Origin of the sequence: Aliibacillus thermotolerans (genome assembly GCF_027853235.1) — a bacterium.
Taxonomy (GTDB): domain Bacteria; phylum Bacillota; class Bacilli; order Bacillales; family Marinococcaceae; genus Aliibacillus; species Aliibacillus thermotolerans.
In genome coordinates this window covers 1-57671 of the sequence record NZ_WKJG01000004.1, presented here as the reverse complement: position 1 = coordinate 57671, position 57671 = coordinate 1, and the positions used below count along the sequence as shown (strand labels likewise).

Below are 57671 nucleotides of genomic sequence, written 5' to 3'. Positions count from 1 at the left end.
GGGGCTGTGATTCTCATCTCTTTCAGTTTCGCTAGCATCATCGCTCTTTTCATGAAGATAGACGTGACTGTAAATAATATGTATTTGTTATTTTTTTCTCTCTCTTTGCTTGCGATGTTTCTCTCCCTAGGCATCTGTATCGGAACGTTTGTCAAAAACCGTTGGCAAGCGTTGACGGTCTCTGTCATTGTGTGGGGATTCTTTATTTTGTTATGGCCGATGTTTCTCATGACTGTCCTTTCTTCTTTTCGCTATCAAACGATTGTCACTGCATTAGAGATAAGTACGTTTATCAATCCAGTGGAATGGCTCCGTATTTTTGTTATCTCAAACATGGGAGGCGGGGTTATTTTTGGAGCGGAATATACGGACTGGATCACGTGGACGGAAGGAGGAACGGGGGTGATCATCTTCATCCTCGCGCTTGCCGGTTGGATCATCCTTCCCCTTCTCTTCAGTTCGATGTATTTAAAAAGGAGACGAACATATGGAGAAAAATAAACGGGTCCAAATGAAACAGTTATCGAAAAAAAGAGGCGACCAAACGATTATTCGTAATTGGAGTGCTCATTTACATGCCGGGGAAATCGCGATCGTCGTGGGACCAAATGGTGCCGGAAAAAGTACGATAACAAAAATGTTAACAGGAGAGCTTAAACCAGATGCTGGGGATATTTGGGTAGGTAGCGCCCATGTGAGCAAAAACCCCCTTCTCTATCGCAAACAAATCGGATATATGCCTGATAAATTAAATATGGACATATCTCTTACGTGCTTTGAATTTCTTTCTTATTACGCGTCTCTTTACGGTAAAAAACAGTCAGTCGTCACCTCTTGGCTCCGGAGGGTAGAGCTCGAGCCGAAACAATCGATAAAAAAATTATCAAAAGGAATGACCCAACGACTGCTTCTTGCCAGAGCACTTTTTACGGACCCATCTTTTCTTATTTTAGATGAACCGACAAACGGACTAGATCAACATTGGTTACAAGAACTGAAAGAAATATTAACATCATTCCAACAAACAGGAGGAACGATTTGGATCACCACCCATGACGAATCCTTTGCTCAATCACTTGAAGGGAAGACGTGGCGACTACAAAACGGTGAAATGATCTCTGCACATGAATGGAGCTGTCTATGACTCATAAGACAGCTCCACTTATTTCTTCTATTTATTGGAGTAGAAAAAGCGGGAGATTCCAATACCGATTCCACCGAGGACGATAAATAGAACCGCTCGAATGGCGATGGACACTTCGGATATATCAACGAAAAACACTTTCGCTAACGTTACAAATAATAGTCCTACTCCCATTGTACGAAATCTCGCACGATTGGAACGAAAGCCGATGAAAATGCAAGCTGCCGCATACACAATCCATGCGAACGACAAAGAATACAAACTCACATCTTCAGATATATCCTTCGTCCAACCATGTATAAACAAACTCATATAAAGCCATACAGCGAAAATGTACACGACTTCGTACTGCTGAAACAGTCGGTGCATTTTCGGAGAGAGAGTCTTCATTCGACCGACTACATATAAAATAGTGAAAGAAACGAGAGCGATAAACCAATTCATATGTTCCGTTGAAACAATGTCAAATGGCATTTGAAAAAGAAGAAAGAAAACACCATGAAAAAGTGAAATAATACCGACCACCCGTTGCAAGTCAGAACGTAAAACGTTTCCGAGAATCATAGAGATAATTCCGGTCACGACCAGGGTGGAAGTAAACCATTCATCAAAGTATCGAGCAGATAATAAAAAGATGGAATACGCTACAAGAGCCAATATAAACCCGGCACGTCCGCGACTTTGAATACGCCAATAAAAATAACAAGAAGTCATTAAATGCAGTAGAAGCCAACCAATAAGGGACCATAGAAACTCACTTTTAGTAAAAAAGAAAAACATCCAACCCGTTAATAATACGTATTGCGTGAAAATCATTCCAATTGGATACTTCTGATATTCCTTCAGAAACAAAACAGCTAAAAGCATGAGATGTTGTAACGAAAATAGTCCGTACATGAAATATGTCTCTGCAGTGTTTGCTTGCCAAGCGACCGGCAGATAAACCGCATGAAGCGCTAAAACAGATACGTAGAACAAGCCAACAAAACGAAACTTAATCGCGACTAGAAAGAACAAGACGTAGACTACAAATTCATAGATTGCAAAAAAGGAAATATTCGGGTCCGTACTGTCTAATAAAATCGGGTTTAAAAAGCCGGTAATCGCGGCAAGAATCCCCAACGCTTGGGACTGATAACGCACGGTTAAAGCGACGCCTCCGATAGCCACAGCGATATTTAATATAAAAGCAATAAAAAGAGGAATCAGACCATATAACGCATGACCCGCAAAAGTTGTTAACGTCGCAATCCCCACCGCTCCGGCCAGAAGCACTTGTGCTAAAGAGTAATGGGAAAGATTGTATTGCCATCTCCCTAAAAAAAGCAACCCAATGGAAACAGCATAGCCGACGACAATAAGTACGGTTTCAGTAAGGAATCCACCTTCATATAAAGCAACAAACGCCCAAACGACTCCTAATAATAAAACAAATAAGAACACACGAGGAAGCCAGACAGAGCCAATACGTTTTTCCAGCGAATCCATGGAACCGTCCTTTGGCTCTTGTTGAGGAGGCTTGAGGCTCTCGTGTGGTTGAGGCTGTTTATTTTCGGAAGCTTTCGGTATTGGTACTTTTTTCTCCTGAGGAGAAGACTTCGCTTTGAGACGTTCTTCTAATATTTGCACCCGCCTTTCCAGTTCAGCAATCCGTCGTTCCTGATCCTCTGCCATCTTTCCAATCCCTCCAACATCCGTTCATAGGTTCTTTGAGCATAGCAAAATCATTTTTCTTTGTATATAGGGCTCGTGCCTGAATTGGATAAAAAAAGCAGTACCTTATTCTTCCCATAGCGGGAAGCGGAGGGTCACCGTCGTTCCTTTTCCTTGTTCCGATTGAATATTGAATTTCCCGTCTAAACGGTTCGTTAACTGTTGGACAATGGACAAACCGAGCCCAGTTCCCCCCATTTTTCTCGTTCGTGCTTTTTCGACGCGGTAAAACCGTTCCGTAATCATCGGTAAATCTTTCTCTGGGATGCCAATTCCACTATCTTCCACTCGGATACAAGCTTGTTTTTTCTCGCGATAAGCGGAAACAACGATATTGCCGTTCGCTGGCGTGTAACGGTACGCGTTGTCTAAAATATTAATAAAAATTTGTAAGAAACGATCCTCTTCTCCTATGATAATGAGAGAATCATCAATGTCAGCGGTAAAGTTCATCTCTTTTTCTTCGTGCATCATTTGTACTCGCGCGATTGCATCGTGAAGAATTTCCGACAACGGAAGCGGATAACGTTCCACCGAAGCTTCATCATCCAATCGAGCTAATTCATGAATATCTTTCATCAATCGCTCCATTCGCTCTGCTTCTTCATGGATCGTCTCTCCATATTCATTCAGTAGAGAGCGATCAACATTCTCTTCTGTCAACTCTTTTAAAAGTAATTCACTATACCCTTTCACGTAACTTAAAGGAGTTCTCAGTTCGTGAGAGACGTTTTGTAAAAATGCTTTCCGCTGATTATCTTCTTCTTCCAAGCGACTCGCCATATGATTAAATGACGTTGCCAATTCTTTCATTTCATCTGTTTTCAAATCGAGCTTCAATCGCTCGTTCCATTTTCCTTCCGCTAGCTTTTGCGCTTGGGCTTGAATTTGTTGAACTGGCTTTATAATATGCTTTACCATCGAGCGCCGGACGAACAATACGACAGCAATCCCGCCGGCAAGAAATAATAATAAGTAAGGGAGAACATTTAAAAAAGGCGTGTAAATAGAAGAAATCGGGACATAGACAAATACCGCTGCAATGAAATGCCCATTTTCTTTCATCGGATAAGCAAGACCCGCTATTTGTTGATCGACTCCTTCATGATGGCGAACAATTTCAATCGTTTCTCCCTGCAATAACCGATCTCGCTCTTCCATCGTAAATAACGAATCCCCCATGACGATATCAAGGGGAATAGCAGCGCCTAGTTCCATCGGATTATCTGAAAAAATAAGACGTCCTTCGGTATATTCCGTTAAAACGGACAGTTTATGTTCAAATACGTCTCTCTCTTCTTCTTTGTACCATATCGCTACTTTTTCGACGTATTGATGCAACTCTTCAAACTGCTCATCAATATATAAACGTTGGTATAAAAAGTACGTCAAAAAGATAGTGAGGAAGACGATAACCGTTAGCACGCTCCCCCAAAGAAACCAAGACCGTCTTTCTATCGTCATTTTTCTTCACCACTGAAACGATAACCAACACCCCACACAGTGTGAATAAATCGAGCTGCTTCTTTTAATTTCAGGCGAAGGGTTTTCACATGGGTGTCAATCGTACGACTGGCATGGTCCGGTGTTTCTTCTCCCCATACATCATGATAAATTTGATCTCGGGAAATGACTTTTCCTTCGTTTTTCATTAACAGTAGCAAAATATTAAATTCTTTTCTCGTCATTACGATTTCATTTCCACCCACTTTTACTCGGCGCGTTTTTTCATTCACTTCTAACTCCTCGAACCGAAGGACATCTGTTTCTTCCGGCTGGTTGTAATCTCCTGCTCTTCGCAACAACGCTTCCACCCGAGCCACTAATTCTTTTCCGCTAAACGGTTTCGTAATATAGTCATCCGCTCCTAAGCGAAGACCTTTCACACAATCCTCCTCATCCGTTTTCGCCGTAACCATCAAAATTGGCACGGTGGAGAACTGGCGAATTCTTTTGCACGCTTCATATCCATCTACTCCAGGCATCATAATATCGAGCAAAATTAAATCTACATCATTTCCTAACGTAGTAAGAATTGCTTCGTCCCCATTTCCAGCAAACAATAAACTATATTCATCTTCCGGGAAAAACGAAGCGAGTAATTTTCTCATTTTATGTTCATCGTCGACAATTAAGATTCGCTTCTGGGTCTCCATCCCCTTCTTCCCTCCATTTCAACATGGCATGCGGTCCAGCGTCAACATCCCATTCCTTCAACACTTCAAGATTTTCCGCATCTAAAAGAGCCACTTGATTGCTATCGAGCATACTAATATACAATCCTTCGTTTTCACAAAGAAGGAAATAAGGATTGTACGGTAAAGCAGTTTCAGCGACCACTTCGTTTGTTTCCAAATGAATGCGTTGAATCAAATGATCTCCGTGACTAACGACAAAAATAGAATGATCTATTTTACTCGGTTCAATAATGACCGGCATTAAACCTGCTTCAATTGCACTTAACAATTCTCCTTCGTAATTAAATAAAAAAACTTGTTTATTTAAAGAAGAATAGTCACCGTGTCCACCAATATACACAGTAGATTCTGATACGTATATTCCGTTCGGTCGAGAAAGAACCGAAAAGTGAGTCACTTCTTCTTTTTGATTTAAATCTATTTTCGAGATCGTGTTATCTTTTGTATTCGCAACAAACAAAAAATTGCCACTCGGATCCATATCTAATGAATACGGATGCTTTCCGACCGCGATTGTATTTATGATCGTCTCTTTGCCAATGTCATATATTAACACTTCCCCCCGCAACGTATGAGAAATATAAACGACATTTCTTTCCGAGTCCACGACCATTTCAGAAGCCCCTTCACCAACCTTTGCGACTGTTTTTAACGTTTTACTTCGTTCATCAATTTTCCATATATATTCATCCCGTTGGCTGACTACTAGTACATCCCCCGTTGGCAAGCGCACCATATCTTTCATAATAAATGGCAATTCCACTTTTTGTTTCACGTTTCCCGAATCTACATCAATGATTGTTAACAATGGTTCTTTTAAATGAGCGACCCACAAAGTATCCTCTTTATTTTCAGGAAAAGTAAGCTTTTGACAAGACATAAGGAGGATAAGGGTAATGATGACAACTCCGAGATAAAGCAATCGTTTCACTGCTTATTCTCCCCTTTCCGGTTCAGGCACCTCTTCTGTTTATATTATAAGAAATGTTTGAGAAATCTTTGTGAAATCATCGCGCGATAAAAATCGAGTCGAATGACTGCTACTTTCATTGGTTTTTGTCATCTAAAAACAAAATAATTGTTTTAGTATAAAATAAAAAGCTATGATATAATAGCATTCTCTCTAAGAGAAAAGTGAATGTAATAGAGGGGAGTAGCGCAAATGGATTTGTCACATCACGATTCATGGAAGATCACACCTCTACAAAAAGCACTGATGATCGCTGCCATGCTTGCCGGTGCTTTTATGGGGATTATGAATGAAACATTGTTAGTCACCGCATTACCAACCATTATGGACGTATTTTCCCTTACAGAGAGTAAGGTCCAATGGTTGACAACGGTATTTTTGTTAACAAACGGTATTATGATTCCAATTTCTGCGTTTTTTATTGAAAAGTTTACGACGAGAGGGTTATTTTTAACTTCAATTGGACTGTTTGGAGTAGGGACTTTCATTGCTTCTCTTGCTCCTTCTTTTGGTTTTCTCGTTCTCGCACGAATCGTGCAAGCAACAGGTTCAGGCATTATGCTTCCTTTGTTAATGACTGTGTTGCTTGCTGTTATTCCGGTAAAAAGACGAGGACTTGCGATGGGACTGATGGGAATTGTCATTTCTTTCGCACCGGCCATCGGTCCTACTTTGTCTGGTTGGTTGCTTCATCATTTTGAATGGCGATCACTCTTTTTCACGATGCTTCCGATTGTAGTCATTGCGATGACGCTTGCTTTCTTTTCAGTAAAAAATGTAACGGAACAGTCGAATCCGAAAATTGATATTCCTTCTATCTTGCTTTCTTCTTTTGGTTTTGGCGGCATATTGTATGGTTTTAGTGCATTAGCGGAAAAAGGTTGGAGTCATCCCATCGTTCTCCTAACGATTAGCGGAGGTGCGGTGATTCTCTTTTTCTTTATCCGAAGACAATTACAGATGGACCAACCGATGTTAGAATTTCGAGTGTTCCAGTTTCCAGTCTTCACTCTGTCTGTCATCATTACGATGGCAGCACTTATTTCGATGATTGGAGCGGAGACGCTTCTTCCCCTTTACATGCAAACCGTGCGGGATTTCACACCGCTAGAGTCAGGGCTGATGTTACTTCCTGGTGCCATTGTGATTGGCGTGATGTCGCCTATTACTGGGCATCTATTTGATACGTTCGGAGCAAAATGGCTTGCCATTACCGGGCTCGCCATCGTCACCGTGACAACCTTTTTATTTACACGATTGACATTAGATACTCCTTACGTCTACATGACAACGATTTATGCGATTCGAATGTTTGGTCTTTCTTTTGCAATGATGCCGGTCGTTACTTCCGCATTGAACCAATTACCACCGAAATGGTACGCCCACGGCTCTGCCATGATGAATACGATGCAACAAATTTCCGCTTCGATCGGAACAGCCATTCTCGTGACAAGCATGAGTATTGGCGCAGCATGGTATGAACCCCCTGCGTCGTTAATCGCAGCAGGAGATGAGGCAACCATTTTACAACTCGCCCAACTAAACGGCTATCATTGGGCGTTTATTGGAAGTACCATTTTAGCACTGATTGCTTTTCTTCTTTCTCTCTTCATTAACGAGAAAAAAGAACCTCGAGTCGAATCCATCGAACAACAAGTAGTGCATGAATAACAAACAAAGTGAGACTGAGACATAACTAGCCAAAAAAGAATGGTTCCAAGCACTAGAATTTGCTTGGAACCATTTTTGTAAGGTTTTTTCCTTTTTTCTAATGGTTGGGTTACTATTTCTATCAGTTTCCCGCCAGAAGCGCATACACAAGAAGTATAAATGAGCCTCCAATGATTCTATGTCTATTTCACCAGTATGATGTACGCGGATAGTAAGCAGGACGGCCGAATGCACCGCAAGCACCCAATCGAAGCTTCCTTGGAACGAGATTCCCCATTTGTAACACGTCATGAGACCATTCGGTAGGAATTTTGTGTGATATTTCGTCGTATGAACCTTTTATATGACAATTCATTGCATCGTTCTCGTAATAAAAGGTCGTATGAAACATGATGCGATCTGTTTTTATCCTAATATCTTCCATTTTAAGCTTTCATACGACCATTCGACCGGTGTTTGACAAAATGAAGCGTCGCATGAAACGTTTATGGGACGATTCATCTTCTTTTTTAACGCGTCATTCGTCGCATGAAGCAAAAACTGCTCCGAATCACTTATTCATTTCCAGTTTTCACCCTCTTACAACCACTCCTGTTCAGATTGCACGAAAAAAGTGTCGCATCACCAGTTCATACGACACTTTTTTCATCATTTTCATTTTTAATTGTTCTTAGCACACAAAAAGAGGGACTCACCAAGTTTTTGGGCGATGACTGAAGTTGCATCCTCAACTTTTTTTGTTGAATTAATCTTTTTTTACAATTAAAGAAATTCCTTGTCCGACGCCGATACACATTGTGGCAAGGCCGGTTTTGCTTCCTCGTTTTTTCATTTCATGAACAAGGGTTGTTAAAATTCGTGCCCCACTTGCTCCGAGCGGATGTCCAAAAGCAATCGCTCCACCGTTGACATTTAATTTTTCTTGATCAATGTTTAATTCACGAATGCATGCGAGAGACTGGGAAGCGAAGGCTTCGTTTAGTTCAATTAAATCGATGTCATCGATTGTCATATTCGCACGTTCCAATGCTTTTCGCGTAGAGTAGATAGGACCAATTCCCATAATTCTCGGTTCTACCCCAGCCACTGCGGAAGTGACATACGTTGCCATCGGCTCAAGCCCTAATTCTTCTGCTTTTTTGCGACTCATTAATAGCAGTGCGGACGCCCCGTCGTTTACTCCAGACGCATTTCCGGCTGTAATGCTGCCATCTTGAAAGAGAGATGGTAAGGCGTTTAATTTTTCAAGCGTAGTGGTTGGACGTGGATGCTCGTCTTCTGTTACTTGATACGTCCCTTTCTTTCGGTCCTCAATGGTTACCGGTACGATTTCATCTTTTAAGCGACCGCTTTCCATCGCCGCTTTTGCCTTCATTTGACTATTATAAGCAAACTCGTCTTGGTCTTCTCGGGAAATATCAAAATCTTCGGCGACGTTTTGTGCTGTTTCTGGCATCGAATCAACACCATACTTTTCTTCCATTAATGGATGAATAAAACGCCAGCCAATCGTTGTGTCATACAACTCTTTCTTTCCCCGAGCAAACGCATTTTCAGGTTTTCCCATGACATACGGTGCTCGTGTCATGCTTTCTGTTCCACCAGCGATCATAATATCTCCTTGTCCTGTTGCAATCGCTCTTGCTGCGTATGTCACCGCATCTAATCCAGAACCACACAGGCGGTTAATCGTTGTACCTGCTACTCCAATTGGTAGACCTGCGAGTAGCGTAGACATACGAGCAACGTTTCGGTTATCTTCCCCTGCACCGTTCGCGTTTCCCATAACGACTTCTTCAATTTCTTCTGGGTCGACGTTTGGATTCCGTTCCAATAACGCTTTTAACACGATGGCACCAAGATCATCTGGGCGAACAGATTTAAGCGCACCGTTGTAACGGCCAATCGGGGTTCTAACTGCATCAATGATTACCACTTCTTCCATGTTCCCCGCTCCTCTCTCTATTAGTCTTCATATTTGTACACGCCATGATTGGTTTTTCTACCAAGTCTTCCCGCCTTTACTAATTGTTCTAAAATTGGCGCAGGGCGGTATTTTTCCCCGAGTTTTTCATGTAAATATTTTAAGTTATTAAGACGTGCATCTAATCCAACGAGATCCGCTAATTCAAGTGGTCCCATAGGATAATTTAACCCTAACTTAATCGCTTTGTCTATATCTTCTGCACTGGCCACTCCTTCTTGAAGCATATGGAACGCTTCGTTTCCAACAAGGGCGCTAATGCGACTTGTTACAAAACCTGGGAATTCATTCACTTCCACGGTTTCTTTTCCCATTTTTTCAGAAACTTCTTTGACGATTGCTACTGTTTCATCTGTCGTTTGTAGTCCTCTTACAATTTCTACGAGCTTCATGCGATGCACTGGGTTGAAAAAGTGCATAACAGCAAATCGCTCACCATTGTTCGTAAATGAACCGAGTTCTGTTGGACTAATGGTAGAAGTGTTAGACGTAATAATAACATCTTCTCTCGCATGTGTTGCGACCGTTTCTAACACATTTTTCTTCAAGTCGCGCTTTTCAGGGACTGCTTCAATGACAAAGTCCGTTGATTTCGCTGCTTCTACTAAATCTGTGGACGTATGCAAATGATGTAATAAGCTTTCCCTTTCTTCTTCCGTTAATTTTCCTCTGTCAACGCCTTTTTGACTTGTTTTTTCGGCATATTCATAAGCTGACTTTAATTGGTCTTCAGAAACATCTACCAAAGTTGTTTGGAAACCAGCAAGGGCCGAGACATAAGCTATGCCTCGCCCCATCACACCGGCACCCACAACGGTTACGTTTTGGGTTGTCATACTTACAGGTTCTCCTTTCTTAAACACCTAGTGGATTTAATGGTTTCGGTCCGTAGTAAGAAAGCACACTCTTATCTTCCATGTATAAATCAAGTGTTTCTACAGTGAGTTCTCTTCCAAATCCGGACTGCTTGTAACCACCAAATGGAGTTCCAGGGAATGCAGAGAATGGACAGTTTACCATCACAATTCCTGCTTCAATTTGGTGTGCAACTCGAGTTGCTTTCGCTTGATCTTTCGTCCATACCGCAGATCCGAGTCCGTATTCTGTATCGTTTGCACGCTTAATTACATCTTGTTCGTCATTAAATTTCTCTACAACGACAACCGGGCCAAAGATTTCTTCTCTCACTGCTTTCATGTCCGGAGTTACATTAGTGAGGACAGTTGGCTCATACCAATGACCGTTTTCAAATCCTTCCACCTTACGCTCTTTACCACCAGCTGCAATTGTCGCTCCTTCTTCGACAGCTGATTGCACGTAGCCATCAATGACTTCTAATTGATCGCGGCTGATGATGGAACCAATTTGTGTTTCAGGATCGAGAGGATCGCCAAGTTTCAGTTGATTTGTTTTTTCAATAAACTTCTCAAGGAACTCGTCATAAATGTCTTCATGAAGGAACATTCGTGAACGAGCTTCACAAGATTGGCCGGTGTTATAGAAAATACCGAACAAAGATCCTTTCACTGCTGCATCGATATCCGCGTCGTCAAAGACGATGTTTGGTGATTTACCACCAAGTTCGAGTGTTAAACGTTTTAGCGTGCTAGATGCTTTTTCCATAATGTCTTTACCAGTTGGAGTAGAACCAGTAAAAGCTACTTTATTTACATCTTTGTGAGTGACGAGGTAATCACCAATGACACCACCGGAACCTGGGATGGTGTTCACAACACCTGCCGGTACCCCAGCTTCATGACAAATTTCGTTCAAAATAATTGCCGTGATTGGTGTAAGGCTGGCAGGTTTTACGACAACGGAACATCCTGCTGCAATTGCCGGAGCAACTTTCCACGCTGCCATCATCATTGGATAGTTCCAAGGGATGATTTGCGCACATACTCCTACCGGCTCTTTATGGGTATAGTTGAAAAACCCGTTTGGCATGTTGTTTACGTGACCTCGGTGGCCAACAATAGCCCCTGCGTAAAATTCAAAGTCTTCAATTGCTTGGTTGATTTGTCCTTGCGCAGCACTTAATGATTTCCCACTGTTTAAGACTTCAATTTCTACTAGTTCATTGAAACGTTTTCTCATAATGCTTGCGATTTTATTCAGTACCCGAGCTCTTTTTCCAACTGGGTATCTGCGCCATTTTCCATGGTCAAAAGATTCTCTTGCTGCTTGTACCGCTCTTTCCGCGTCTTCTACTGTTGCCTTTGCAACTGTAGCTAGAACTTCCCCTTTTGCTGGGTTGTATGTTTCAAACGTGTCTCCAGCGCTGCTTTCCACGCGTTCTCCATTAATAATCATGGAGTAGTGATCGCGTTTCAATTCTCCAACTTCTTTAATTTCTTGGCCTACAGCTTCTGCCATCATGAATCACTCCTTTAAATTATTTACCGCTGAATTTAGGCTTTCTTTTTTCCGCAAATGCTTTCAAACCTTCTTGATGATCTTCGGACAAGCCTGCAATTCGTTGTGCTTGCGCTTCTTTCTCTAAATAAGTTTCCAGTGATTCGTGCATGCTATTTAACATGTACCGTTTTGCTTGTGTAAAAGCAACTGTTGGTAACGACGCAATCTGTTCAGAAAAAGAAACAACTTTTTCTTCCCACTCTTCTTCTTCATACACTTCGGTAACAAGACCGAACTCTTTTGCTTCTTCAGCTGGAATCGGCTTACCTAGCGTCGTAATCTCCAGCGCTTTCGCATACCCTACTAAGCGTGGTAAAACATACATAAAGCCAGCGTCAGGAATTAATCCGATGTTCATAAATGCGCTTACAAACTTCGTACCTTTTTTCATGACGCGAAAATCAGCATTTAGCGCTAAACTCATTCCTGCCCCGGCTACCACTCCATTGATGGCAGCAATAATTGGTTTAGAGGTATTTCTCATAGCACGTACCATCGGATGGTAGTTATCTCTGAGTAAGTCGGCATGGTTTGTGTTGTCATCCACACCGCCTAGATCTTGTCCGGAACAAAATGCTTTGCCGGCACCTGTAATGACGATGCTTCCGACTGCTTCGTCCCGATCTGCTTGTCGCAGTGCGGAAATTATTTCTTTATTCATCGTGCTCGTAAAAGCATTATAAGATTTTGGACGATTTAGTAAGATAGTTGCCACGCCATTTTTTGTTGTGTACTCGATCGTTTCAAAAGTTTTTTCCATTGATTATTCCCCCTTAAAATGAGGCGCTCGTTTTTCAACAAACGCATTCATTCCTTCTTTTTGATCCTTGGAATCAAACGCAAGGTAGAAGTTTTTTCTTTCTAGTTGAAGACCTTCTCTAAGAGGGGAATCTACTGCTTTGTTGACTGCTTCTTTAATGAGGCGAAGGGAAATTGGTGGTTGTTTGCTTAGACGCTCAGCAAATCGCATCGTTTCTTCTTCCACTAATTTTGGATGAACGATGCGATTGACAATTCCATAATGAGCTGCTTCTTGGGCAGTCATCGGTTCACCTAACCAAAGCCACTCAATTGCTTTTGTTCTTCCCATTAACTTTGTTAAATACTGTGTTCCCCCAGCCCCCGGTAAGACACCAAGTTTCACTTCAGGGAAACCAAACTTCGCATCCTCTGCGGCGATAATTAAATCACAGTGAAGTGCTAATTCAAAGCCACCACCTAAAGCATATCCATTGACGGAAGCAATCAATGGTTTTTTGATGAGCATCATTTTATCCCACACTGCAAATGGATCTCTGAGCTCAAAAGAAATCGGGGTGTCATTCATCATTTCTTCGATATCTGCACCTGCCGCAAATGCTCTATCGTTTCCTCGCAGGACGATGACTCTAATATCAGGATCGCGATCAAATGCTTCCATTTGCTCGACAATTTCATCTACCATTAACCGATTAATGGCGTTTAACACTTTTGGTCGATTCAATTGAATAATCCCAATATTTCCCTTCTTTTCTACGAGGATTGTTTGATGACTCATTCTTCTTCCTCACCGATCATGAAAGTAACAAGATCACCTGCAAATTCCATCACATCTTTTCCGGATGCCTTTCCTTCTTCGGACTTCATTCCGTTTTTCAATGCGTCCATGTCGTCATAATACATCTCGCACATTAAATAGTAGTCACTTTTTCCTGCCGGAGAACCTACGATTTTGGTCACTTTCATTTTTCGAAGACCTGGAATTTTTTCCGTAATTGGCACGTGTACATTGTAATAATGGTCATCAAACTTTTCTTTATCTTCTGGCTGTTTGTATAAAGCAATGAGTTTTACCACTATCTGATACCCCTTTCTCCAATTACTGATTTAGTTTTGTACCTTTAGTGTATGATAACATTAACTAGCAGTATATGAAACTACCGGTTTCATCGCTTCAAATGGATTACGACAAGAACGGCAATAGAGGATGCTTCGGCAGGCTGTTGGTCCAAAAACGTTTTCCATGGAAGTGTACGGAGAACCGCAATATGGACAATCTACGCTCCACTCCTCCCCAGGTTGATAATTCTCTGGAGGAGGGGAGACGCCATGTTTCTTAAGCTGTTGTTTTCCTTCTTCAGTAATATCGTCGGTGGACCATTTCTCATCAAAGGAAAACGTCACATCACAACTTTTGACCCATTCTATTTCTTCTATCGCATTTTTTACATCTCTTTCGATAATATCAAGGGCGGGACATCCTGCAAACGTCGGTATTAACGTCACAGCAACGTGGGCATTATCATCAATCGTTACTTCATGCACCATCCCTAAATCATAAATACTTACAGACGGGAGTTCCGGGTCATCTACTTTTTTTAAACGGTTAAAAATTTCCGTTTCTCTTTGTTGTTCAATCATATTATCGTCTCCCCATTTTAAAAAACTTACCAAACGGCTTCGCGGTCGCTATTATACACCTCGGATAGCGTTGCTAATGCTTGATCTAATTGATCGGTATGCTCTTTCGCACGACCATTGCCAAGCTCGCTTGCCAAATCACCATTTGGAACATACGTGAGCGTCTCTTTTACACTGTCAAGCCAACGTTGTTTGAGCGTTTCAGAACTAGATAAAATTTCTTTCGCTAGAATATCGTCCGCTTTTGGTCCAAGTTCAAACGCATCGCCAATTTGTTTCCATGCTTCATCCAAACGAGATTGAATACGCTCTTTCGCTTCTTGTGAAGAATCTTGTAATTGGGTAATCCAAGTTTTCCAGTGACCAAGGTGATAAGGTTGTTCCATTAATACTTTATCCGCAGTGTTGCGAAGAGGTGCATAAGAACTTTTGAGCGCTTCTTCCAACTTCACTTTTTTAAACGCTTCATATAGATAGTTGCGAACAACCGCTAACGCCCAATCATATTGTGGCTCTTCTAAATACGTTCCGCTTCCATTTTTAATTTCGAAATACGTTCCGTTACGGCGTTCATTTGAAATGCGTTCGTGAGCGAGGGCATCTGCATCTCCTTCTCCAAGCTCTTCTAACAATTGATAGAAGAGCATCGCGTGACCCATTGTATTTTGAGTAATGGAAGAAAATGCAACGTCTTCCTCAATGTGAGGAGCAAGCCCTAGCCATTCTGACCCCCGATAAGAAATGATAAAGTCATCGTCGGCTAGTTGATAAAGTACTTCTACTAATGCTTCTTTATACGCCGCATCTTGTTTTGCTTGTTCTGCAGTTTCTACTAAACTCATTTTCTAGCCACCTCTTTCCAAGACAAAATTTCTTTCTCATCCAACATCTCTTGTTCTTTTTCGCGCCATTTTTTACGGAGATATCCGTATCCTTTTGTATTTCGATAGTCTTTATTGTCTAAACGCTTCGTCCATTGCTTGCGTTCCTCACTTGTCATTTTGCGAATGTTGTCTCGGGCCACCACCCATACGTCGATCACATCTTCACGACGCATAAAGTTTTCTTGTGCCATCGCAAGTGCAATCTCTTCATTTGGTGCTAATAAGCTAAATTGATGTTGAGCATGCGACTTGTCATTTTTTCTACTAAACACTTCGTACGTTTTATAAAAAGTGGCTTTCTTTTCGTTCTCTGCCATTCCTTTTCTCCTCCTATCTCCTATTTGTTTATGCCGTTACAACTGGTGTTGCTAGTGCTTCACGTACCCATGCGCTGTTCTCATGAGCAATTTTTCTTAGTCTTAATCTTGCTTGTGAACGCGGTCCATTGTTACTAATGATTTGCTTAAATTCATTCCAGTCTGGTTGTTGATAAATCCATTTTTTCTTTTCTTCGTCATAGTGAATGGTTTCATCCGGTACAGTAAGCCCTAACGAGAAGATTCGTGGTAAATACTTGTCAAGATAAGCTTGACGGAGCCCTTCGTTTGTACTCTTACGGATACGATATTTAATCGTAGCTTCTTGTTTGGAACTTCCTGTAGTTTCTGCAGTTGGAGGTCCAAAGAACATTAAGAGCGCTGGCCACCATCTGTTGAGTGCATCTTGAAGCATTGCTTTCTGTTCTTCTGTTCCTTCTGCAAGCGCCATGATGATTGCTTCCCCGTGTTGTGCGTGGAATACTTCTTCTGCACAAATCCGTTGAAGGGCACGTTGATATGGTCCATAAGAAGCATCAAGCATATTTGTTTGTGTGATGATTGCTGCTCCGTCTACTAACCATCCAATCAGTCCTGCATCTGCCCAAGATTTTGTTGCCATATGGAACACGTTATGGAATTTTAAGTCTCCACGAAGCAAGTCTTGCATGATGTCTTCGCGATCTTTTCCATAAGGCGCCATAAGGTCTTCAGCTACACGAAGTAACAATTGACCGTGACCCATTTCGTCCTGAACTTTTGCCATAATACCTAATTTACGTTTCAAGCTTGGAGCTTTTGGTACCCATTCCTTCTCTGGTAACGCTCCCATGATTTCACTAATTCCGTGCATGGAAATGAGTTTAATTAAAGTTTGACGATATTCATCCGGCATCCAGTCATCCGCTTCAATTTTTTCACCAGCCTCAATACGCTCCATAAACTCCGCGTATTTTTCTGGATCTTCCTGATGAGTGCTAACAGCAGTTGCTCCCTTGCCATGTTCAATGTAGTTATACATGACTTCACTCCCTTTTTTATTTCGTTTATTTAACGTCATTATATAATAATGTCATACTATTAGCAACATAAATTTATATTTTTTCAATAAACCTAGTCTTGTAACCCTTGTCCTATTAAGGGTTTTCGCTTATTTTTCCCAAAAAAGAAACGCTATTCAAAAAGAAACTGTTCTAAATAGTTCTTTAAGAATAGCGTGACATAACTGTGAGATGTTAAAAGTTGATATGCATATTTTTATATATTTCCTGTGCTTCTTTTTCCATTCGGCGAAATAGTTCTTCCACTGTCGGCAAGTCATTGATAATGCTTGTCACTTGTCCAGCATTTAAGTGACCTTCTTTTAATTTTCCTTCTACTGCTCCTTTAATGTGGCGATCTTCGTTTGTCTTTTCATCGAATTCTTCTGGTTTCATGCGTTCTTGATTCGCTAACAATTCTTCTGCGTAGTCTGTTTTTAATAAACGACGTACTTTATGAAACGGGCGCCCTGTAATGACTGTTTCTGTCTGTTCTAAAAGCGCTTGTTTGTAGTTGTCATGGAGCTTGGCATCTTTGGTTGCTACGAGTCTTGTTCCTAGTTGAACACCTTGCGCTCCTAAAGCGAACGCAGCTAACAAACCTCTGCCATCTCCTACTCCTCCAGCTGCAATTACAGGAATATTCACCGCGGACGCTACCGCCGGAATTAAAGTGAACGTCGTCCGTTCTTCCACAGAGTTAATCCCAGCTGCTTCATACCCTTCCGCCACAACAATGTCTGCGCCATGCGCTTCTGCTTTTTTAGCTTGCTTCGGATTTGCAACGACGCAGATCACTTTTATGCCTTCCTCTTTTAAAGGTTGGATGTAAGGGGCAGGATTTCCAGCAGACAAAGAAACGACTGGCACTTTCTCTTTTAAAATGAGAGAGAAAAGTTGTTTCACTTCCGGATGTACGGTTAATGGAACGTTGATCGCAAATGGCTTGTCAGTGAGAACTCGGATTTCTCGAATGATTTCTTCTATTTTATTCACAGACATCGTCCCTGCCCCAATCGTCCCAAGTCCTCCAGCCTCACTCACGGATGCAGTTAACGCAGCATGACTAATGTTTCCCATTCCGCCTTGAATAATCGGAGTCTTTATTCCGAGTGTTTGTACGACTTCATTCATCTCTGTCACCACCATCAAAAACTGTGCTTATAAGGAAGCAACGATTATTGCTTTACTTCTGGATTCACTTTTGTACTAATTAATGGGTGATTTAAAAAGTTATAGTCGCGATCTTTTTGAAAGTCTATATCCCCTTGCTCAAACACCGACTCAAAAAAACGATTTGCCGGTTCTGCAAGGGTGCGGTAATAGTCAGCAAATAAAGACGCGGCAGAATCACCTAACCAATTATCCGGGAGTAAAGACTCCGGTAGGCCTGGATCTACAAACAAAAATTTGCGATATTGATGCACAAGAAGCGTCCGTTCTACAAAGCACGCGCCATCGCTCATGTCACCTTTTTCAATCTGGTTTTTATCAATAATATATTTTTGACTGTACTTTTGGATAAATTCAGAATACATTTCATTAATCTCGTCCAGGTCCCAACATTTTTCCACTAATTCTTGCGAAGAATTTGCACCTAAGTGATTCGCAACAAAATAATTCACATACTCTTCAATATCGTACTTCTCAATTAAGTTTTCCAGCTGTTCTTCCAACGGATTTGGAGTAATCCAGCAACTATTTGACAATAAACCGAATCCGCTCCATACCAATTCTCTTCTTAACTCATCCCGAATATGGCGCTTTTCTTCCGGAATGGTATAAACAAGAATTCTCCATTTCCCATCCCAAGTGGGAGATTTTAATTTATAAATCCGCTTCGCAGCTTCATCCATCCGTTTCTGTCCTTGGGTCGTCAACGAATAATAACTTTTATTCCCTCTTTTTTCTGATACGACCCATCCTTGTTTGCTCATCCGAGAAATAGCTGCCCGTACCGATTGTTCGTTATGTCCGAATTCCTTTAATAAACGAATTAAACTTCCGATCCAAATAACGTTACCATAATAACGAATATAATCCCCGAACAGAGTGAATATCATCGAACGGGTGTTAAGACTCGTTTGTTTTTCCATATTTATCTCCAGCCTTTGTCATTTCTGTATTCTTATTATATTATATCGAATATAATACGTCAGTAAACATTCGAGTACAAGTAAAGCCTCAAAAAAAATTTAAAAAAATTTCACTTTTGTATTGACAGTTTTGTCATATTCCCTTATGATTTTTATAACACAATTATTATTAATCGTTTATAAAACGTTATATCAATATTCATCAGGGGGTTATCGATTATGGCTATCTATACAATGGTAAATCAAGATACTTGTATTTCTTGCGGCGCATGTGGAGCATCTGCACCAGATCTCTTTGATTATAATGAGGAAGGTTTATCTTACTTCATCGGTGACAACAACTTGGGAAACACTCCTATTGACGAAGATTTAATTGACGACTTAGAAGATGCCATTGATGGTTGCCCAACGGACTCTATTAAAATGTCAAAAGAAGCATTTAATGGTGATCCTTCTAAAGCCGACTCTGTAACTGTCTAATGAAAGCAACCAAAGAGATGGAGTGAAATTCATGAGTAACCAAGAAATGTATGATGTCACCATTATCGGTGCAGGTCCGGTTGGTTTATTTACCGCTTTTTATGCAGGCATGAGGAGCATGTCCGTCAAATTAATTGATAGTTTACCGGAAGTTGGCGGACAATTGTCTGCTCTATATCCAGAAAAATATATTTACGACGTTGCTGGATTTCCAAAAGTAAAAGCACAAGAGTTAGTGGATGTGCTGACAGAGCAAGCAAATCAATTTTCACCAACGATTTGCTTAAATGAATCGGTTGAAAACGTTGTAAAATTAGAAGACGGAACGTTCCAATTAACGACAAACGAAAAATCTCACTACTCTCGGACTGTCATTATTACAGCAGGAGCGGGCGCTTTCCAACCGAGAGAGTTAAAAGTAGACAACGCAGAAAAGTATAGAAATAAGTGCCTCCATTACTTTATCAAGGATTTGAATCAATTTAAAGACCGGCGTGTTCTCGTTTGCGGTGGAGGAGACTCTGCGGTGGACTGGGCGTTATCTTTAGAACCGATCGCAAAAGAAGTCACGTTAATTCACCGCCGAAATAAATTCCGTGCTCACGAGCATAGTGTGGAATTGTTGAAAAAATCAAGCGTGAACGTGAGAACCCCATATGAAGTGGGCGAAATTATTGGAAACGATGACGCCATTGAACAGATTCTTGTAAAAGAAGTCAGAGGAGAGGACACTTTTCTCCTTGATGTCGATGACTTAGTTGTTAACTTTGGTTTCGTCACTTCCCTTGGCCCATTGAAAAACTGGGGACTTGAGATTGATAAAAACTCAATCGTTGTCAATTCCAAAATGGAAACGAACATTCCCGGCATTTATGCAGCAGGAGATGTTTGTACGTATGAAGGCAAAGTAAAATTGATTGCTACGGGATTTGGTGAAGCACCAATTGCGGTAAGTCAAGCAAAAACTGTCGTCGACCCAGATGCGAAATTATTTGCAGGACATAGTACAAGTCTTTTTGCTTCACCAACTAAGTAACATTTTATTGTATAATTGAATCTAAGCATGAGATAGAACGGACTGTTCCAACACATCGGGACAGTCCGCCTCTATTTTTTGCTATATACTACATATTTTTAGGAGGTCCTTTTATATGAGTAACGTACTGTTGGAAAAAAAAGATCATTTAGCAACCATTACCATCAATCGACCAGACCAACTTAATTGTTTTGACTATGCCACGCTCGATCAACTGGAAGAAGTAGTAGAAGAAATCCAAGTGGACCGGGACATTCGCTGTGTGATTATTACAGGTGCCGGTGAAAAAGCCTTTAGTGCCGGTGCAGATTTAAAAGAACGTCGTAAATTGAATGAAAATCAAGTAAGAAGAAACGTCAACAAAATACGGAAAGTGTTCACACTCATCGAAGAACTTCCTCAACCGACCATTGCCGCTGTCAATGGATATGCCCTTGGAGGAGGATTTGAGCTAGCATTAGCGTGTGACTTCCGCTACGTCGCAGATCATGCTGTCCTCGGACTCCCGGAAGTAAGCTGGGCCATTATCCCAGGAGCAGGCGGAACACAACGGCTTACAAAATTAATCGGACCGTCTTTTGCAAAAGAACTTATTTTAACAGCAAGAAAAATTGATGCGCAACAAGCAAAAGAATATGGAATTGTGAACAAAGTTGTTGCGAAAGAAGTATTAATGGAAGAATGTGTCAATCTCGCAGAAGAAATCATGCAAAACGGTCCCCTCGCCGTCATCCAAGCAAAACATGCCATCAACAACGGAAGCAACGTCGATAGCTACACAGGAATGCACATCGAATCCAAAGCCTACGAAGTCATCATCCCAACCGAAGACCGCATCGAAGCCCTAGAAGCTTTCAAAGAAAAACGCAAACCAAACTTCAAAGGAAAATAGAAAGAAAATTTGTCTCAATATCTTTGTATTCCAAAGTAATTCCGTATGGTTCTTTCTCGGTTTCAAGTGAAATTTGATCCAACTCTTGATGATGGGTCAGTTCATTCACGATATTCAAAACTGCACTGTTGTCACCCACATACGAGTTTTTATATTGAAACAAGTCTGTTTTTGAATCAGCACTTAGATGACAGCCACTTAATACGATAAAGAGAGATACCAATGAAATAAAATAAATAGTAATCCGCTTCACTATTTTCTCTCCTTTAAATAAACGCATGAGATTTTTATTTGTATCTCATGCGTTGACTATTTTTACATTTATTTGATTTGCTTACGAAATTCTTTCCCCTTTTGAATGTACGTGTCAATCGTTATTTGGATCATTTCTAAATCTTTATCCGTTAATTCCCGCACCACTTTACCTGGGTTTCCCATAAACATCGTACGTGGCGGTACTTTCTTCCCCGGTGGAACAAGGGTGTTTGCAGCCACAAAAGCAGATTCACCAATTTCAGCACCATCTAACACGACTGCTCCCATTCCGATCAATGCTCGGGATCGAACGGTACACCCGTGCAAAATGACGTTATGACCAATAGACACTTCATCTTCTAAAGTAAGCGGATACTCATCATACAAATGTAAAGTAGAATTATCTTGGACATTACAGCGTTTTCCAATGCGGATCGGTGCCTCATCTCCTCTAATGACTGTGTTAAACCATACACTCGACTCATCTCCTATTTTCACATCTCCAATGACATGCGCTCCCGGAGCTATAAACACCTCATTTCCTATCTCAGGATAAATATCATTGTAACGATACAACATGGCCAAAGCTCCTTCCACATAAACTTTCCCATAGTATAACATTTCTGACACTATAAATAAATTTATATTATAGGTAGAATCTCTACATTTCTCAAAGGTAATTCTTCATAAGGCCTTTAGAAAGACAGTTGACACTCTTATAACAAAGTGTTATATTTCGTATATATTACGAACGTACTATAAAACGTCTATTATTCAGAATCTTCAAGACAAAAGGGGAATCATCATGAAAAAAGAAAAGCTTTTAAAACATTTTGAAAAAGATACTTATGCAAAATTGCTTGGTATCAAAGTAGAAGATGTGGAAGATGGATATGCGAAAGTATCGATGACAATTACCGATGACATGTTAAATTTCCATGGGAGCGCCAATGGAGGAGCTACTTTTTCTCTCGCTGACACGGCATTTGCTGTCGCCAGTAACTCTTACGGAACAACCGCGGTGGGGGTGACAATGACGATGCATTATATGAAAGCGGTTAACTCTGGGACAAAGCTCGTGGCAATTGCGCGGGAAGACTCTAAAAATCCTAAATTAGGTCTTTATCGCATTGAACTTTTTGACACGGAAAATGACGATCTCATCGGTATTGCTGAAGGAATGGTTTATAGGAAGAAAGAGAATTTCATCGAGGAATAAAGGAATCACATGGATGTTTTCATTCAAAGGGGAGATGAAGAATGAACGATCCCGTCCATTCAAGTGTTGCGCGCGCTGGATTTAAAAAAGCAGAAAAAATTGCCAATCAAATCAAATCAGAATTGGATGGACTTCCCGTTGTACCAGGGGAAAAAGTGTCTTACATACGAGATATACTTGATAAAGAATTATCACAAGAAGATGAGTACATTGGATTAATTAACCAAGATGGCGTCGGGGTAGTACATACAAACCGATTAAGAGAAGGCGTCGTCTATACGGATCCAACGAGCCAAAAATCGCTAAAGGCAACGGAACCATTAATACAATCTTATTCAAGAGATACGGGAGAAACAGTCATTGATATTACCATCCCTGTTGTACAAGGAGAAGATAATCAAAAATTAAATTTACGACTAGGCCGAAAGATACATCGGCCTTATTTAGGCATCGTGTTTAGTTCTATCGTCCTTTTACCGATCGTTGTCATGTTGATCACTGGGCTATTTTTATCAATTCCTATGTCGCATCTTCTCCTTCTCTCTCTCGTTGGAGGAGTCGTTGGGGGATTACTAGGAGTGTATCACTATGCTTCTGTGAGAAAAACGCTTCGTTTTTGGCGTTCGACAACACGTTCTGTCTATAGTGGTGACTTAACGACCAACATCAATGTGACGAAACAAAATGAATTCCATCAATTTGGTACCGAAATTAATAAGATTACGATTGGAGTAAAAAGTATTATTCATGAGCTGAAAAAGACATCGGAACTTATTCATTCTCTTAGTTTACAACAATCTAATCAAACGGATGATATTTTACAAACTTCCCAAAAACTATCATCTACGTTACAGACGTTTCGTGAAGGAAGCGAGCAACAATTATCTTCCCTCCAAAACGCAAATGGAATGGTACAAGAGTTGTTTTCCGGCATGACGACAATTCGGGAGGAATTACGACAATCCGCCCACGATTCAGAACAGACAGCTGAAATTGCAAAAAATGAACGGGAATCGATGAATGAGCTAGAGAAACAGATGAACAACATTGAACGTGCCATCGATGCCACTGCAGAAGAAATAAGTGAAATTTCCGCCAGTATCGACTCCATTACAGAAAAAATCAGTGCCATTACTGCCATTGCAAAGCAAACGAACTTGCTTGCGTTAAATGCTTCCATTGAAGCGTCAAGAGCCGGAGAACACGGGAACGGTTTTGCAGTTGTTGCTGAAGAAATACGACAACTAGCAGGGCACACGAACACATTTGCAAATGACATCGTCACTACCTTAGAAGAAACGAGAGAATATGTTCATGCTTCCGTAGAGCGCATTCAACAAAACACTTCCTTCATTCATCAAGGAGTAGATCTTGTCACTAAAAGTAGAAAATCCATTGAAACGCTTGAACAAGTATCGTTACAAGCTGCTGATAAAGTGAAAACAAATGAAGCATATGGAAAACAGCTCGTAAAAGATGGGGAAGACCTTACTCATTTAATCAATGAAGTGAACGAGATTTCAGAACAGTTCATGGAGCACGTCATGAATGTGAATGATGAATCCCTCGCGCAAGTAGAAAGCATTCATACCTTATCTCAAAGTGCCAATAAATTATCACAAATGGCGGTGGATTTAAAAACGATTGTGCAACGATTTAAAGTCGAATAGATGTGAAGAAATATTCCCTCACTTCACCTTCAGTTCTATTTGAGGAGTGAGGGAGATTCTTTCTTTCGGGATAGTAGGAAAATAGCGTATTTCTGTCGAACAATGGTATAAGAACAAGAGTGAATTCGACACAACAGAAGTGAAATTTACTCAAGTGTAGGTGTTACTATGGAAAAGAAAAAATTGCATTACGGTTGGATTATCCTCGCGATTACTGTATTAAATCTATTAACAGCTTTAGGTTTTGGGCGTTTTTCCCTTGCGGCTATCCTTCCTTTTATGAAAGATGGTTTAACTCTCTCTTATAGTGAAACCGGTTTCGTTGCTTCTGGTGTCTTTTTTGGTTATTTAATTAGTGCTGCTACGGTCGGTTATTTTATTCAAAAATTTTCAGGAAAACCGGTCATTATTGTCTCTCTCTTCATTTTGACAGGAGGAATGCTTATTAGCGCTTTTTCCTTTAACTTTTGGTCTGCTTACATTGCTAGCTTTGTTACCGGATTAGGTTCTGGCGGAGCAAACGTTACTTCCGTCGGGTTAGTAGGCAGATGGTTTACAACTAAATATCGCGGAATGGCGCTTGGAATAACGAATTCCGGTTCAGGTTTAGGGATGGTATTCAGCGGGTTTGTCGTCCCTATGTTAATGGTTTTTTATCCTATTTCTGGTTGGCGCATTAGTTGGGCGTTGTTAGCTGTCATTGCTATGATTATTTTGCTTCTTAATGTTTTCTTCCTCAAAGAAAACCCGGAAGACAAAAATCTCGTCCCCTATGGAGCGGATAAATACGGAGATACCGAAGTAAAAGGAACCTCTCCCTCTTCTGTAAATCAAAACCAAAACCATGTTTCCGTATATAAAAATAAAGTCGTTTGGCTCATCGGAATGGTTTATTTTTTATGGGGATTCAGCTATTTAATTTTCTCTACTTTTTATGTTGATTTCTTAATTACGGATATTTCGTTTGATAGTACAACTGCCGGTCACTTTTTTGCAATTGGAGGAATATTTAGTATTATTAGCGGCTTTATTTGGGGGACTCTATCGGACCGAATCGGTAGACTTCTTACGTTATCCCTCGTCTTTCTTATTCAAGGATGTATATTAATTTTGTTTATTTTCTCTACCAATTCCATTGTTCTATTATTTGAAACAATCGTGTACGGCATTACTTTGTGGGCCTTTCCTTCTATTATTATCGCTGCGGTGAATGATTTAATGGTAAAAGAAAAAGCTGGAACTGCCATTGGTTTTGTTACTTTGCTTTTTGGCTTTGGTCAGTTATTATCCCCTCCTATCACAGGATACTTGATCGAATTGACTACTGCCTATTCCGCTGCTTTTCTCTTATCTTCGTTTGCATGCGGAGTTGGTATGATCGGTTGCTTATTCATTCATTTTCGCTATTTGAAAATAAAATCAGTCACGGAAGAAGAAAACCCTAGCCATTCCATGATTCGCTAGGGTTTCTTTTCTTATTCTACCGTACGTCGGTACGTCGGTTTCATTTCAGTGTAGAGCGTTTGATACCGTTCTTCATCCTTTAACTTCGACCCGATATCAAATAAACGCATGTTTGGCCTAGAAAAAACGGAGTGCTCGGATAAAATCGAGTCACTCCGTTTTTGGTTGATGAGATTATTCCTCATCTTCTTCTGCTGTTTCCTCTTCCGTGTTTTCTTCATTATCTCCTGCTTCTTCTGTCTCTTCTCCTTTTGCAGCGTCATCTTCGAAAAGTACCCATTCTCCATTTTCCACTCGTGCCATCACTAAGCTATCTGGTGTTAAACCGTTATGGTCTTCAGGAGACATGTTAAACACTCCGGTAGTACCTACCCAATCTGAAATTTCATTTTCTAAGTAGTCGCGGATAGATTCGCGATCGGTTGCACCATTTTTTAATGCCTCTACTACGAGCATGAGGTTATCATAACCGTAAGAGCCAAAGTTTGTCGGTTCACTATCAAAACGCTCGACGTAGTTATTGTAGTATTCATTTAACACATCATATTGTACGTCATCTTCAGGAATTTGATCTGGGAATAACGCTTTTCCTGTTGGAATGACAACTCCTTCTGCTGCATCTTCTGCTAAGTCAATAAAGCTTTGGTTCGCGATACCGTGACTACCGATATACTCCATGTCAAACCCTAACGAAGTAAGGTTGTTGGCAATAATAGCAGGCGCTGGGTTTGTCCCCCATACGATGACTGCTTCTGCTCCAGAGCTATTAATGTTCGTTAGCTGTGTGCTCATATCTGGATCTTGTGTGTTATAGCTTTCTTTTGCTGTAATTTCGATATTATATTCATCTGCAGCTGCTTCTAATTCTTCTAAGCCAGTAGTTCCAAACGCATTGGAGTCTGTCAGTAAACCTACTTTACTAATGCCGGCATTATTTAAATAAATATAAATACGCTCGACGGCGAGTCTATCAGATTGTGGTGTTTTAAATACCCATTCAGATTCTTCTACCGGTTCAACTACTTGAGCAGCAGCTGCGGCAGAAACTAACGGCACTTGGTTCTGATTTGCGATTCCTTTCATGGCAAGGCTTTCAGTCGTTCCGGAAGATCCTAACACTGCCAGTACATTTTCGTCATTGATGAGACGGTTCATTTCTTGTACTGCTTTTTCTTGACTGGACTCATCATCAGCGAGAACTACCCGGAGCGGTACCCCGTTAATTCCGCCATTTTCATTGATTTGGTCAACAAGCATTTCTGTTGTGTTCCATTCTGGTTCTCCGAGCGGACTGTTTGGTCCCGTCTTAGAATAAATCGCTCCAATGACATATTCATCTACATCTTCATTTCCATTATCGTTTTCATTGCTAGCATCTTCTGTGGTGTCATTACCTCCCCCACCACAAGCTGCTAAAAACATGCCTGCTACTAAAAACAATGCAAGTAGCAACTTTTTCTTCATGTGAATTCCCCCTATTTCAATTCTTTTTTATTTATCTTTAGACACTTTGTCCAAGATACGCTTCTTTAATTTCCTTATCGTTTAACAGCTCTCTCGCACTTCCTTTTTTCACAATTTCACCATGCGAGATGACGTAGCCGCGATCTGCGATATTTAAGGAAGAAACGACGTTTTGCTCGATTAATAACACCGTCGTATCGAATTTATTACGCAAATCCGCTACTAAACCTAACACTTCTTGCGCAACAATTGGCGCAAGGCCCAGTGTCGGTTCATCTAACAGCAGTAGTTTCGGGTTCGCCATCACTCCTCTAGCAATCGCTAACATTTGTTGTTGACCGCCCGATAAAGTACCTGCTAATTGTTCTTTTCTTTCTTCTAAAATAGGAAACAATTCAAATACTTTTTTTATTTCCTCTTCAATCGCTTGTTTCCCTGATTTCTTGTAATGGTGGTATGAACCTAATTCCAAGTTTTCCATCACCGTTAAAGTCGAGAAGACTTGGCGATGTTCAGGCACATGAATCAGTTGTTTCGAGACAATTTTTTCGGCACTTAATCCTACTATTTCTTCTCCAAGATAATTGATGGAACCGGAATCAGGTTTTAGTAATCCAGAAATTGTTTGAAGCAAGGTCGTCTTGCCGGCACCATTTGCACCAAGGAGGACAACAATTTCTCCTTTTTTGACATCCAGTGAGACATTCCTTAGTGCTTGTATAGGTCCGTAACTGACAGAGAGGTCTTCAATTTCTATGATCATGTTCTCTTTGCTCATGAATTCACTCTCCCTCCTTCCTTACTGTGCATTTTTTTCTACTTCTGCGCCTAAATAGGCGGTGATCACCCGTTGGTTACTTTGAATCTCTCTTGGCGTTCCTTCAGCTATTTTTTCGCCTTGGTCCAATACGATAATTTTGTCACAAATGGACATAACAAGATCCATATCATGTTCTACGACAAAAACTGTCGTCCCATTATTTCTAATCTTCTCAATAAGATTGCTCATTTCTTTTGTTTCTTTATGGTTCAGTCCTGCGGCAATCTCATCTAATAACAACAATTTCGGTTCTGTCGCCAATGCACGCGCCAGTTCTAACAGGCGCAACTTTCCTAACGCCAAGTTTCCTGCCAAATGATCATAAAGATCTTGTAAGCCGACAAACTGAATATATTCCATGGCTTTATCGTAGGCACTCACTTCTTCTTTCTTCGTACCTGGCAGTTTCAACGCTGCTCTGAGCGTCCCGGTCTTCGTACGAATATGACGTCCTACCATTACATTTTCAACCACTGTCATATTTTTAAAAACTTGCAAGTTTTGAAAAGTACGAGAAATCCCGAGGGGTGCCATCGCATTGGTAGGCATTTTGTCAATTCGTTGCTTGCGAAAGATAATCTCTCCCTCAGAAGGTGGGAAAATCGCAGAAATCATGTTAAACATAGTGCTCTTTCCAGCTCCATTCGGGCCAATCAAACCAACGATTTGCCCTTCTTCAAAGGAAAAAGAAACATCTTTATTCGCCACAACGCCGCCAAACGTTTTTGTTACGTTTTTTACCTCTAACATGTATTGGCCTCCTCCCCTATGTCAACTAGCTTTCTTTTCTTGAGTCTCTGACGAACGTTGGCTCATTTTATTATTCAACCAAGAAGAAATCGTCGGGAATAACCCGCGAGGCATAAAGATAATGACTAATACTAAAATTAATCCATAAACAACATGTTCAAATTCACTTGTAATAAATGTGAATTGTTCTCCCAACGTGTGGACCGTAACTTGTATCATTGTAATTAAAACCGTTCCAAGCACCGCTCCCCACACACTACTACTTCCTCCTAGTACAACCATCGCTAAAAATATAATCGAAGCATCTAACGTAAAAGAACTTGGCGAGATACTATAGCTCATGTGCGCAAACAACCAACCGGCCACGCCGGCAAAAATCGCACTTAAGACAAAAATTTGTGTTTTATATTTTCCTGTCTCCACTCCCATCGCACTGGAAGCGATCTCACTATCGTGAATGGAGCGAAGTGCTCTTCCTACACGAGAATGCACGATGTTTAAACAGATGATAATACCAATAATGGCAAAGGCCCATACGAAGTAATAGTAAGGAATCCCTTGGGTGATGGTATATCCAAAAATATTTATGGATGGAATTCCGTAAAATCCGGAAGCTCCTAATGTAACACTACGCCACTCAACAAGGACAGAATGAACTATAATTCCAAATGCTAACGTCGCCATAGCTAAATAGTATCCGCTTAACCGAGCCATCGTATATCCCATGATGTAAGCCAAAAGAGCAGCGATAGCTATGGAAAAAATCAATCCGATCCATGGACTTAAACCGTAAGTTGTTGTCATGATAGCGGTTGCATAAGCACCGACACCATAGAAGGCTGCTTGCCCTAAAGAAATTTGCCCGGCATAACCCATTAGTAATCCGAGTCCTAGTGAAACAATGACGTAGATTCCTGTAAAAGTTGCATGATTTAATAAAAAAGATTGTGTTACTACAAAAGGAAATATGAGGACGATTAAAACAAAAATTCCTACTCCAATCCAATTCGTCTGTTGCACACCTTTTAGCTTCATTACAATCCTCCCTTTCCAACATTTCTTTCACCGAGAATCCCACTAGGTCGGATCAGAAGGATCACTAAAATAGCAGTAAACGCTACTGCGTCTTTGAGTCCAGAACTAATATAGCCTGCACCAAAAGATTCTAGGAGACCAATGATTAAACCACCTAAAACAGCTCCCGGGGCACTTCCTAGTCCTCCTAAAATAGCTGCAGAAAACCCTTTAATACCAAGCATGAGTCCTGTATCGTAAGCAGGGAACATAATCGGAGCAATCGCAAGACCTGCAATCGCACCTAATACAGCGCTTAATGTAAACGAAAAAGAGGACATTCTTGCAGGACTAATTCCCATTAAACGAGCTGCCATTGGGTTAACCGAACACGCTTGAAACGCCTTTCCTATCATTGTTCGATCGATTAAGATATATAGTAAGAGAACGATGAACAACATAATGAGAACAACCCATATGCTTTGTGGAGTAATCGTTGCAGGTCCAATTGAGATTGGTTCATTGGAAGTAAATGCCGGAACCCGCACTTGTCCCTTTCCCCAAATCATACTGGCCACACCTCGAATAAAAATGGCAGCACCTATTGTTAAAATGATTAAACTGATGGGATCTGCCCCTTTTGTCGGCTGAATGATGGCTTTTTCCATCACCCATCCAATCGCCATCACGGCAAGTATCGTCAATAAAAATGAAAGCCAATAATTTAGACCGATTCCTAAAAACGTGAACATGATCATGCCACCGAGCATCACGAATTCGCCTTGTGCCATATTTATGACTTTCGTAACACTGTAGATCGTCACGAATCCTAATGCAACGATGGCATAAATACTACCAATCGTAATTCCAGTGACCGAAAATTGCAAAAAATCGCTCATTTTTCACCTCTCCTCAATTCTTGCTGCCATTGTACTAAAAGTGTGTGACGTAGATAAAACGAGATTACTCATCATACCAAGATGTTATCGCTTTCATGTCCCAAAGTCAATAATTTTTTGAAAAATTAATTTCTCTCTTAGAATAATGTCAATATAACTTTTTTCATACTTTCACTTTTTTCTATTGAAATCTGATATAACATAGGAAATTCGCCTTTTATGATTCATACAAGACGGTTTGTCCTATGTAAGCATCTGTATATTTAATTTTTAGAAATAATTTTTCTAAATTCAATTGACAGTATAACAAGAAAGTATTAATCTTTATTATATAACGTAAAATGTATTTTCGTATTATTTACGTTATTGATATTTTTTGAAAAATGTTAACATTGCACTGGATTTATTCATGCTCTCTCTGTGGAAACAGAGTAAAAATACCATCGAATTATGGAGGGAAAGAGAAAATGAGTTACCAAAGAGTCGAAACCGCATCTAGAGAAGAATTAAGCGCGATACAATTAAACCGCTTACAAGAAACCGTTGAACGCGTGTATGAAAACGTTCCTTTTTACAAGCAAAAATTTGATGAATTAAATGTCAAACCGGAAGATATTAAAAGTTTGGATGACATTCGCAAGCTACCATTTACTCAAAAGCACCATCTAAGAGAAAACTATCCGTTCCAACTTTTCGCAGTACCTCAAGAGGACATCGTTCGCTTACACGCATCTTCTGGAACGAGTGGGAAACCGACTGTAGTTGGATATACAGAAAATGACATTAACCACTGGGCTGAATGTATCGCTCGGGCGATCGTAGCAGCTGGAGGTAAAAAATCTGACATTTTCCACAATGCTTATGGTTATGGACTGTTTACCGGCGGACTCGGCTTACACGTTGGTGCAGAAAAACTAGGCTGTGCTACCGTCCCCATCTCTGCCGGAAATACGGAGCGTCAAATTTCTATTATTGAAGATTTTAAACCTCGTGGTATTGGGGGCACACCGTCTTACGTACTTAACATTGCAGAAAAAATGGAGGAAATGGGTAAAAACCCAGCCGATACAAGTCTTGAATATGGTATTTTCGGAGCAGAGCCTTGGTCTGAAACGATGAGAGAAAGACTGGAAGAAAAGCTTGGCATTAAAGCAGTGGACATTTATGGATTAAGTGAAGTCATGGGACCAGGTGTCGCCATTGAATGTCACGAAGCACAACATGGATTGCACGTGCAAGAAGACCATTTCTTCATTGAAGTAATCGATCCAGATACGCTCGAACCAGTACCTGAAGGAGAAGACGGCGAGTTAGTATTTACTAGCTTAACAAAAGAAGCGCTACCAATTATTCGATATCGTACCGGAGATCTTGGAGCGATTACACGTGAAAAATGTAAATGTGGTAGAACTACAGTGAGAATGTCCCGCGTAAAAGGTCGAATTGACGATATGCTTATTATCCGCGGTGTAAACGTTTTCCCATCTGAAATTGAACGTTACTTACTGCAAATTAAAGAAATCGTTCCTCATTATCAAATCCATCTTACTCAAAATGGCACAATGGATTCTGTGGAATTACACGTGGAAGCAGATGAAGAATATTACAATGCTTGCAATAAAGACACAAACCATCCACGCATCAAAGAATTGGCTAAAAAAGTACAGCATTCCATGAAATCTAACTGTCTCGTAACGATGAACGTAAAAGTACTAGAACCAAAGTCCATTCCACGTTCACAAGGAAAAGCAGTGCGAATTGTAGATAGAAGAAATGAAGAAGCGGCATTAAACTAATATATTCTTTTAAAGTATCCCAACATCTCTTTGTCTGGGATACTTTTTTTAGTGTGGGAAGTTATGGTAATTATTAATAGATTTGTAGTATAATAGAAATAGCCCTACATGTATTGGTGAGTAGGTACAATCATTGGAGGGGAGAACGAGAATAAAGGAGGGGGAGCAAAGGTAGAATGAATCCTTTGCTATACAGATGACTATTAAAACAAAATTAATTACTGTTTCTTTGTTGTTGTTGATAATTCCACTCATAATTGTAGGAAAAAATAACAGAAAAAGGTCCTTGAAGGATGAGGACGAAAAATAACAGTCGCTTAAAGGAATCGTCGTTGAAAATATATCACCCTGTCCTAGACTGCTATGAAAACCGCCAATGAAGTGACCGTTCCAAGTGGTGCAACCGCTTTCTTTCCAACAAAACTGAGGCAGAAGTCAAGATCGACTCCTGCCCCGGTTCTTCCACAACCTCACGTCTATTCGCTTTTCTGATGTCTAGCTCTGCTCTTAAGTGCTAGAATTTATCGAGTCAGATGTGGAAAGCAACGATTGCTTTCTTTTTTGACTCTCCCTCATCTATCGCACCTAAACAGTCACTTTTATCATTCTTGTTATTCAAGTATTTTGATGTTTACTTGTCTGCGGCCCCAGTTTAGTGCCTCGCTTCGACTTGGGAAGTAGACGTCAATTTTGTTACCGCGAATGGAACCTCCAGTGTCACCTGCAATCGCTGTTCCGTACCCTTCCACGTATACTTTCGAACCAAGTGGAATGACATTTGGATCTACGGCAATGACCTTTTGATTTGGATTTTGTTTTAAGTTTATTCCAGTTGCAGTAACCCCTGAACAGCCGGCACAATTAGCTGTATAAGCAGTGGATGTTACAGTCATTTCCCGAACAACATTTTGCTTTGAAGCACTGCGAGAGGGATTGGAAGACTTCGCTTTTACCGCACTACCGTCTACACGTAGTGTTTGGTTTGGATAAATCGTATTGGAACTTAAGTTGTTTAACTTTTTCAGTTCTGAGACTGTCATCCCATGATTTGTTGCAATACGGTAAAGCGTATCCCCTTTTTTCACGGTGTACCTACCTGTAGAAGAAGAGGCAACTTCTTCTCGTGGCTTTTCACTTACCTTTTCTCCTGAAACTTTTAACGTCTGATTCGGATAAATGAAATGAGACGTTAAACCGTTCCACTCTTTTAACTCTGCTACTGTCACATTGTGATTAGCAGCAATTCGATATAAAGTATCTCCACTTTTTACTTTATATGTACTGGAAGCATCCGCGTCATTTACTGAAAAACCTATCATGAATACTATCGCCGTTGTAGAGGCTAATAAAAACTTCTTCAAAAAATCAACTCCCTTTTTTAGTTCAGTGCCTACTGTAACATAGATATATTACAAGAATATCTCGATACGTTTTTTATTTGATTACTGATAGAATCGTCTATATTACAAACATCTAAAATATTTCATTTTTGCCATTTTCCCTGCATTATGCGACAATTTTCATAAGTTAATTTTTTCATATTGTCGTTTTTTACAAACATGTTACATAGGAGGGAATGAACATTGAATGACAATCAATTACAAAAAAAAGCAAGGTTGTCTTATACGCAATTGAAAAAAACCATTGACCCGTCTTCTTTTCCTTTCGAAACAACCTCGGAAATTTCTACATTGGATGGCATTATTGGACAACAACGCGGTAGCCAAGCGATGAAGTTCGGCCTGAATGTCAAAAAAAAAGGGTATAACATTTATGTCGCGGGGATTACTGGAACAGGTAAAACAAGCTTTACAAATTCAATCGTCAAAGAATTCGCCAAAAAAGATACCACTTTATATGACTGGTGCTATGTCTACAATTTCCAAGACAAATATAAACCGAAAATGCTGAAGCTTCCGGCTGGGTTTGGAAAGCAATTACAAGAAGATATGGACGAATTTGTGCAAAATTTAAAAACAGACCTCCCGCGCGCATTTAATGAGGAAAACTATCAAAAAGAGCGCGCCTCGATCATCCGTTCCTCTCAAGAAAAATCAAACAATATTTTCAAAGAACTAAATGATATCGCCAAACAATATGGATTTATGATTCGCCAATCAGGTTCTGGATTTATTACAATTCCAGTCTTGCATGGCAAACCGTTAAGTGAAGAAGAATATAATCAACTTGACGAAACTCAATTAGAAAAACTGGAAGAAAAATCTGCTTTATTACAAGAAAAAGTACTAGAATTCACGAACAAGCTTCGTTCATTGGAAAAAGATTTAACGAAAACCATTGAGTCTTTAGATCAAAAAATTGCATTATCTGTAGTAGATTTTCACTTAGGAGAATTGGAAGAAAAATATCAACATTGCAATGGTGTGCTTGACTACTTTGAAGAAGCAAAACAAGATATATTGCATCATCTCGAAGATTTTCTCGAAGATAAAAAAGATAGCAATAATCCTTTTCAGCAAATGCTTGGGAGAAATCACGGCAATGACGTTACCCATAAATATCAAGTGAATCTGTTTGTCGACAACAGCCAAACGAAAGGTGCCCCGGTTGTCACCGCAGATAACCCGACTTATTATAATCTCATCGGAAAAGTGGAATATGAAAATAAAATGGGTGTAATGAGTACAGATTTCACCAAAATTAAACCTGGTTACCTCCACCAAGCAAACGGTGGCTATTTAATTATTCAAGTAAAAGATATTTTAACGAATCATTACGCTTGGGATGCTTTAAAGCGAGCACTCCAAAATAAAAATATCCAAATTGAAAATATTGGGGAACAATTAGGGCTCGTATCTACCACTTCCCTTAGTCCAGATCCTATCCCGCTTAAAGTGAAAGTCATTTTAATCGGAAGTCCGGCAATTTACCAACTCCTTTATCATTACGACGAAGATTTTAAAAAGCTGTTCAAGATTAAAGCGGACTTTGATGTAGAGATGGACAATAACGAAGAAAATTTGTATAAGCTCGCTCGGTTTATCCAAACGAAATGCGAAGAAGATGGTCTGCGTCCTTTCGATAAAGAAGCGGTAGCAAAAATTGCAGAATACAGCATTCGCTTGTCTGACCATCAAAATAAACTATCCACTCGCTTTAATCAGCAAGTCGAAATTATTTATGAAGCTGATACGTGGGCCGCTCTTATGGAAGATGATATCGTCCAAGCGAAACATGTGAAAAAAGCAATTGAAGAGAAAAAATATCGCTCGAACTTGTATGAAGAAAAACTCCAAGAAAGCATGGAAGATGGAGATATTCTCATCGACACAAAAGGTGAAAAAATTGGACAAGTAAACGGTTTAGCAGTCTATCAACTTGGTCAATATCAATTTGGCAAGCCTTCTCGTATTACAGCAAGTACGTACGTTGGCCAAAAAGGCATTGTAAACATTGAAAGAGAAAGCAAAATGAGCGGAAACATTCACAATAAAGGCGTCTATATTCTCGGGGGCTATTTAGGAAATACATTTGCTCAAAAACGTCCACTTGCCCTTACCGCTCATTTGGCTTTTGAACAATCTTATAGTGGCGTAGACGGTGACAGCGCATCCAGTACGGAGCTGTACGCCCTTCTATCCAGTCTTGCCGAAGTACCAATTAAACAAGGCTTAGCTGTAACCGGATCCGTGAACCAAAAAGGAGAAATTCAGCCGATCGGTGGCGTCAATGAAAAAATAGAAGGTTTCTTTGACGTATGTAAAAAAGAAGGTCTTACCGGAGAACAAGGAGTACTCATTCCTCATCAAAACGTGAAAAACTTAATGCTGAAAGATGAAGTCATTGAAGCGGTGAAAAACAATCAATTCCATATTTATCAAGTAAAAACAATTGAAGAAGGAATTGAGTTACTGACGGGAATGAGAGCGGGTAAACGTAAAGAAGACGGGGAATTTGAAGAAAACACCCTTTACCGAAAAGTGTCTGATAAATTAAAAGCATTTATTGCCCATGCAGAGAAAAAGAAAACAGAAAAAGAAAATGATGATGCTTCATCGTAACGCACTGAGAACTGTCCAAAAAGTCATGAATAATGATTTTTGGACAGTTTTTTTGAGAAAAGTTGAATAGATGGAATGTTGTTACTGAAAATGGCACCACTTCATCACAAAACAACTTTCGAAAACTACTCATGTCCGTTTCATGACGGCTCTTTAGAATAAAACTGATTGTGGAAGGACGCCATGCCCCGTTCATGGCACTGCTTCAGTGATGAACTGGAATTGAAAACATGTCATGGCTCTCTCTTGGCACCATTTCAGATCAAACTTCATTTTGGAAGCAAGCCATAGACGGCTTATAACACAACTTCAACACGAAATGACAATTGGAAACATTCCATGGAGCGCTTATGGCATCTTTTCAGCGCCAAACTTGTAATGAAACGATGTCAAGAAGGACTCTAAGCACCTTTTCCGTGGCATGGCGCTGTTTATCCTAAATCCTTTGGGAAAAACAACACGAGAAACAATCATAATATCGATGGTTCTTTTTTCTTTTAAAATAAACGACGGTGCCTATGTTAAAATATGAGGTGGTACCATTTACACTATCGAATGATGAGGAATAAGGGGATGAAAGATGATAAAAATTATTGCCACTGCAGCATCTGCCGAACAAGGGAAAGCGTTATTAGAAGTAGGAGTAGATATGCTCTATGTAGGTGAAGATGCATTCGGGCTTCGCTTACCTACTTCTTTTTCACGAGCAGAAATTGAAACGATGGTTGAGATCGCTCACTCTCAAAATAAAAAAGTAGTCGTTGCCGTGAACGCACTGATGCACAATGATCGCATTGAAAAAGTTGTTTCGTACTTACAGTTTCTTGAAAAATGCCGGGTGGATGCCATCACAGTTGGGGACCCTGGTGTCATCCACTTATTAAAAAAACACAACTTAAATATTCCTTTTATTTATGACGCACAAACGATTGTAACGAGTGCAAAACAAATTAACTTTTGGGCAAAACGCGGTGCAACGGGAGCAGTCTTAGCACGAGAATTAACGTACGAAGAGCTTGAAGCAATCGGTGCACAAACGACTGTTCCACTTGAAATACTCGTATATGGAGCGACATGTATTCACCAATCCTTGCGTCCGCTCGCTTCAAACTATCTTCAATACACAAACCAAGACGTGTCACCATCAAAAAAACGAGGGCTATATATCACGGAAAAAAACGATCCAGATAGTCGGTATTCGATTTACGAAGATATAAACGGCACACATATTTTCGCAAGCTATGACGTCAATCTACTCACCCAATTGGACAAAGTAATGGAAGCAAATCTTCATCACTGGAAGTTAGACGGTCTCTTTACAAAAGGAGACGACTTTGTCCAAATTGCCCGCTTGTTTGTTGAAGCGAAAAACGCACTTTTAGAAAAACGATGGAGTGCGGATTACATGCAACAACTCAATGAAAAATTACACGAATATCATCCGAAAGATCGACCATTGGACGAAGGATTTTTCGTCAAAGATCCTACTGAAATTGAATAACTATGAAGGGGGAAAGTAGCGATGAAGACGATCACGAAAAAACCAGAAGTACTCGCACCCGCCGGTACATTAGAAAAATTAAAAACAGCGATTCACTACGGAGCAGACGCTGTTTACATTGGGGGAAATGCATACGGATTAAGAAGCCGAGCGGGAAACTTCTCTTTTGACGAAATGAAAGAAGGAGTTGCGTTTGCACGAAAATACAACGCCAAAGTATATGTCGCTGCAAACATCGTTGCCCATGAAAATGACACAGACGGAGCTGGCGAATATTTCCGTACTCTCCGGGATATTGGAATTGATGCAGTCATTGTGTCGGATCCTGCACTCATTGAAATTTGTGCATTAGAAGCACCAGGACTCCCAATTCACTTATCGACCCAAGCTTCTGCCACAAATTACGAAACATTGAATTTCTGGCACGAAGAAGGACTAGAGCGGGTTGTCCTTGCCCGAGAAGTAAGTATGGACGAAATAAAACAAATTCGTAACAATACAGACGTAGAAATAGAAGTTTTCATTCACGGAGCAATGTGTATATCGTACTCCGGCCGATGCGTCTTATCTAACCATATGTCGATGCGAGATGCGAACAGAGGTGGTTGTTCTCAGTCTTGCCGTTGGAAATATGACATTTTCGAAATGGACGAAGAAACGGGGCAACCGATTGGATTAGAAGGAAATCCAGATGAACCATTTTCTATGAGTGCTGTCGACATGGCAATGATTCGTCACATCCCGGATTTAGTAGAAGCAGGAGTAGACAGTTTAAAAATAGAAGGGCGAATGAAATCAATCCATTATGTTTCTACTGTTTCTAACGTATACCGGCAAGCCATTGATGCGTATTGCAATGACCCAGAAAATTATGAATTCAATGAAGCGTGGGAAGATGAATTATGGAAAGTTGCGCAACGTGAACTTGCCACAGGATTTTATTACGGCATTCCTGATCCGAACCAACAAATCTTCGGCAAGCCGAGAAAAATACCGAAATATACGTTTATCGGACAAGTCATCGATTACGATGAAGAAACAAACATCGCAACGATTGAACAACGGAATCATTTCAAAATTGGTGACGACATTGAATTTTACGGACCGGGCTTCTCTCACCATAAACAAACCATTACCGAAATGTGGGACGAAGATGGAAATCCTCTTGACGTCGCCCGCCATCCAATGATGATCGTAAAAATGAAAGTAGAACATCCAGTGAAACCGTTAGACATGATGAGAAAAAGAAAGGCATAGAAAACCTGGTAGCTGAGCAAGTAATAAATCAGATGAAGCCGTCATGCGGCACTTTTTCAGGAATTTGATGTAAATAGACGTCCCATGAAGCGTTCATGAGACGTCTATTTTTCTTTTTTGCTGAAAATGAGTCGTATGAAGCAATATTTCACCTTTGTATCATCTAGTTATTTTCATTTCCTCCTTCATGCGACACTTTGACAGAAGTCCTGTAAAAAAAGATGGAGCTGTCCAAAAAGTCATGATTGGTGACTTTTTGGACAATTTTTTGTTACCGCTTCATCAAAAATTGCTTCTGGAAACGCCTCTTGGCCGAATCATGGCATGTTTCCAACACCAAATTGTTGATGGAAGTAAGTCATGGATCGTCATGCCATTGTTTCATCAAAGTATTGTTTGTGGAAGCAAGCCATGGATGGGTCATGCCATCGTTTCATATAAAAATAGCTAATGGAAGCAGGCCATGAATGGCTCATAACACCGTTTCATTCAAAAATAGTTTGTGGAAACAAGCTATGAATGGATCATGGGACGGTTTCAATCCAAACACCATTGTGAAAGCAATCCATGCACGATGTATGGCACCGTTTCAGCGCTAAATGATTGTTGAAAGGAACTCTCGATTTATTTTTCAGGATTTATTAGACAGCCTCGTTTATTTTTACTCAAATCATGGTCCTATGAATGAAAATTCCGCCCTTAACCTCCCTAATTCATTCCATTTTATTGTCCATGCGACGATATGAAAAAATGGTTCCATGGATAGTTCATACGACCGATTTCCAGCCTCTTTTTGTAGGGTTTTCATTTATTTACTCCAAAAGCACGAACACTCTATCCGCAGGTGGTAAGCAGGATGCACTGGAAGGATCCCCGATGCAAAATGTCATGAGACCATCCAGTAGGAATTTTATGCGATATTTCGTCGCATAAATCTTTTATACGACACTTCATTGCACCATTCTCGTAATAAAAGGTCGTATGAAACGTGTTGCGACTTGTTTTTATCCTCATTTCTTCCAATTTTAACTTTCATACGACCATTTGACCAGTGTTTTACAAAATGAAACGTCCATGGAACGATTCATCTTATTTTTTAAGTGTTATTCGTCGCATGAAGCATAAAAATGCTCCGATCAACCATTTATTTCCAATTTCAATCCTCTTACGACCATTCCTGTTCAGATTATACGAAAAAAGTGTCGTATGAACGCCTCATGCGACACTTTTTTCATCTACGTGATGAAGAATTGGTCTCATCACGTTTGCGCAAAAAAGAGAGTGAGTACCACTCTTTTGATTACTGGAGTTTTATCTCTGACTCTTTCATTATACATCTTCTTTCTTCGTACCCATTTGCTCTTCCACGACAGCGGCAATTTTTTGGACATATTTGTGACAAATGTCTTCTGTTTCCGCTTCTACCATTACACGAATCACTGGTTCTGTGCCGGAAGGACGAACGAGAATGCGACCGCGACCATCCATTTCTTTTTCCGCTTGTTCAATTGCTTCGGCTATGAACGAATTTGTATGAATCTCATTCTTGTTGGTCACGCGAACATTTACGAGTTTTTGTGGATACTTCTCCATCTCGCTTGCTAATTCAGATAAAGTCTTTCCAGATTGTTTCATAATATCGACGAGTTGGAGAGCGGTAAGCATTCCATCTCCGGTGCGAACGTGATCGAAGAAAATGATGTGACCGGATTGTTCACCGCCTAACGTGTAACCGCCTTGACGCATCTCTTCCATCACATAACGGTCACCGACAGCAGTTTTTTTCGTTTCAATGCCAATTTTTTCTAACGCTTTATAAAGTCCTAAGTTGCTCATCACGGTTGTAACTACCGTTTGGTGGGCAAGGAGTCCTTCTTCTTTTAAATACTTTGCACAAATGTACATAATCTTATCGCCGTCAATGAGCTGCCCTTTTTCATCTACTGCAATTAAGCGGTCGGCATCCCCATCAAAAGCAAGACCGACGTCTGCTTCTTTTTCCTTTACCGCAGCCATAAGAGCCTCCGGATGCGTTGAACCGACACCATCATTGATGTTCACACCGTTCGGATTACATCCAATCGTAGAAATATCGGCGTCTAAATCGGCAAAGAGATGCGGAGCGAGGGAAGAAGCTGCGCCATTCGCACAATCAAGCACAATGTGAAGACCAGAAAAGTCTTCATTGACTGTTTGCTTTAAAAATTGGAGATACTTTTGTCCACCTTCAAAATAATCGTTCACCACTCCAATTCCTGCTCCAGTAGGACGTGGTATGCTATCTTCTTCCATGATCTTTTCTATTTGTTCCTCTTGTTCTTCTGACAGCTTGTACCCATCTGAATGGAAAAATTTGATTCCGTTATCTTCTACTGGATTATGAGAAGCGGAAATCATAATTCCTGCTTGAGCACTTAACGCTTTTGTTAAATACGAAACTCCTGGCGTCGATATGACTCCGAGACGCATCACTTCCACTCCAACGGACAATAACCCACTAACGAGAGCCCCTTCTAACATTTCACCAGAAATACGTGTGTCTCGTCCGACTAATATTTTTGGTTTCTCTACATCTTTTGTGAGAACGTAACCTCCTGCACGACCTACACGGAACGCAAGCTCTGGTGTTAATTCTTTGTTTGCAATACCGCGAATTCCATCGGTACCAAAATATTTACCCATCATCGATCTCTCCTTACTTCAACAAGACGTATCTATCTATCGTTTCAGCTTAGCGTGTTCTTTTATTGTTTTATTCTTCTGTTATCCATGTTAATTGAATGTGTTCCATTTCTGGCTCTATTCTTATTTCTGCGGGACCGCGAGCACGTACAGGAAATGTTTCTTCATCTCCTTCGCTGTCTCGGTCTTCCCAATCAACAAAAAGACTAATTTCATCAAGATCTAAACTATCAAGAATATTTTTTGCACCATGTACAATCATGTCCATACGTCCATTCTCCGGGTTTGTCCATTTTACGGAATAGTGTTCAGGTACGTTTTCCAACGTAATAGGCACGTCCTCTATCGTGAGACTATCTCTTTCACCAACTTCTATTTCCACCTCTACTGTTTCTGGATGAATGCGCGTTACTCCTTCCGGTGGATTCACATTTAATTCAATCACGTCATCATTATCTATTTCAGTGACATCAATGACTGCTTCCACCGCATGAATGTCTTCAAGAATATCCAGATCCCCGTAAACGGTCACTTCCGTTGGGTTCATATTTAAAGAGGTAATACTTAAGTCATTCGGCAAATTGCCTTCTCTCGATAAATTAATCGGAACTTTTTTAAATGGCTCCGTTACTGGTACCGTTACTTGAACCGTTTCCGGTTCAATCGGATACTCTAGTAACGTCCCGTTTTTGTCGTAGGCGAACACCTCTGCTTCTGTTTCGATACGTTCATCCACTCCTGCTACATCCACAAAAGCCTTCACAGATCCCATTTGCTGATGCACTGCTCGCGGAGCGGTTACGACTACTTCACTTGGTTCTGTTTTTGGAGTCCCAAAAGTATAACCATCCGCTGCTTCTTTTCTATTTTTCAATTCCGTTTCTACGGAATAAGAAACTTCTTCCAGTTCTTGTAATTCAACGCTCATATAGCTGGGTGTAATGGAGACTTGCAAATCTGTAGGAAAATTCCGATGCTCAATGGGAACATTATGGACACCCTCACCTCGGTCTTCTAAATCAACATATACTTCATATGACGGCCTAGACAGCTGAAATAACATAATTGATGTCTGTGTTCCAGTCAACTTGACATTCACCGTCTCCTCCATATTTACGACTGCATATTGTTCATCATCATAAATCACTTCTACTTCCACATCGGTGAGCGTATGTGTACTTTCCTCTTGATTGCTAAACATGCTAGGCTGATTACTCAGGCTATTCGTGTTCACCATCATATACAGCATCACGGCGATCACAACAGACACAAACTTCACAAACCAGTGACTGCTAAACAGTTTATCCATTTCTCGAACCTCCCCATTGCCAACGGGTGGAAGATGACTTCAAATCGCCGAGAAGTTCTTTTTCCAGCATCGCCTTGAGTGTCTCTTCATCAATGGCCCGATGAAGATCCCCATTTTTCGCGACAGAAATATTACCTGTCTCTTCCGAAATCACAATCGTTAAACTGTCCGTCACTTCACTGATCCCAAGCGCCGCTCTATGTCTTGTTCCTAATTCTTTAGAAATGAAAGGATTTTCTGATAAAGGCAAATAACAAGCTGCGGCAGTAATTTGATTGTTTCTCATAATGACTGCACCGTCATGAAGGGGAGTGTTTGGAATGAAAATATTAATTAACAGCTCAGTAGATACTTTCGCATTCATCTGAATACCAGTCTCCACGTAGTCATTCATCCCTGTTTCCTTTTCAATAGAAATAAGGGCCCCTATTCGCCGTTTTGCCATATATTTGACTGCTTTCATCATTGCTTCTATCATCTGAACCGTATTTTTTTCTTCAACTGTGGTAGAACGGGTAAAAAAACGCCCTCTCCCTAATTGTTCTAGCGCTCGGCGCAACTCTGGCTGGAAAATAATAATAATCGCAAGTAAACCGTACGTCACGGTTTGTGACATTAACCATTGTAAAGTCCGCAAACCAAAAAAGCTACTTAAAAACCAAACAATTAAAATGACAGTAATTCCTTTTAACAATTGAACCGCTCTGGTTCCACGAATTACTGTAATTAATTTATATATAACGTAGGCGACTAATGCAATGTCGACTACAGTTCCTACGATGTTCAATATGTCAATATCCTCTCTAGGAAACATGGCTCTTCCCCCAAGTCAGACTCTCACGTTATTATATCACAACTTGTCTGTCGCTCGTGAGATGGATTATATTCTTCTTGGATACCTAATGTTTCTATCCTAGCCATTTCCATGGCGTTTCAGACATCCACTAACAAGTCGTCTATTTCCTTCATTTGTTACTCTTTTTTGAAAAAATTATCCACAACGAATGGAATGTTCATCAAACGTTTGATTCATCGTTTATTTGCTCTCTTATTCATCATGACTTATATTAAAAAGGGAATACATCGTGCTAATGTGAGGAATAAAAATGAGAAAATTTCAAGTTGCGGGTGGTCGAGTACTCAAAACTGGAGTTGCTATTTTTCTTACAGCAACAATATGTGAATTGATTGGATGGCCGCCAGTATTTGCGGTGATCACAGCCATTGTCACCATAGAACCAACTGTATCAGATTCCATTAAAAAAGGAATCGTGCGCTTCCCTGCCTCCGCGATTGGTTCTTTTTATGCTGTGTTATTTATTTCATTATTTGGACATTCCCCATTAACTTATACGTTAGCGGCGATTCTTACCATTATTACTTGTTACCGCCTTCATTTGCACGCGGGGCTACTAGTTGCCACCTTAACATCGGTCGCCATGGTCGAAGTCATCCATGACAATTACATGATTGCTTTTTTTATTCGACTGGGAACTACAACAATTGGTCTTCTCGTATCAACAGTTGTGAATATGTTTATTCTTCCACCTAATTACACAAAAGAGATTGTCCAAAATATCCGACGCCTATCCAAACATACTGGAAAAGCAGTAGAAAAGGTGTTTCGCGGCATTTTGAGAGAACAAAAAGAAGATCATCATGAAGAAAAAGTTTTACTGGAGCAACTAGATAAAACGATCCAACAAACAGAAACATTTTTACGCTTCCAAAAAGATGAAAGCAAATTTCATCCTTTAATCAAAAGCAAAAAGCAATCCCTTGATAAAATGGATCAGCAACTCAGCCATTTACGTCTCATCCATTACCACCTTAATAACGTTGTCAATACTCCACTGGAAACAATCACTTGGACAGCGACTGAACGAGAAAAAATTTTCGAGGCTGTTGAACAAATCGCCTCTTCTCTGCAAACAGAAAGCGATGTGGAATCGATGGCGCACAACGAAAAGATAACGGAACTGATGGATTTGTTTTGGGAAGGAGACGAAGAAATGATGACTAATCAAGAGCGCTTTCCGACGCATTTTCCTCCCGAACTTATTATTTTATACGAACTCGTTTCCATCTATCAGCAAGTAACCTCGTTCTTTGAATTATCCTCTTCGTCAAGGTGAAGAGGAGGAAAGAAGCACTTAACTAATGTTTATGAAAGAAAAAACCGCCTATAACTTTAAAAAAGTTACGAGGCGGTTGGTCACTTGATGGATGATTGGTGGAGCCTAGCGGGATCGAACCGCTGACCTCCTGCGTGCAAAGCAGGCGCTCTCCCAGCTGAGCTAAGGCCCCTTCTCTATGTACAGAAAATAAAATGGAGCGGGTGATGGGAATCGAACCCACGACATCAGCTTGGAAGGCTGAGGTTTTACCACTAAACTACACCCGCAGAAAAAATGGTGAGCCATGGAGGATTCGAACCTCCGACCCTCTGATTAAAAGTCAGATGCTCTGCCAACTGAGCTAATGGCTCATCATATCATTCATGGTGGAGGGGGACGGACTCGAACCGCCGAACCCAAAGGGAGCAGATTTACAGTCTGCCGCGTTTGGCCAACTTCGCTACCCCTCCCCTTGCTAACGTCGTAGCGATCTATACAAAAATCAACACTTAAATATTATACGTGAATGTAAAAAGAATGTCAATAAATATAACAAAATAAATGGTGACCCGTAGGGGATTCGAACCCCTGTTACCGCCGTGAAAGGGCGGTGTCTTAACCACTTGACCAACGGGCCACTTGATTATCTCCTTTACTGACATTTGACATTATACATGATTATCCGTCATTGTGCAAGCAGATTTTTGCAAATGTGTGCGTCAAGTTTTTCTCGAGATGGTTAATGCGATTTTTGTACACCTTCATCGAATGTATCATTTGATTAATAATCCCTTAAAATAATCGCCCCAAGCACCAATCAGTCATTGCCTACAATAAGCGAAATGAAAGAGAACTCATTCAAACACCCCGTACTTTGTTTTTGGATCAAGTACTCATCTGCCTTCCGTTCCTTGGCTAACATCATTTTATACCGATAAGGGTATTTCGCCAAGTGTGTTTTTTCTTTTTATTGATTATCGCTGACCGCAGGTATCTCCGTTGACAGAAATCAATAAAGAATAAGAGAGTCAGAATGATCAGTACTGCTGTAATAATGGAAGCAAGCGGCGTTCTTGCCCCTGATTCGTAATTTACTACAGAGCGGGAAAATCCTCCGGTCACCGGATAGACTGAAAAGAAAGATCCCCCTATATTGGCAAGTCCCAGACCAACCAGCTCTTTATTCGGTTCAATCTTGTATTTTTCTTTAGCGGCTATTGCTTTTCCCATGGCAATAGATTCCATGAAACCAACAAATGATATGGTTCAAGCAATCGGCAGCAATGCAATGACTGCATTCATGCTGAACGTCGGGATGGAAAGCACCGGCAACCCTTGAGGAACCTCCCCTACAATAGACAGGCCAAACTTTTCCAAATTGAATTGTGAAACAAGCAGAATACTTACTGCCACCACGATAATGGGACCCGGTAATTGTTAAAAAATTATAAAGTTTAACTGAAAAGTTGATTCGAGGAAGCTCAAATTTTTCACGCTTAAATACAAATGAAACTAACGCATGCATTAATGCGTTAGTTTCACTAAGCGTATAACACCTTTTATTCACCAATTTTCTAATCAATGAGCCTGCTTGACTTGGATTTTTGGTACGATTTTTCAATTTTGTCTGATAGAATTGGTTTTAACAGTACACCAACAATAAAAGCAAAGAACCAAAATACAACAAGCAAACCGATATTTTTCCATACAAGCCATGGAATTACACCACCAATCGCCTCCCTTAACAGGTCTATAGCATATGTGAACGGCATAAATGGGTGAATTGCCTGAAAGAATGGTGGTGCCACATCGATCGGGAAGGTTCCGCCGCTACTTGATAATTGAAGGACAAGCAGCACAATCGCCAATGCTTTTCCTATATTCCCCAGGATCGATACAAGGGTATAAACGATAGTCATAAAGATGACTGCAATAATAACGGAAAATATAACGAGTAAAAAAGGGTGAGCAGCATAAATGCCAAGTAAATGTAAATTACCAGTACTGACAATTACCCCCTGCAATACCCCTACAATCAAAAATAAAATCATTTTACCAAAATAAATTTGCCTTAAAGTGTAACCTTCCCTCCTGTCTGCCGGATGAAGATTGGTTGTCAATAAATTGGATAACAATAATGCCCCAACCCAAATACTTAGAACAGTGTAGAAAGGTGCATTGGCTGAACCGTAATTCGGTATATGAAATAACTTTTCTTCTTTTAAATCAACTGGACTGGCAAAAAAATCACTTTCTTCTTCCAAGTCATTTCGCAGGACAGATATTAATTCGGCAATCCGGTCCTCTTCTTCCATTTCTCTTAATTGATCTGCCGTATCATAAATTGCTTCTTCAAATTCCGGAAGATACGTACGACTAAAGTCATTTATTTCACTTAATGATGCTTTTACTTCCGGTACTTTTTCCTTTAAAATTCCTGCCAATTTCACATACTTCTGCTCCGCATCCGGAAGGTCATTTTCTATGATCCCCGCCATATGATTCACACGGCTTTCTATTAGAGGCAAATCTTCTTTTATAAATCTTGCAGACGTTTCTATTATATGGATAACTTTTGGAAAACCATTCTGTATCTTTTGTTCAAGTTGAGCCACCCTGTCTTCCACATCAGGTAACGTATTCAGTAATTCCTGCAATATCTCCTCACCTGTCATTGTCACTTCTTCTGCCTGGTCAAGCATTTCACCTATAGTATCCAGCTCATGATAGGCATTTTCGACGTCAGCTTTCGAATGAGTTAAATCATTTAATAACATTGCATAAGCATTTTTCACACTATCTGCCCATTCATTTTTTAACAAGCTTGCAATATGATTGGAAGATGCTTCTACTTCCTGTGCTTTTTGGCGGACTTCCTCTACTTTTTTCATATCCAGCTCTTCTTCTTGTTCCAGTAGCTCCAGGAGATGATCCATTTCCTGCTGAAGTGATTTCAACACATTCTGCAGCGTAGTCAGTTGATTAATCATTGTAGGAATGTTGTCATCCTGCGTAGCTTCATATAGCATGGTATACAGTTTAATCGTGTTATCTATGACATCCATACTGGATAATAATTGTTCATTTACATGCCTTAAAACTTCCTCCACCTCATCAGTGGATTCCACATCGTCTATTAAAGCGAGGGTTTGATCAACTGTGGATGCCGACTGATGAATAAAATAAAGCTGCTGCAGGATGATATCACTCACTGAATCTATAGAATCTTCCACTTCTCTGGAAAATTCCTGAAGAAATTCCACATATTCCTCTGCAGCACCTCTTTTATCAATCAAAACCGGAACAGTTTCTTGTAAATCAATAATTGTGGCTTGTGCAGATTGGGCTTGCATCAATGCCCACTCCAGGCGGTCGGCAACATCGGAAAAGCTTTCTCCAAGGCCATTTACATTTTCAATGGCCTGCTCCAGCTCCGGAATAGTTTGCTCGAGCTTTAAAACTTCTTCACCCAACTGATTAATATAAGGAAATTGTTCATCCAGGCGCAATATTAATTCAGCACTACTATGAATTGCAGGAAAATATTCTTCTAATCCTAAAAATTGCTCAATACTGCTGTCAATTTTTCCCCAGTTTTCCTCCACCTCAATTAAAATTTCGGCAAAACTGTTTATTTCCGGGAAACGTTTCTCCAGTTCATAAACAACCTGCTTAATCTTCCGCATCGTCGGAAGTTCTTCTTCCAGCCGGATGCCTAACCTATTAAATTCTTTAAATAGAGCTTTCGATGTTTCTTCTATAAACTGCTCATTTATTTCAGTTACAATTGCTGTAGCTCCGGCAGAAGTCATCTTGGGAGCAATAGCATTTACCTTTTCATTTACCTGATACAAAACTTCCGGTTTAAGAGGCTCTCCTCCATTTATTACCTGGGTCAAATCCTCCGAAAATGTACGATTAATGTAAATGGCCGCATAGTAATCACCATGCTTAACTCCATCCTCTGCCTCTTGTCTTGAACTTATTTCCCAACCCAACTCCTCATTGTCCTCCAGATTTTTGACCAGTTGTTTGCCAATATTAATATACTCTCCTTCTACTTCCGCACCTTCATCTTCATTCACTACAGCAATTTGTATTCCTTCTGTATTCGCATAAGGATCCCAGGCAGAACCCAAATTAAACCACGCATATAACGCAGGTAATACAGCCAGACCGAGGAGGAGGATACCTACAAAAGGCACCCTGCGTATATTTTTTAAATCCTGCTTAAAGATACTCCAAACATTTTTCATAACATCATCCATCCATACATCTAAAAATATCCATATGACTAAAATAGTATTTTGGTCGATTGCACAAAAAATAATAAGGTAACTTTATTCTTCGCTACCTATTCCATGAATAAAATATAAATTAATTAGAGATGCGATCTCGTCTTTATCCAAAGAGTCATAACGTTCTTTCCAATCATTAACCAAGTTAATGTACATTTTATACATTAGAAAAGCGGTGATTTTCGGATTACATTCCTTTAACTCTCCACGCTCTATTGCCAAATTAATTTTCATCTCAATAAATGCACAAATTTCGTTTTCAAAATCCTGCAGTGCTTCTATTACTTCAGGTGTGCCAATTTCCTTTACTTCCTGTGACAATTTAATAATCAGTTCATGTTCTTCCTGAAATTGGGTAACAGCATGCAAAACTGCATTAAAATTTGCAACAAAATCATCACCGGTGGTAACAGCTTCTGTTGCTATTTTTCTCATTTCGACAGCCATTTTATGAATGATTACCTTTAGTAATTCTTCTTTTGTGGAAAAGTAAGTGTAAATGGTTCCTTTACCGACTTTGGCTATTTTTGCGACCTGATCCATGGTAGTCGCTTTATATCCAAAATGACTAAACGATTTTATTGCTGCATTTATAATATTAACTTTTTTATCACTAATCACTGGTTGGGTCTCCTCCATAATTGACCATAAAACGAAAGCGGTCATTCGTCCTTCAATTATCTTAACACGATATGAAACATGAATCAATACAATAAGTTTATGAGCAGCTGTAAAGAGTAAATTTTATTAAATCTCTTCCAATCAATAAAAAAGGTTGAGTCAATGAAAGAATATAAATAACTGCATTAGAATATCTGCAATCTGTGTTAGAAGGTAGTGATTCTTCATCGCTACATAATGGCGACTACTGGCATGTTCAATGTGATACCGAATATTTTTTTTGACGATTAAAGCCCTGGTTTTCAATCTTCCAACGACTTCGCCCCGCATGAATTAGTTTACGTGCATTTCGATTTGTTACCTTGATATTTGTGATAAATGTAAAAGTCTTTTTCTCCTGATTTTTAACGAAGTGATATTCAAGTATGTTCAATGTTCTTTGATTATACGCAATATCGTTCACCCAGCATATGTCTTCTGATAGATTTTCCATCGCCTTAATCTCTTGAAATTCTTTGGCAACGCTTTTGATTTTACCTTCTTTAAATCGCATCATGTACTTCCACCCGTACTTATCGCATTCGCAGGCATAAAGACTATCTCTTAGGATGCATATGGGTAATCTCTTAAATGCTTGTTTTTGGCCAACCGATAAAATGCTTTTAGTTCACAATCTTGTTTAGATACATCCTCCGATTCGTTTTCAATAAACTCGGAAGCTATACTTAGGACCATGTCACCTACTACCAGTTTGGCTTCAAGTACATGATGCATGTATACAGTCTTTTTCTCACCAGTTGCTTTATCGGTATATTCCGTCTTAAGCAATGGTCGCAATGCTTTTGTTGAAAACTAAAAAGCCCTGTCCCATCAATGATGATTCCCCAGTACTTCCCGTTTATCCGGTACCGATCAAAACATCTTTTGGCAAGCAATTGTTTGATCGTGCGACTTGTTTCACGATAAGTGGATAACCCACGAAACGTGAGGGTTACAAATGTAACCTAACTTTACTCTCGATAGATGGAATGATAGGTACAGGTCACCTTGAAACATCTACACTGATACTCCTCGGTGCGTGGAACGTTGTTAGACGGGAAGGGTGCTAAGCGAGGCAAAGTCGGCTGAAGGTTATCTAAGTATGGCTTACACAGGATATAGGGTAACTGATAGGTCGGGTGGCTATAAAATATCTATGGTGAGAATGTCCAAACTAGGACTGACGAATTTCCGAACGTACGGGTCTAAAGCAATGATGTACTCGAAAGATACATTCATGCAAAACGCATGGTAAGTTAACGATAAGTAAAAATGATCGATATGAAAATCGTATACCAGACAATGTTGGTAATCCTATGCAGGATAACTTACAGGCTCATAGGAAACACCTAAGGATATATGCACAGCTAGAGAGTAAGGAACAAGGGAAGCAAGGAACATCCATTAAGAGCTAACACTCGGATGGTTGATATAAGGGCAACACCGAAGTTCATTTATCCTTGTGAAAGTAGGGTCACGACCGTTGAAACTCTTGTAATGAGAGCGGAGGAACAGGCCCAAGTCTATTTTACGAGTAAAACAGATTTTCTAAATAGTGAATTGCAAAGGTCGGGTAAGACGATGGGAATATCACAAGAAAGGTAGTGATACCATCATGCAAACAAACCTGAGATATTGGGAATATTATAACATGACAGATACCTTTACGGACTTATACGAAAAGTCAAAAGAAGGAAAATCTTTTGATAGATTATATGACATAATCACATCAAGAGAAAATATCCTACTAGCTTTTCGCACGATTAAGTCTAATAAAGGTTCAAAAACAGAAGGCACAGATGGCAAAACAATAGAGGATATCAAATCCATGAAAGATGAAGAAATAGTTAACGAAGTAAGACGTATTCTTAAAAACTATCAACCTAAAAAAGTAAGACGTGTCTTTATTCCTAAACCTAATGGCGATAAACGCCCACTAGGTATTCCAAGTATAATAGATAGAATTATCCAACAATGCTTCAAACAAGTGCTTGAACCTATTGCAGAAGCTAAATTTTATAATCATAGCTACGGTTTTAGACCACTAAGGTCTACACACCATGCAATAGCAAGAACACAACATTTAATTAACCGTGCAAATCTACACTATGTTGTAGATATTGATATTAAAGGATTCTTCGATAATATCAATCACACACGATTAATTAAACAACTTTGGAATATAGGAATACAGGACAGACAAGTCTTGAAAATCATATCTAAAATGCTCAAGGCAGAAATTGAAGGTGAAGGCGTTCCTAATAAAGGAACACCACAAGGCGGTATTCTCTCCCCCCTATTATCGAACATTGTTCTAAATGACCTAGACCAATGGATAGCAGGACAGTGGGAAAATTTCAAAACGGAATACAAATATGCACATAATGGTAAGAAAATCAGAGCAATCAAGAAAACCAACCTCAAAGAAGGATACATTGTCCGCTATGCAGATGACTTCAAAATCATGTGCAGAGATTGGAAAACAGCCCAGAAATGGTATCATGCGGTGCGTTTGTATCTAAAAGACCGCCTAAAATTAGACATCTCACCTGAAAAATCACAAATTGTAAACCTCAGAAAGAGAAAATCTGAATTTCTAGGTTTTACAATATGGGCAGAAAAGAAAAAGAAGAAACACGTTGCACAAACGGGTGTGATAGATAAAAAGAAACAAGAAATTAAACAAAAATATAAAGAATATGTCAAAAGAATAAGGAATTCCCCAACAGTACAAAACGTTAGACTATTTAACAGTTTTGTGCTAGGGGTACACAACTATTTCAAGAAATCTACCACGGTAAACATAGAATTCTCACGAATTGCCTATGCCCTTTCAAAATTCACGTATAACCGTCTAAAACAAATAGGTAAATATGAAATACCAAAAGAACCTTCTGAAGTATATAAGAAGTTCTACAGAAATTCATACAGGACACATAAGGTGGCGGGAATCTATTTATTTCCTATCGCCGATATTAAAACGTCCAATAATATGAATTTCTCGCAAGAACTTACACCGTATACAATAGAGGGTCGGGCTAAAATTCATAAAGGATTAAAGCCAGACGTAGCATATGAAATTAACAGGCTCATGCAATTCAATATACCCGATCGAACGACCGAGTATATGGATAACCGTATCAGTAGATACAGCATGAAAAATGGTAAATGCGAAATCACGGGGGTATTTCTACCTGCTGAACTCGTACACTGTCACCATTATAAACCTGTTAGCTTAGGAGGAACAGACGAATTTAGAAATCTGAGAATCCTACGCAAAGAAATTCATATGCTAATACATGCTACAAGACAAGACACAATACAAGGCTTAATCAACTACCTACAAATAACGGACGGTCAGTTAAAGAAAATCAACCAATATCGAAAAGTTTGTAACTTAGAACTTATCGGTTAGAAAGTAAAATAGATGGAACGCCGTATGAGCTGAAAGGTTCACGTACGGTGTGGAGCAGGGGAAAAGGTGGAGATAACCTCAAAGCCTTACCTATTGCTATATGTACGTTCGGATTTTTTCCAGTTCTGTTGGTTCCAGTCTGGATAAAAAGTCATTAATAGTATCGTAATGTGGCAGCTCTTTCAGCTCACTGCATCCCACTATCTTTTGGAAATTATGGATACACTCGTCTTTATTAAATTGATCTGTCATACTCCGCATACTTTTTAAATCAAAGGCATTTTTTAAAATGGTCATCATAAGTAGGATATCACTATTATAGGTAACATAGCTTTGATGCCTTGGATCATTTATTCCATTAAGTTTATCATCTAAATTTTTAAAGAAGTGTTTTCTGACTTTTTCCAGCTCGAAAAAATAATTTGTATCTTTTTCACATTCTCTTTTTTCTTTTCTTGTCACCATATTTAAAACTCCCCAAAATATACTAATTTAGCTGTTTAACATAACCATATTATCCCTATTTCGTATCTTTTGGGATATACTTTGTAGAAAATTATCACGAAGAATTTTTACTCTTCAGCGCTGAATCAATACTTTCTTCAGAACGTCCATTTCACCAAAGTTATGTAAAATAAAATAAGCGCCAATTCTTCCAACAATGGCAGCACTTAATAAGTAAGCGAGTTTACGCATTTCGATATGTTTACGTACTTTCACAAAAATCATTATCGCTGTCACTAATGCAAGAGAGATGACTAAAAGCGTACTATCTTTTAAAGTAAACATGAACGGTAAAAACGCCATGGAAAATAGCCCGAAACCAAATCCACTTGCACCTTGTAAGAAACTTCCAATAAATAAAACAAATGCAATAAACAATAATTCAAGCACCACGATGACGACGACCTTTCTATCATATCTTTCATATCGAAAACAAGGCTGAAAAGGTGTAACTCAGAGCAAGTAAAACACTTCCACATCAATAATCGTGCTGGAAGTGTTTTACTTAGGAGAGGTAAAGCAGTTCTATATTAAAAATTGCGTTGTTGAAAGGGTTTAACTTGATACAAGAGAGTATCTCCAGGTTGTTCCTTTGTACAAGTGGTGGAAAGTATGATTCCTCTTGAATGAAAACGAGCTACTCCATTTCTTTATTGGTAATAGTCTTTCAACTGATCGCGTAATGCGCGCTTTAAAAATTTCCCAACAGACGTTTTTGGTATTTCTTCCATAAAGAGAATATCATCTGGTAACATCCAGTTGGCAAAGCGGGCTTTGAGAAAATCATATAATTCTTCTTTCGTTATCTTCTCATCCGGATTCTTCAACACGACACAAGCAAGGGGTCTTTCTTGCCATTTTGGATGTGGAATAGCGACAACTGCTGCTTCAAAAATAGCGTCGTGAGCCATCAGTGCATTCTCTAAATCGACGGAAGAAATCCATTCCCCACCGCTCTTAATTAAATCTTTCGTACGATCCACAAGTTTAATAAATCCTTCTTCATCCATGGTAGCGACGTCTCCCGTATGGAGCCAACCATTGTGGAATGCTTCCTTTGATCGCTCATCTTTATAGTATTTATCCGCAATCCATGGTCCACGGATTAAGAGCTCACCCATGTCCTCCCCGTCACGTTTCACTTCTCCTTTATCATTCACAACTTTCACTTCCAATCCTGGTACGACAATGCCTTGTTTCGCTCTAATTTCAAGTTTTTCACTAGGAGGAATAGATTGTTGATAGCTTTTCAATGAGGAGACAGTGACAAGTGGGCTCGTTTCCGTCATCCCGTATGCATGTAAGAACGGAACATCATATTTTTCTTCAAACGCCTCGATTAAAAAGTCTGGTGCTGCTGAACCACCACATACGACCGCTCTTAAACTACTAATGTCATAGGATGTTTCTTCCAGCTCTTTTAGAAGACCGAGCCAAATCGTCGGAACACCTGCAGTGAGCGTCACTTTCTCTTTTTCAATCAATTCTGCTAGCACTTTCGGATTGAACTGTGGACCAGGGAAAACTTGCGTTGTTCCAAACCATGTAGAAGCAAACGGAAGTCCCCAAGCATTCACGTGGAACATTGGGACAACAGGCATTGCACGGTCTTTTTCTGAGACTGCCATGGAATCAGCAAGGCCGAGAGCCATACTGTGTAGTACTGTCGACCGATGGGTATAGAGCACTCCTTTTGGATTTCCCGTCGTCGCTGAAGTATAGCAAAGTCCTGCCGGGTCGTTTTCATCTGAAACAGGCTCAAAGCTGAAAAAATCGTCCTTACCTTGCAGCAGTTCTTCATAAGAATAGATAGGGGAGAGCGATGTATTTGGAAGTGCCCCGTCTCCCATGATAATAAATGCTTTGACTGTCGGGATGTCGTCTTTGATTTTTTCAATGAGAGGAAGTAAATCTTCATCGATGAGCAGCACTTTATCCTCCGCATGGTTAATGATATACGTTAAATGTTCAGCTGACAGGCGAATATTAATCGTATGGAGGACAGCGTTAATCCCTGGAATAGCAAAATAAGCCTCCAAATGGCGATGGTGATTCCAAGCAAAAGTGCCCACTCGCTCTCCTTTCGCCACTCCAAGTTCTTTTAAAGCGTGAGCTAGCTGTCTCGTTCGTCTACCTATCTCTTCGTATGTCAAACGATGAATTTTTTTCTGTGTTCGAGAGACAATTTCTTTTTTTGGAAAATACTTCTCTGCTCGTTCTAGCATACTTCCAATTGATAATTGCACATTCATCATAGGAAATTCCCCCTTTTAAAGTCCAATTTTTTTAGAAATAATTGTTTTCATAATTTCATTGGAGCCAGCGTAAATGGTAGATACAGGAATATCCCTAAATCTTCTTGCAATTTCATATTCTTCCATATACCCGTATCCACCGAATAGCTTCATACATTCTGCCACAGCTTTTTTTGTTAAATCCGTAAGCCACCATTTTGCCATGGACACTTCTTTCACAACATCTTCCCCATTCATATGGCGATAAATCACTTGATCTAAAAAAGCTTTTCCTATTTCTACTTCTGTTTCGAGTTCCACTAACGTAAATTCCGTATTTCTTTTACATAATCTTTCGTCAGCTCTACTACCCGACGAGCAGACACTTCCGTAGCAATCGCCACGATGAGGCGCTCTTGTTGCAACTGTTCCATTAAATAATAAAAACCTCGTCCTTCTTCTCCAAGTAAATTATCAACAGGTACTTTTGCGTCTTCAAAAAAGAGTTCTGCGGTATCTTGACTATGAAGACAGACTTTATTTAATTTTTCGCCTCTTTTAAACCCTGGCGTATCTCGCTCTACGACAAGGAGACTTATTCCTCTATGAGCAGGGCTCGCAGATGGATCGGTTTTACACACAACAACGACCAAATCGCTGTGAATACCATTTGTATTGAACTACTCCCACTTTCGCTTCGCTTAGAAGTGGGAGATTCCTACGAACTTCGCTCTATCGAGCGAATATTTAGTAGGCTATCCCCGTAGTTCCTACGGTTAATCGCAAGGCTTCCTTGCGAAGATTTAAACTTGCGTTAATATCTCGGTCATGATGGGTATGACAATTTGGACATTCCCATTCACGCAATGCAAGATTTTTAACGTCTTTGTTTTTGTAGCCACAGCACGAACAAAGCTGACTGGATGGAAAATTTTTCGCTACGGTGACAACTTGCTTTCCGTACCATTTCGCTTTGTATTCCAACATCGTTCTAAATTGTGACCAAGATACTTCACTAATAGCTTTGGCTAATTTATGGTTTTTCAACATATTACTTACTTGCAAATCTTCTATACCG

Annotated in this window: 51 protein-coding genes, 5 tRNA genes and 2 pseudogenes (1 of these 58 running past the window's edge); 17 read left to right on the top strand and 41 right to left on the bottom strand. The window is 40.0% G+C overall.

The window, feature by feature from the left end; all coding sequences use genetic code 11:
* Both GJS40_RS00330 and GJS40_RS00325 read left to right on the top strand, forming a co-directional pair.
* Positions 1 to 501, top strand: partial view of an ABC transporter permease gene (locus GJS40_RS00330; RefSeq protein ID WP_270895259.1) — the 3' portion only. 321 nt of this gene lie to the left of the window's left edge; only the last 501 of its 822 coding nucleotides appear in the window; its start codon lies beyond the left edge, outside the window; the stop codon is at positions 499 to 501.
* Complete coding sequence (locus GJS40_RS00325; RefSeq protein WP_270895257.1) at positions 488 to 1144, top strand: ABC transporter ATP-binding protein; 657 nt, start codon at positions 488 to 490, stop codon at positions 1142 to 1144. The genes GJS40_RS00330 and GJS40_RS00325 overlap by 14 nt, the downstream gene beginning before the upstream one ends.
* A 27-nt stretch (positions 1145 to 1171) precedes the next feature.
* Here the strand turns inward: GJS40_RS00325 and GJS40_RS00320 are convergent, their stop codons facing one another.
* The 4 genes from GJS40_RS00320 to GJS40_RS00305 form a co-directional block, all read right to left on the bottom strand.
* On the bottom strand, positions 1172 to 2818 hold the full coding sequence (locus GJS40_RS00320) for a DUF2339 domain-containing protein (protein WP_270895256.1): 1647 nt from the start codon (positions 2816 to 2818) through the stop codon (positions 1172 to 1174).
* 105 nt (positions 2819 to 2923) lie between these two features.
* Positions 2924 to 4321: a sensor histidine kinase gene (locus tag GJS40_RS00315; RefSeq protein WP_270895255.1), complete on the bottom strand. Its 1398-nt coding sequence runs from the start codon at positions 4319 to 4321 to the stop codon at positions 2924 to 2926.
* The gene (locus GJS40_RS00310; RefSeq protein WP_270895254.1) at positions 4318 to 5013 is read right to left on the bottom strand and encodes a response regulator transcription factor; all 696 of its coding nucleotides are present in this window, start codon (positions 5011 to 5013) and stop codon (positions 4318 to 4320) included. Before GJS40_RS00310 ends, GJS40_RS00315 begins: the two co-directional genes overlap by 4 nt.
* A complete protein-coding gene (locus GJS40_RS00305) occupies positions 4976 to 5986 on the bottom strand; it encodes a YncE family protein (protein ID WP_270895252.1) in 1011 nt (336 codons plus the stop codon). Before GJS40_RS00305 ends, GJS40_RS00310 begins: the two co-directional genes overlap by 38 nt.
* 231 nt (positions 5987 to 6217) lie before the next feature.
* Between GJS40_RS00305 and GJS40_RS00300 the strand changes: the two genes are divergently transcribed.
* The gene (locus tag GJS40_RS00300; RefSeq protein WP_270895251.1) at positions 6218 to 7696 is read left to right on the top strand and encodes an MDR family MFS transporter; all 1479 of its coding nucleotides are present in this window, start codon (positions 6218 to 6220) and stop codon (positions 7694 to 7696) included.
* Positions 7697 to 8441: 745 nt separating this feature from the next.
* Here the strand turns inward: GJS40_RS00300 and GJS40_RS00295 are convergent.
* The 12 genes from GJS40_RS00295 to paaX all read right to left on the bottom strand — a co-directional run bounded on the left by GJS40_RS00295 (position 8442) and on the right by paaX (position 18835).
* Positions 8442 to 9641, bottom strand: a complete 1200-nt coding sequence (locus GJS40_RS00295; protein ID WP_270895250.1) for a 3-oxoadipyl-CoA thiolase — start codon at positions 9639 to 9641, stop codon at positions 8442 to 8444.
* A 20-nt stretch (positions 9642 to 9661) separates the two neighbouring features.
* Complete coding sequence (locus GJS40_RS00290) at positions 9662 to 10516, bottom strand: 3-hydroxyacyl-CoA dehydrogenase (protein ID WP_270895249.1); 855 nt, start codon at positions 10514 to 10516, stop codon at positions 9662 to 9664.
* A 19-nt stretch (positions 10517 to 10535) separates the two neighbouring features.
* The gene (locus tag GJS40_RS00285) at positions 10536 to 12056 is read right to left on the bottom strand and encodes an aldehyde dehydrogenase family protein (protein ID WP_270895247.1); all 1521 of its coding nucleotides are present in this window, start codon (positions 12054 to 12056) and stop codon (positions 10536 to 10538) included.
* 19 nt (positions 12057 to 12075) lie between these two features.
* On the bottom strand, positions 12076 to 12858 hold the full coding sequence (locus GJS40_RS00280) for an enoyl-CoA hydratase/isomerase family protein (RefSeq protein WP_270895245.1): 783 nt from the start codon (positions 12856 to 12858) through the stop codon (positions 12076 to 12078).
* Between the two features lie 3 nt (positions 12859 to 12861).
* Complete coding sequence (locus GJS40_RS00275; protein WP_270895244.1) at positions 12862 to 13635, bottom strand: enoyl-CoA hydratase/isomerase family protein; 774 nt, start codon at positions 13633 to 13635, stop codon at positions 12862 to 12864.
* Positions 13632 to 13934 carry an EthD family reductase gene (locus tag GJS40_RS00270; RefSeq protein ID WP_270895243.1) on the bottom strand — a complete coding sequence of 101 codons (303 nt, stop codon included), beginning with the start codon at positions 13932 to 13934 and terminating at the stop codon, positions 13632 to 13634. Before GJS40_RS00270 ends, GJS40_RS00275 begins: the two co-directional genes overlap by 4 nt.
* Before the next feature lie 60 nt (positions 13935 to 13994).
* Positions 13995 to 14498 (bottom strand): 1,2-phenylacetyl-CoA epoxidase subunit PaaD, encoded by a 504-nt coding sequence (paaD, locus tag GJS40_RS00265; RefSeq protein ID WP_270895242.1) that lies wholly within the window; start codon positions 14496 to 14498, stop codon positions 13995 to 13997.
* Positions 14499 to 14524: 26 nt separating this feature from the next.
* The gene (gene paaC, locus GJS40_RS00260) at positions 14525 to 15340 is read right to left on the bottom strand and encodes a 1,2-phenylacetyl-CoA epoxidase subunit PaaC (protein ID WP_270895241.1); all 816 of its coding nucleotides are present in this window, start codon (positions 15338 to 15340) and stop codon (positions 14525 to 14527) included.
* Positions 15337 to 15699 (bottom strand): 1,2-phenylacetyl-CoA epoxidase subunit PaaB, encoded by a 363-nt coding sequence (gene paaB / locus GJS40_RS00255; RefSeq protein ID WP_270895239.1) that lies wholly within the window; start codon positions 15697 to 15699, stop codon positions 15337 to 15339. The genes paaC and paaB overlap by 4 nt, the downstream gene beginning before the upstream one ends.
* Before the next feature lie 28 nt (positions 15700 to 15727).
* Complete coding sequence (gene paaA / locus GJS40_RS00250; RefSeq protein ID WP_270895237.1) at positions 15728 to 16720, bottom strand: 1,2-phenylacetyl-CoA epoxidase subunit PaaA; 993 nt, start codon at positions 16718 to 16720, stop codon at positions 15728 to 15730.
* Between the two features lie 214 nt (positions 16721 to 16934).
* The gene (locus GJS40_RS00245) at positions 16935 to 17873 is read right to left on the bottom strand and encodes an NAD(P)H-dependent flavin oxidoreductase (protein ID WP_270895235.1); all 939 of its coding nucleotides are present in this window, start codon (positions 17871 to 17873) and stop codon (positions 16935 to 16937) included.
* A 44-nt stretch (positions 17874 to 17917) separates the two neighbouring features.
* Complete coding sequence (paaX, locus tag GJS40_RS00240; protein ID WP_270895234.1) at positions 17918 to 18835, bottom strand: phenylacetic acid degradation operon negative regulatory protein PaaX; 918 nt, start codon at positions 18833 to 18835, stop codon at positions 17918 to 17920.
* Positions 18836 to 19054: 219 nt separating this feature from the next.
* Here paaX and GJS40_RS00235 point away from each other — a divergent pair, with 219 nt between their 5' ends.
* The 3 genes from GJS40_RS00235 to GJS40_RS00225 all read left to right on the top strand — a co-directional run bounded on the left by GJS40_RS00235 (position 19055) and on the right by GJS40_RS00225 (position 21243).
* Positions 19055 to 19315 (top strand): ferredoxin, encoded by a 261-nt coding sequence (locus tag GJS40_RS00235; protein WP_270895233.1) that lies wholly within the window; start codon positions 19055 to 19057, stop codon positions 19313 to 19315.
* Positions 19316 to 19337: 22 nt separating this feature from the next.
* Positions 19338 to 20351, top strand: coding sequence for an NAD(P)/FAD-dependent oxidoreductase (locus tag GJS40_RS00230; RefSeq protein ID WP_377901800.1), 1014 nt, complete (start codon positions 19338 to 19340; stop codon positions 20349 to 20351).
* A gap of 115 nt (positions 20352 to 20466) precedes the next feature.
* Positions 20467 to 21243 (top strand): enoyl-CoA hydratase-related protein, encoded by a 777-nt coding sequence (locus tag GJS40_RS00225; protein ID WP_270895230.1) that lies wholly within the window; start codon positions 20467 to 20469, stop codon positions 21241 to 21243.
* Here GJS40_RS00225 and GJS40_RS00220 read toward each other — a convergent pair.
* Both GJS40_RS00220 and GJS40_RS00215 read right to left on the bottom strand, forming a co-directional pair.
* Positions 21230 to 21496 (bottom strand): DUF4825 domain-containing protein, encoded by a 267-nt coding sequence (locus tag GJS40_RS00220; protein ID WP_270895229.1) that lies wholly within the window; start codon positions 21494 to 21496, stop codon positions 21230 to 21232. The genes GJS40_RS00225 and GJS40_RS00220 overlap by 14 nt on opposite strands.
* A 68-nt stretch (positions 21497 to 21564) precedes the next feature.
* Positions 21565 to 22077: a gamma carbonic anhydrase family protein gene (locus tag GJS40_RS00215; RefSeq protein ID WP_270895227.1), complete on the bottom strand. Its 513-nt coding sequence runs from the start codon at positions 22075 to 22077 to the stop codon at positions 21565 to 21567.
* 226 nt (positions 22078 to 22303) lie between these two features.
* Here GJS40_RS00215 and GJS40_RS00210 point away from each other — a divergent pair, with 226 nt between their 5' ends.
* The 3 genes from GJS40_RS00210 to GJS40_RS00200 all read left to right on the top strand — a co-directional run bounded on the left by GJS40_RS00210 (position 22304) and on the right by GJS40_RS00200 (position 25851).
* Positions 22304 to 22717, top strand: a complete 414-nt coding sequence (locus tag GJS40_RS00210) for a hotdog fold thioesterase (protein ID WP_270895226.1) — start codon at positions 22304 to 22306, stop codon at positions 22715 to 22717.
* A 41-nt stretch (positions 22718 to 22758) separates the two neighbouring features.
* A complete protein-coding gene (locus tag GJS40_RS00205) occupies positions 22759 to 24387 on the top strand; it encodes a methyl-accepting chemotaxis protein (protein ID WP_270895225.1) in 1629 nt (542 codons plus the stop codon).
* Positions 24388 to 24555: 168 nt separating this feature from the next.
* Positions 24556 to 25851, top strand: coding sequence for an MFS transporter (locus GJS40_RS00200; protein WP_270895224.1), 1296 nt, complete (start codon positions 24556 to 24558; stop codon positions 25849 to 25851).
* 174 nt (positions 25852 to 26025) lie between these two features.
* On the opposite strand, the gene GJS40_RS00195 is transcribed toward GJS40_RS00200, so the two are convergent.
* Genes GJS40_RS00195 through GJS40_RS00175 form a run of 5 tightly spaced genes read right to left on the bottom strand, consistent with a single transcriptional unit; the run spans position 26026 to position 30798 of the window.
* Positions 26026 to 27315: an ABC transporter substrate-binding protein gene (locus GJS40_RS00195; protein WP_270895223.1), complete on the bottom strand. Its 1290-nt coding sequence runs from the start codon at positions 27313 to 27315 to the stop codon at positions 26026 to 26028.
* A 37-nt stretch (positions 27316 to 27352) separates the two neighbouring features.
* Complete coding sequence (locus GJS40_RS00190; RefSeq protein ID WP_270895222.1) at positions 27353 to 28093, bottom strand: ABC transporter ATP-binding protein; 741 nt, start codon at positions 28091 to 28093, stop codon at positions 27353 to 27355.
* A gap of 21 nt (positions 28094 to 28114) precedes the next feature.
* Positions 28115 to 28885 carry an ABC transporter ATP-binding protein gene (locus tag GJS40_RS00185; RefSeq protein WP_270895221.1) on the bottom strand — a complete coding sequence of 257 codons (771 nt, stop codon included), beginning with the start codon at positions 28883 to 28885 and terminating at the stop codon, positions 28115 to 28117.
* A 21-nt stretch (positions 28886 to 28906) separates the two neighbouring features.
* On the bottom strand, positions 28907 to 29920 hold the full coding sequence (locus GJS40_RS00180; protein WP_270895219.1) for a branched-chain amino acid ABC transporter permease: 1014 nt from the start codon (positions 29918 to 29920) through the stop codon (positions 28907 to 28909).
* Positions 29920 to 30798 (bottom strand): branched-chain amino acid ABC transporter permease, encoded by an 879-nt coding sequence (locus GJS40_RS00175; protein ID WP_270895217.1) that lies wholly within the window; start codon positions 30796 to 30798, stop codon positions 29920 to 29922. Before GJS40_RS00175 ends, GJS40_RS00180 begins: the two co-directional genes overlap by 1 nt.
* Before the next feature lie 467 nt (positions 30799 to 31265).
* On the opposite strand from GJS40_RS00175, the gene paaK reads away from it, so the two are divergent.
* Positions 31266 to 32594 carry a phenylacetate--CoA ligase PaaK gene (paaK, locus tag GJS40_RS00170; RefSeq protein WP_270895215.1) on the top strand — a complete coding sequence of 443 codons (1329 nt, stop codon included), beginning with the start codon at positions 31266 to 31268 and terminating at the stop codon, positions 32592 to 32594.
* Positions 32595 to 33205: 611 nt separating this feature from the next.
* On the opposite strand, the gene GJS40_RS00165 is transcribed toward paaK, so the two are convergent.
* Complete coding sequence (locus tag GJS40_RS00165; protein WP_270895214.1) at positions 33206 to 33955, bottom strand: LysM peptidoglycan-binding and 3D domain-containing protein; 750 nt, start codon at positions 33953 to 33955, stop codon at positions 33206 to 33208.
* 222 nt (positions 33956 to 34177) lie between these two features.
* Between GJS40_RS00165 and GJS40_RS00160 the strand changes: the two genes are divergently transcribed.
* The 5 genes from GJS40_RS00160 (at position 34178) to GJS40_RS00140 (ending at position 39973) form a co-directional block, all read left to right on the top strand.
* Complete coding sequence (locus GJS40_RS00160; protein ID WP_270895212.1) at positions 34178 to 36616, top strand: Lon protease family protein; 2439 nt, start codon at positions 34178 to 34180, stop codon at positions 36614 to 36616.
* Between the two features lie 583 nt (positions 36617 to 37199).
* Positions 37200 to 38117: a peptidase U32 family protein gene (locus GJS40_RS00155; protein WP_333723839.1), complete on the top strand. Its 918-nt coding sequence runs from the start codon at positions 37200 to 37202 to the stop codon at positions 38115 to 38117.
* A 21-nt stretch (positions 38118 to 38138) separates the two neighbouring features.
* On the top strand, positions 38139 to 39374 hold the full coding sequence (locus GJS40_RS00150) for a peptidase U32 family protein (RefSeq protein WP_270895209.1): 1236 nt from the start codon (positions 38139 to 38141) through the stop codon (positions 39372 to 39374).
* Between the two features lie 241 nt (positions 39375 to 39615).
* Positions 39616 to 39825 carry a hypothetical protein gene (locus GJS40_RS00145; protein WP_270895208.1) on the top strand — a complete coding sequence of 70 codons (210 nt, stop codon included), beginning with the start codon at positions 39616 to 39618 and terminating at the stop codon, positions 39823 to 39825.
* A gap of 16 nt (positions 39826 to 39841) precedes the next feature.
* Positions 39842 to 39973: a hypothetical protein gene (locus tag GJS40_RS00140; protein WP_270895207.1), complete on the top strand. Its 132-nt coding sequence runs from the start codon at positions 39842 to 39844 to the stop codon at positions 39971 to 39973.
* Positions 39974 to 40703: 730 nt separating this feature from the next.
* On the opposite strand, the gene glmM is transcribed toward GJS40_RS00140, so the two are convergent.
* The 3 genes from glmM to cdaA form a co-directional block, all read right to left on the bottom strand.
* On the bottom strand, positions 40704 to 42056 hold the full coding sequence (gene glmM, locus GJS40_RS00135; RefSeq protein WP_270895205.1) for a phosphoglucosamine mutase: 1353 nt from the start codon (positions 42054 to 42056) through the stop codon (positions 40704 to 40706).
* A gap of 70 nt (positions 42057 to 42126) precedes the next feature.
* A complete protein-coding gene (locus tag GJS40_RS00130) occupies positions 42127 to 43365 on the bottom strand; it encodes a CdaR family protein (RefSeq protein ID WP_270895203.1) in 1239 nt (412 codons plus the stop codon).
* On the bottom strand, positions 43358 to 44179 hold the full coding sequence (gene cdaA / locus GJS40_RS00125; protein ID WP_270895201.1) for a diadenylate cyclase CdaA: 822 nt from the start codon (positions 44177 to 44179) through the stop codon (positions 43358 to 43360). Before cdaA ends, GJS40_RS00130 begins: the two co-directional genes overlap by 8 nt.
* 292 nt (positions 44180 to 44471) lie before the next feature.
* On the opposite strand from cdaA, the gene GJS40_RS00120 reads away from it, so the two are divergent.
* Entirely contained in the window at positions 44472 to 45500 is a 1029-nt protein-coding gene (locus GJS40_RS00120) for an aromatic acid exporter family protein (protein ID WP_270895199.1), read from the top strand.
* 96 nt (positions 45501 to 45596) lie between these two features.
* Here the strand turns inward: GJS40_RS00120 and GJS40_RS00115 are convergent.
* From GJS40_RS00115 to GJS40_RS00075, 9 genes and pseudogenes are all read right to left on the bottom strand, one after another.
* Positions 45597 to 45672: transfer RNA gene (locus GJS40_RS00115), tRNA-Ala, on the bottom strand.
* 23 nt (positions 45673 to 45695) lie between these two features.
* Positions 45696 to 45769 (bottom strand) — tRNA-Gly (locus GJS40_RS00110).
* Positions 45770 to 45777: 8 nt separating this feature from the next.
* A tRNA-Lys gene (locus GJS40_RS00105) sits at positions 45778 to 45853 on the bottom strand.
* Positions 45854 to 45866: 13 nt separating this feature from the next.
* Positions 45867 to 45952: transfer RNA gene (locus GJS40_RS00100), tRNA-Tyr, on the bottom strand.
* 92 nt (positions 45953 to 46044) lie between these two features.
* Positions 46045 to 46119: transfer RNA gene (locus GJS40_RS00095), tRNA-Glu, on the bottom strand.
* Positions 46120 to 46403: 284 nt separating this feature from the next.
* A pseudogene (locus tag GJS40_RS00090) lies at positions 46404 to 46904 on the bottom strand (SulP family inorganic anion transporter).
* A 152-nt stretch (positions 46905 to 47056) separates the two neighbouring features.
* Positions 47057 to 49738, bottom strand: coding sequence for a YhgE/Pip domain-containing protein (locus GJS40_RS00085; protein ID WP_270895198.1), 2682 nt, complete (start codon positions 49736 to 49738; stop codon positions 47057 to 47059).
* A gap of 84 nt (positions 49739 to 49822) precedes the next feature.
* Positions 49823 to 50401, bottom strand: coding sequence for a TetR/AcrR family transcriptional regulator (locus tag GJS40_RS00080; protein WP_270895196.1), 579 nt, complete (start codon positions 50399 to 50401; stop codon positions 49823 to 49825).
* Between the two features lie 256 nt (positions 50402 to 50657).
* Positions 50658 to 50954: a hypothetical protein gene (locus tag GJS40_RS00075; RefSeq protein WP_270895194.1), complete on the bottom strand. Its 297-nt coding sequence runs from the start codon at positions 50952 to 50954 to the stop codon at positions 50658 to 50660.
* Between the two features lie 1101 nt (positions 50955 to 52055).
* Here GJS40_RS00075 and ltrA point away from each other — a divergent pair.
* The gene (gene ltrA, locus GJS40_RS00070) at positions 52056 to 53855 is read left to right on the top strand and encodes a group II intron reverse transcriptase/maturase (protein ID WP_270895192.1); all 1800 of its coding nucleotides are present in this window, start codon (positions 52056 to 52058) and stop codon (positions 53853 to 53855) included.
* Between the two features lie 96 nt (positions 53856 to 53951).
* Here ltrA and GJS40_RS00065 read toward each other — a convergent pair whose 3' ends face one another.
* From GJS40_RS00065 to GJS40_RS00045, 5 genes and pseudogenes are all read right to left on the bottom strand, one after another.
* The gene (locus tag GJS40_RS00065) at positions 53952 to 54320 is read right to left on the bottom strand and encodes a transposase family protein (RefSeq protein ID WP_270895191.1); all 369 of its coding nucleotides are present in this window, start codon (positions 54318 to 54320) and stop codon (positions 53952 to 53954) included.
* Positions 54321 to 54434: 114 nt separating this feature from the next.
* A complete protein-coding gene (locus GJS40_RS00060) occupies positions 54435 to 54752 on the bottom strand; it encodes a TSUP family transporter (RefSeq protein ID WP_270895190.1) in 318 nt (105 codons plus the stop codon).
* Between the two features lie 257 nt (positions 54753 to 55009).
* Positions 55010 to 56614, bottom strand: coding sequence for a long-chain fatty acid--CoA ligase (locus GJS40_RS00055; RefSeq protein ID WP_270895188.1), 1605 nt, complete (start codon positions 56612 to 56614; stop codon positions 55010 to 55012).
* 15 nt (positions 56615 to 56629) lie between these two features.
* A pseudogene (locus tag GJS40_RS00050) lies at positions 56630 to 57273 on the bottom strand (acyl-CoA dehydrogenase family protein); the annotation flags it as partial.
* Between the two features lie 67 nt (positions 57274 to 57340).
* A partial coding sequence (locus GJS40_RS00045; protein WP_270895186.1) for an RNA-guided endonuclease TnpB family protein occupies positions 57341 to 57671 on the bottom strand: 331 nt, incomplete at its 5' end.

Excerpts from the sequence above, each read along its gene's own strand:
- GJS40_RS00325 (WP_270895257.1), top strand. The coding sequence starts at position 488 with ATGGAGAAAAATAAACGGGTCCAAATGAAACAGTTATCGAAAAAAAGA.
- GJS40_RS00320 (WP_270895256.1), bottom strand. The coding sequence starts at position 2,818 with ATGGCAGAGGATCAGGAACGACGGATTGCTGAACTGGAAAGGCGGGTG.
- GJS40_RS00315 (WP_270895255.1), bottom strand. The coding sequence starts at position 4,321 with ATGACGATAGAAAGACGGTCTTGGTTTCTTTGGGGGAGCGTGCTAACG.
- GJS40_RS00310 (WP_270895254.1), bottom strand. The coding sequence starts at position 5,013 with ATGGAGACCCAGAAGCGAATCTTAATTGTCGACGATGAACATAAAATG.
- GJS40_RS00300 (WP_270895251.1), top strand. The coding sequence starts at position 6,218 with ATGGATTTGTCACATCACGATTCATGGAAGATCACACCTCTACAAAAA.
- GJS40_RS00295 (WP_270895250.1), bottom strand. The coding sequence starts at position 9,641 with ATGGAAGAAGTGGTAATCATTGATGCAGTTAGAACCCCGATTGGCCGT.
- GJS40_RS00290 (WP_270895249.1), bottom strand. The coding sequence starts at position 10,516 with ATGACAACCCAAAACGTAACCGTTGTGGGTGCCGGTGTGATGGGGCGA.
- GJS40_RS00285 (WP_270895247.1), bottom strand. The coding sequence starts at position 12,056 with ATGGCAGAAGCTGTAGGCCAAGAAATTAAAGAAGTTGGAGAATTGAAA.
- GJS40_RS00280 (WP_270895245.1), bottom strand. The coding sequence starts at position 12,858 with ATGGAAAAAACTTTTGAAACGATCGAGTACACAACAAAAAATGGCGTG.
- GJS40_RS00275 (WP_270895244.1), bottom strand. The coding sequence starts at position 13,635 with ATGAGTCATCAAACAATCCTCGTAGAAAAGAAGGGAAATATTGGGATT.
- paaD (WP_270895242.1), bottom strand. The coding sequence starts at position 14,498 with ATGATTGAACAACAAAGAGAAACGGAAATTTTTAACCGTTTAAAAAAA.
- paaC (WP_270895241.1), bottom strand. The coding sequence starts at position 15,340 with ATGAGTTTAGTAGAAACTGCAGAACAAGCAAAACAAGATGCGGCGTAT.
- paaB (WP_270895239.1), bottom strand. The coding sequence starts at position 15,699 with ATGGCAGAGAACGAAAAGAAAGCCACTTTTTATAAAACGTACGAAGTG.
- paaA (WP_270895237.1), bottom strand. The coding sequence starts at position 16,720 with ATGTATAACTACATTGAACATGGCAAGGGAGCAACTGCTGTTAGCACT.
- GJS40_RS00245 (WP_270895235.1), bottom strand. The coding sequence starts at position 17,873 with ATGAATGAAGTCGTACAAACACTCGGAATAAAGACTCCGATTATTCAA.
- paaX (WP_270895234.1), bottom strand. The coding sequence starts at position 18,835 with ATGGAAAAACAAACGAGTCTTAACACCCGTTCGATGATATTCACTCTG.
- GJS40_RS00235 (WP_270895233.1), top strand. The coding sequence starts at position 19,055 with ATGGCTATCTATACAATGGTAAATCAAGATACTTGTATTTCTTGCGGC.
- GJS40_RS00225 (WP_270895230.1), top strand. The coding sequence starts at position 20,467 with ATGAGTAACGTACTGTTGGAAAAAAAAGATCATTTAGCAACCATTACC.
- GJS40_RS00215 (WP_270895227.1), bottom strand. The coding sequence starts at position 22,077 with ATGTTGTATCGTTACAATGATATTTATCCTGAGATAGGAAATGAGGTG.
- GJS40_RS00210 (WP_270895226.1), top strand. The coding sequence starts at position 22,304 with ATGAAAAAAGAAAAGCTTTTAAAACATTTTGAAAAAGATACTTATGCA.
- GJS40_RS00205 (WP_270895225.1), top strand. The coding sequence starts at position 22,759 with ATGAACGATCCCGTCCATTCAAGTGTTGCGCGCGCTGGATTTAAAAAA.
- GJS40_RS00200 (WP_270895224.1), top strand. The coding sequence starts at position 24,556 with ATGGAAAAGAAAAAATTGCATTACGGTTGGATTATCCTCGCGATTACT.
- GJS40_RS00195 (WP_270895223.1), bottom strand. The coding sequence starts at position 27,315 with ATGAAGAAAAAGTTGCTACTTGCATTGTTTTTAGTAGCAGGCATGTTT.
- GJS40_RS00190 (WP_270895222.1), bottom strand. The coding sequence starts at position 28,093 with ATGAGCAAAGAGAACATGATCATAGAAATTGAAGACCTCTCTGTCAGT.
- GJS40_RS00185 (WP_270895221.1), bottom strand. The coding sequence starts at position 28,885 with ATGTTAGAGGTAAAAAACGTAACAAAAACGTTTGGCGGCGTTGTGGCG.
- GJS40_RS00180 (WP_270895219.1), bottom strand. The coding sequence starts at position 29,920 with ATGAAGCTAAAAGGTGTGCAACAGACGAATTGGATTGGAGTAGGAATT.
- GJS40_RS00175 (WP_270895217.1), bottom strand. The coding sequence starts at position 30,798 with ATGAGCGATTTTTTGCAATTTTCGGTCACTGGAATTACGATTGGTAGT.
- paaK (WP_270895215.1), top strand. The coding sequence starts at position 31,266 with ATGAGTTACCAAAGAGTCGAAACCGCATCTAGAGAAGAATTAAGCGCG.
- GJS40_RS00150 (WP_270895209.1), top strand. The coding sequence starts at position 38,139 with ATGAAGACGATCACGAAAAAACCAGAAGTACTCGCACCCGCCGGTACA.
- GJS40_RS00145 (WP_270895208.1), top strand. The coding sequence starts at position 39,616 with ATGATTGGTGACTTTTTGGACAATTTTTTGTTACCGCTTCATCAAAAA.
- GJS40_RS00140 (WP_270895207.1), top strand. The coding sequence starts at position 39,842 with ATGGCTCATAACACCGTTTCATTCAAAAATAGTTTGTGGAAACAAGCT.
- glmM (WP_270895205.1), bottom strand. The coding sequence starts at position 42,056 with ATGGGTAAATATTTTGGTACCGATGGAATTCGCGGTATTGCAAACAAA.
- GJS40_RS00130 (WP_270895203.1), bottom strand. The coding sequence starts at position 43,365 with ATGGATAAACTGTTTAGCAGTCACTGGTTTGTGAAGTTTGTGTCTGTT.
- cdaA (WP_270895201.1), bottom strand. The coding sequence starts at position 44,179 with ATGTTTCCTAGAGAGGATATTGACATATTGAACATCGTAGGAACTGTA.
- GJS40_RS00120 (WP_270895199.1), top strand. The coding sequence starts at position 44,472 with ATGAGAAAATTTCAAGTTGCGGGTGGTCGAGTACTCAAAACTGGAGTT.
- GJS40_RS00085 (WP_270895198.1), bottom strand. The coding sequence starts at position 49,738 with ATGAAAAATGTTTGGAGTATCTTTAAGCAGGATTTAAAAAATATACGC.
- GJS40_RS00075 (WP_270895194.1), bottom strand. The coding sequence starts at position 50,954 with ATGCGATTTAAAGAAGGTAAAATCAAAAGCGTTGCCAAAGAATTTCAA.
- ltrA (WP_270895192.1), top strand. The coding sequence starts at position 52,056 with ATGCAAACAAACCTGAGATATTGGGAATATTATAACATGACAGATACC.
- GJS40_RS00065 (WP_270895191.1), bottom strand. The coding sequence starts at position 54,320 with ATGGTGACAAGAAAAGAAAAAAGAGAATGTGAAAAAGATACAAATTAT.
- GJS40_RS00055 (WP_270895188.1), bottom strand. The coding sequence starts at position 56,614 with ATGATGAATGTGCAATTATCAATTGGAAGTATGCTAGAACGAGCAGAG.